Below are 56,687 nucleotides of genomic sequence, written 5' to 3'. Positions count from 1 at the left end.
TGGCGGCCGCGGTGGCGGACGCCGCGGGCCGCACCCCCGCCGGCACCACCGAGGTCGTCCTCGGCTGCACCCACTACGAACTGGTCAGGGACGAGATCACCGAGGCCCTCGCCGGCGTCGCCGCCCCCGGTCTGCGGTTCCACGGTTCCGCGGACGCGGTGGCCGCCCAGGCGTTGCGCCGCCTCGACGGCCGGGGGCTCGCCCCGGGCTCGGGCACCCTGACGGTGCTGCACAGCGGCCGCCCGTCCGCGCTCGCCGAGGCCGCGGCCCGCTACCCCGAGGGCCGGCTGATCTCCGGCGGCGTGCCCGCCCGCTGACCACCGGATCCGGCCGTTCCGGCCCGCCGTGACGGGCCGGTTCGTAGGGTGACGGCATGACCGACACGATCGTGTTCGACCGGCTGTGCAACTTCCGCGACCTCGGCGGCCACCGGACGGCCGACGGCCGCACCCTCCGTCCGGGCCTGCTCTTCCGCTCCGACTCGCTCGGCAAGCTGGACGGCCCGGACCTGGCCCGCCTGGAGGCCCTGGGCGTCCGTACGGTGATCGACCTGCGCTACCCGTGGGAGATCGCCCAGACCGCCCGCGTCCCGGAACTCCCCGGGCTGGCCTTCCACAACCTGTCGATCGAGCACCGCCCGTACGACCAGGCCGCACTCGGCCCCGAGGTCGACCCGGCCGTCTACCTGGCCGAGCGCTACGCCGAGGTCGCCGAGGACGGTGCGGACGAGCTGGCGCAGGTGCTCCGGGTGATCGCGGAGGCCGACGCGCCGCTGGTCTTCCACTGCTACTCGGGCAAGGACCGGACGGGCATCGTCGCGGCCCTGGTGCTGACCCTGCTGGGGGTGCCGGAGGAGGACGTCCTCGCCGACTTCGCCCGGACCGAGGACGCCACTGCCCGGCTGGTCGCCGAATGGCACGCCCGCCACCCGGAGCTCACCCTCGTCTGGCCCGGCTACGGCCGCGCCCCCGCCGGGATCATGCGCCGCTTCCTGGCCGGCCTCGCCGACCGCTACGGCTCCGTCCCCGACTACGCCGCCACCCGCCTGGACGCCGACCCCGCCCTCGTCACCGCCCTCCGCGCCCGCCTGCTCGCGGGTTGACGGATGTGAGTGCAGGGGCGCGGGGCACTGCGCAATGCAAGGTCGGCGCATCCGGCACATGCGGCCCACCCCCGCAGTGCGCACTCCCCGCGCCCCCGGCCGCTCCTCACACGGCCGCACCGCGCAGCCGCTGCACCGCCGGCTCCAGCCCCGACAGGATGGTGTCGAAGCGGCGCGTCCCGGTCGTGGAGTCCACCTGCAGCCGGCTGATCCGCAGCGGATGGGCCGGCAGCCGGGGCCCGAGCCGGTGGTCGGAGAGGAAGCCGAGCCGGTAGCCCAGCCGCCGCAGGACCGCGTCGGCCCGCGGGTCGTACCCGCCGTCCGGGTAGGCGAACGCCGTGGGCGCCTCGCCGAGCCACTGGCTGAGCGCCAGGTGGGCGCCGGTGATCTCGGTGTGCACGGTGGAGTCGTCGCAGCGGCCGAGCGAGGGGTGTCCGAGGGTGTGGTTGCCGATCGCGACGTCGGCGTCCCGCAGGGCCCGCAGGTCCTCGGGCCGGAGCTGCTCCTGCCGGGGCGGCCGCCGGTCGGCGCTGACCCGCAGCTCCTGCAGGCAGCGGCGGCGGTCCGGGTCGGGCAGCTCGCGCAGGCGGGCGAGGAGCCGCCCGGGCGGGCCGCCGGGCAGCAGGCGGGCCCGGCCGCCGTGCCGGGCGAGGTAGGCGGCCTCGTGCCACCAGAAGGGCCGGTCGGTGCCGATCAACTCGGCGATCACGAAGGCGGCGGCCGGGATGCCGCGGGCGGCGAGCATCGGCAGGGCGTGGGTGAAGACGGAGCGGTCGGCGTCGTCGAAGGTGATCAGGACGGACCGGGGCGGCAGCGGCCGGCCCTCGGCGACGGCCCGCTCGACGTCGGAGAGCGAGACGGGGTTGGCGAGGCGCCGCATCCGGTCGAGCTGGGCGCCGAAGGACCGGGGGTCGGTGACCCCGTGGTAGGCGAGGACGGCGAGCCGCTGGGCGGCCCGGGCCCGGAAGAGCGCCTGGGCGGGGGTGAGCCGCAGCCAGCTGCCGCGGTCGCGCAGCGGTGCCTTGCCGCGGGCGTGCACCGCCTCGCGCAGGGCGGTGGTGGTCGGCGGGGTGGTGACGGTCGTGGAATCGCTGACGGTCGTGGACTCGGAGTACGGCACGCGGTTCCCCCCTCGGTCGCCGCAGCGCGGCGTGGCGGTACCGTCGGCAGGCGGAGCCCGGCCTCCGACCCCGGGTGCGGCGGCTCCGCCCCCGGTGTGATCCGGTCCGTTGCCGGGGACTCCCTGCCCGGCCGCGGACGGCTCCTGGATCGCTCAATGTAATGGAGACCATCGGGCCCGACGGATGGTTGTACGGCGCTCGGCGAAATTTCGTCCGGCGTGCGCGGGCGCCTTTCCGGGCCGCTCGTGGACACTGGCGGTAGGCCCGTCGCGGGGCGCCCGAGTAGCGTGGAGGACATGGTGCACACGGATCGTCACGATGCGGTGACCCGCTGGGCGCGGATGTGGAGCGGATGCGCGATCGAGCGCCACAAGCTGCTGCTCACGGCGGTCGGTGCGGCCTGCATCGCGGTGGGCATCCTGGTGGCCGTGCTGGTGCCGGACACCGGCGGCCCGGCCTGGGCGATGTCCGTCGCCGGCTGCCTCGCCGCGGGCGTGGTGCTCCTGGCGCGGGTCGCGGTGGCCGTGCTGCGCAGGCCGGCCAGGGTCGGCTGACGCCCCGGCCGGAGCAGTCCGACCGAATTCCGGACGCCGATGTCCGGCGCCCGCCGCGCTTTCCGCGGTATCCCGCCGATTTCCGGCCGAGAACGCCACCGGAATGACCGGACAGGCCGGTTTTCGGCCCGCCTGCGCGCTTCTTTCACAATTCTCGGGCAGCAGCCCCACACTTCCACCTACTGTGGTTCCCGCCCGGGCCTCGACCACCGCCGGGCAGGGGCCGGTCGGACGGCGCCGGGGAGGGCGCCGCGGAGGGGAGAACGATGGGGACGACCGCCGCGCCCGCGGCCGCCGGAGGATTCCGCACCACGCTGAAGCGCGGCCTGGCCCGTGCCGCCGGCTCCGTGCCGGGCGAGGGCGCCACCTACCTCATCTACCACCGGATCGGCGGCGGCACCGCCGACGAGCTGGACGTCGCCACCGCCGACTTCACCGCCCAGCTGGACCTGCTCGCCGACCTGCCGCCCGGCCGGGTGGTCTCCATCGACGAGGCCACCGACCGGCTGGCCGCCGGCCGCCGCACCCCCAGCACCGTGCTCACCTTCGACGACGGCTTCGCCGACGTGCACGAGCGGGCCTGGCCGCTGCTCGAGGAACGCGGCCTGCCCTTCACCGTCTACCTGGCCAGCGGCCACGTCGGCGGGGAGATGCGCTGGGAGGGCTCCACCGCGAAGGGCCCGGCCGCACCCGGCCTCAGCTGGGCGCAGCTGCGCGAGATGACCGACTCCGGCCTGTGCACGGTCGCCAACCACACCCGCAGCCACGCCCGGCCGGTGCTGCTCACCACGGCCGAACTGGACGGCTGCAACGACGACGTCGAGGAGCAGCTCGGCACCCGGCCGCGGCACTTCGCCTACACCTGGGGCGTGCCCGTGCCGCACATGGCGGTCGCGCTGCGCGCCCGGTTCCGGACGGCCGCCACCGGCGAGGTCGGCCGCAACCTGCCCGGCTCCGACCCGGCCCGGTTCTGCCGGGTGCCCGTCCGCCGCACCGACCCGATCGACTTCTTCCGCGCCAAGCTGTACGGCCGGCTGGTCCCCGAGCGCGCCTACGCCCGGATCGTGGCCGCCGCCAAGGCGGTGGGCGCCCGTGCCTGAGTCCGCCGGCGCCCCGCGTCCCGCACCCCGGCTGCGCGGCCCCGGCGGCCGCCCGCTGAGGGTCGCCCACCTGACCACCGTCGACATGAGCCTGCAGCTGCTGCTCGCCACCGAGCTCAAGGTCGACCTGGAGGCCGGCTTCGAGACCTACGGCATCAGCGCACCCGGCCCGTACGTGCCCCGGCTGGAGGCGATCGGCGTACGGCACGAGCCGCTGCACGCACTGACCCGCGCCTGGCACCCGCGGGCGGACGCCGCCGCCGGGCGGGAGCTGCTGGCGGTGCTGCGCCGGATCGAGCCGGACGTGCTGCACACCCACAACCCGAAGACCGGCGTGCTCGGCCGGGTGCTCGGCCGCCTCGCCCGGGTGCCGGTGGTGGTGAACACCTGCCACGGGCTGTGGGCGCAGGCGCACGACCCGCTGGCGAAGCGCGCCTTCGTGCTCGGCGCGGAGGCCGTCGCGGGCCGCTTCTCGCACGCCGAGCTGTACCAGAACGCCGAGGACCGGCGGACCCTCGCCCGCGCGGTGCCCCGGTACCGCTCACGGGTGGTGGGCAACGGCGTCGACCTCATCCGCTTCACCGCGGACCGCTCGGCCGACCGCGCCCGGCTGCGCGCCGCGCTCGGCGTCGCCGACGACGAGCTGCTGGTCGGCGGGGTCGGCCGGCAGGTCGCCGAGAAGGGCATCCGGGAGTTCGCGGAGGCGGCCCGGGCACTGGCCGGCAAGGCCCGCTTCGTCTGGATCGGGCCGCCCGACCCGGACAAGCCGGACGCGCTGGACGGCGCCGAGAGCGGCATCGACTTCCTCGGCGCCCGCTCCGACATGCCGGAGCTGTACGCGGCACTGGACGTCTTCGTCCTGCCGTCCCACCGCGAGGGCTTCTCGCGCTCCGCCATGGAGGCCGCGGCCGGCGCTCTTCCGATGGTGCTGAGCGACATCCGCGGCTGCCGGGAGATCGGCACCGACGGCGAGCACCTGCTGCTCGCACCGCCCGGGGACGCCCGGGCGCTCACCACCGCGCTGGACCGGCTCCTCACCGGGCCGGACCTGCGCGCGCGGCTCGGAGCTGCGGCCCGCGCGCGGGCCCTCGCCGAGTTCGACCAGCGTGCGGTGGCCCGCGTCTCGCTGGAGACCTACGCGGCCGTGGCCAGGGTCAGGGGTCTGCCCTGGACGGTCGGCTGAGGGCCCGTCCACACCACCACACCCGTTGGGGGAGAGCATGCAGCCCGTTGGGGGAGGCATCAGGCGCGGCGGCGATCTGCTGATCGCCGCGGCTGCGGGGATCGTCGCGGTCCCGCTCGGCCTGCTGATCGTCGTGCTGATCCGCTGCACCATGGGGGGCCCGGTGCTGTTCCGGCAGACCCGCACCGGACGGCACGGCAAGGAGTTCGACATCCTGAAGTTCCGCACCATGCGGGAGAAACGTTACGCCGACGAGCCGGACGCTCCACGGATCACCCGGCTCGGCACCTTCCTGCGCACCACCAGCCTCGACGAACTGCCCCAGCTGTGGAACGTCGCCCGTGGGGAGATGGGCGTCATCGGCCCCCGGCCGACCCTGCCGGAACAGGTCGTCCACTACACCGACCGCCAGCGCGGCCGACTCGCCGTCCGCCCCGGCCTCACCGGCTGGGCCCAGGTCCGGGGCCGCAACTCGATCACCTGGCCCGAGCGGATCGAACTCGACCTCTGGTACGTCGAGCACCGCTCGCTCCTGCTCGACCTGCGCATCCTGCTGCTGACCGTCAAGGTGCTGCTCCGGCCCGCCGGCATCACCGCGGCGGGCGGCGTCAACCCCGGTTTCCCCGTCCCGGCCGAGCCGCCGGCGCGGGTGGTCGTCCCGCTGATCGCCCCGCGGGAGGCCGAGGAGGCCGCCCCGTCCGCCGTCTCACCCGCCGCCGCAGGCCGATGATGGAGCCATGACCGAAGCCCAGCTGTGGATCGCCGGCGCCGGGGGCGTCGGCCGGGAGGCGCTCGACACCGCACTCGCGGCCGGCGTCCCGGTGGCCGGCTTCCTCGACGACCGGGCCCGCGGCACCGAGGTCCGCGGACTCAAGGTGCTCGCCCCCGAGGACCTGCCGCCCGGCGGCCGCTACCTGGTCGGCATCGCCGACCCGCACGTCCGGCTGCGCCTCGCCGCCCTGCTGGACGCGGCCGGCGGCGAGCCCGCCGTGCTCGTCCACCCGCGGGCGCTGATCGCCCCCGAGACCGAACTGGCCCCCGGCTGCCTGGTGATGGGCGGCGCGTACGTCTCCAGCGGCGTCCGGCTCGGCGCGCACAGCCAGGTGCACTACAACGCCACGGTCGGCCACGACGCGGTGCTGGGGGAGCGGGTCACCGTCTACCCCGGCGGCAACGTCTCCGGGTCCGTCCGGCTCGCCGACGGCGCCACCGTCGGCTCCAACGCCGTGGTGCTGCAGGGCCGGACGGTCGGCGAGGACGCCTTCGTCGGCGCGGCCGCCGTGGTCACCCGGGACGTCCCGCCCGGCACCGTCGTGGTCGGCTCCCCGGCCCGGCCGCTGCCGCGCCCCGCCGGGGGCCGACCCCGGCAGGCGAAGGCCCGGCCGGACCCGGCGGGTTAGGGTCGGGCCATGGCCATTCCGAGCTTCCTCGCCGATCTCCGTGCCCTCGTCGGCACCCGCCCGCTCTGGCTCTCCGGCGTCGCCGCCGTGATCGTCGACGGGCAGGGCCGCGTCCTGCTCAACCGCCGCAGCGACAACGGCCGGTGGGCGCTGATCGGCGGCATCCTCGACCCGGGCGAGCAGCCCGCCGAGGGCCTCGCCCGGGAGGTGCTGGAGGAGACCGGGGTGAGCGTCGAGCCCGAGCGGCTCACCTCGGTGACCGTCTCCCCGCTGCTGGAGTACCCCAACGGCGACCGGGCCCAGTACCTCGACCTCACCTTCCGCTGCCGGCTGCTGGCCGGCGAGGCGCGGGTGAACGACGACGAGTCGCTGGAGGTCGGCTGGTTCGCCCCGGACGCGCTGCCGCCGCTCGACGACTACGCCCGGCACCGGCTGGCGCTCGCCCTGGCCGGCGCCGAGCACACCGTCTTCTCCTTCGAGCCGCAGGTCAGCGGGAGCTGAACCACTCCGCGGTGCGCTCCAGGCCCTCCCGCAGCGGCACCGCCCGGACGTCCGGGAACAGCTCGCGCAGCCGCCCGTTGTCGGCCTGCGAGTCCCGGACGTCCCCGGCCCGCGGCTCGGTGTGCTCGGTCTCCAGCGGCCGGCCGAGCACCGAGCCCAGCTCGCCGACCAGCTCCATCAGCGTCGTCCGGGTGCCGAACGCCAGGTTCACCGGGTCCGGGTGGACGACCCGGCGCAGCACCGCCTCGGTGAGCACCTGGGCGACCGTCCCGACGTAGGTGAAGTCCCGGCTCTGCCCGCCGTCCCCGTGCACCGTCAGCGGACGGCCGGCCAGTGCCGCGTCCAGGAAGGCCGGCACCACCGCGGCGTACGCGTGCCCGGCGGGCTGCAGCGGGCCGAAGACGTTGAAGAAGCGCAGCGGCAGCACACCCAGCCCGTAGCAGTGGTGGTAGGCCGCCAGGTACGCCTCGGTGGCCAGCTTGCTCACCGCGTACGGGCTCATCGGCGCGGTGCGCATGGTCTCGCGCTTGGGCAGCTCCCGGTTGGCCCCGTACACCGAGGAGGAGGACGCCGCCGCCACGTACGGCCCGCCGGCGCGGCGGGCGGCCTCCAGCACCTCCAGGGTGCCGGTGGCGTTGGCGTGGTGGCTGGCCAGCGGGTCCTTCACCGAGCGGGGCACCGAGGGCAGCGCGGCCAGGTGCACCACGGCGTCGGCGCCCGCGAAGGCCTCGTCCAGCAGCGCCGCGTCCAGGATCGTGCCCTGGTGCAGCGTCACGCCGAGGCCGTCCAGGTTCGCCTTGTCGCCGGTGGACAGGTCGTCCACCACCCGGACCTCCGCGACCTCCGGGCGGGCCAGCAGCTCCCGGACGAGGTTGGCGCCGATGAAGCCGGCTCCGCCGGTGACGACCACGCGCATGCTGGGACTCCCCCCGTTCGGCCGGAGCCTCTCCCCGCCCCGCGCTCCCGGCCGATGCTAGCGGCGCGCCGAGCCGCCGTGAGGGCGTTCCGTCACAAATGGGGCCGACCGGTCTTGTGCTGCCGGTACGTCTCCTCGGCCGCGTCCAGCACGGCCGCCAGGTCGCCCCCCGCCGTCGCGGTGACCACGGCCGCCACCGCGCCCTCCACGAACGGTGCGTCGGCGAACCGCACCGGGAAGGGCAACCCGTGCTCGTCCGCGTCGGCCAGCAGCGCCAGCACCGTGGTGACCGCGCTGCCCAGGTCGGAGAGGACGGCCACCCCGTGCCCCTGGTCCACCCGCCGGGCGGCGGCCGCCACCAGGACGGCGCTGGTGCCGAGCCCGTCGTCCGGGGTGCCGCCGGTCGCCGACACCGGCGCCGGGTCGTCGCTGCCGGACAGCGTCAGCGCGAGCCGGCGCACCGCCAGCGCCAGCTCCTGGCTGTGCGAGACCAGCACCACCCCCACCCGGCCGTGCCCCGACGGCCTGGTCGGCCGGGGCACCGGCGCCGGGCGGGTCGCGGTCGCCGACCCGGCGCCCGGGGCTGACGGGGCGTCGGAGATCGGGATCACATCGGCGCGCGTGCCGGCCCGGCGGTCCATCGGCTGCTCCCTGGAGGCTGAACGATCGTGCGGGCACCACTCTCGCAGCCCCGCGCCGCCGGACGGGCCAATGGCGGCCGTGTCTACCACAGCCGGCCGCCGCCCGGCGGGCGATCCGCCGCATCGCCCGCCCGCGGACCGAAGTCGCCCCGCCGCCGACCGGCCGCTGGCTACATTGGAGCCCGGACGACAGCGGGAGGAGCAGGGGATGACGACCGACACGGTGACCGGCGCGGGGCGCATGCCGAAGCCGAGACTCGACCTCGGCGGGGCGGAGTGGCTCTCCAGCAGCCAGGGCGCCGGAGACGTCCAGATCGCCTTCGTCGACGGCTTCATCGCGATGCGGGACGGACGCAACCCGGACGGGCCCGCCCTGGTCTTCACCCCGGCCGAGTGGCGGGCCTTCGTGCTCGGCGCCCGGGACGGCGAGTTCGACCTCACCTGACGGCGGCGCCCGGCGGACCTCCGGCTGAACCCCCGGTGACGGCACGGAGGTCACAAATGAATTCTGATGGTCCGAAACTCGTTGACTGCTGGACAAGCGGCAGCCCACAGTATGGAGCAGGCAGACGCCGTGCCGACCGCCCCCACGCGGTCGAGCACGGCGCCCGCTGTGCTGCCCGTCACCGGCGCCGGCGACGAGCTCCTCCCGAGGTGTCCCCGCACGCACCGGAGTGCGTTCGGCCACCCGGGCCCGCGAAGGGCCGGTCGTCGCCGGGAGGAAGGCACCGTGCCGAGAGCTACTCGACGGCGGTGCCGAAGTGTCCGGGTCATCCGCACGCCCCCACGCGGCGGTGTCCCGGACAGGTCCGCGAGTGCGACGGGCCGGGGCCCCGCGAACCTGGCTTGTGGAGTTGTCGTTCGTCGTTCTCCGCCGTCCGGCCCGCCCCTGGCGGGCAGCGGGACGGCGACGGTGGATCAGGTCTGTTCGCACGACGACGTGCTGAGCGAGGGAAGCGCGACACGGCACGCCTGAACAAGCCGCCCCCCGGTGGGACGAACCCACAGCGGCTGTCGTGCTGAACCGAACGTAGCCCGGACGGTTGCTCAGAGTCAACATTGGTCTCTGAGCGTCGATGCCCGGCCGGTCACCGCCGTGCGCCCGCGTGCGCCGGGGCACCCGTGCGCGGGCCGCGCGGCCCCCGACCCGTACGATGGTGTCATGTCATTCCTCCGCCGTCGCTCCGGCTCGCCCGCAGGTCCGGACTTCGACGTGCTCGCGATGGACCCGGGCGACTGGCCCGGCCACTTCGGGGCCATGACGATGAACGCCCAGGACGGCTCGTGCCAGGGGATCTTCCTGCGCTACGACCTCTTCGGCGGCCGGGGACCGGCCATGTTCATCGGCAACCTGCCGGACGGCTCGCCCGCCCGCGAGCCCGAGGACGGCGTGCCCTTCGAGGTCCGCCAGCTGCTCGCCGCCCTCGAGAACGACGAGCCGGTGGACTTCGTCTCCGCCGAGGACTTCCCGGTGATGCTCGGCGACGACCTGCTGATCGTGAAGAAGGTCAAGGTCTCCGAGGAGCGGGTGTTCTGCTCCCAGTTCGGCCGCAGCGACGGCGTGCTGGTCACCATCGCCTCCTGGGACCGCCCGATCGCCGACGACCTCTACCAGCTGCTCAAGCCGCTGCCGGCGGAGATGTTCCAGCAGGGCTGATACCGACCGGTACGGACGCGCTTGACGGTGGCGATCAACGCTTCGTACAGTCGCCGACATGTCGTGCCGCCCTCCGCTGCTCACCCGCCGCAGGCACCTCGACCTCCGGCGCGACGCGGGCGGGAGCTGTCCGGGCAGATGACCGGGGGCCCCAGGCCCCCCGTCCCCGCGGCACCGGGCCGCCGCCAGGCCGCCCGCACCCACCGGACCGCCGACCCAGCGCCCGCGGACGGCCCGGACGGTGCCGCCCCGCAGCCCGCGTCCCGCCGCAGCCCGGAGGCCCCCCCGACATGACCCCCGCCACCGCCCCGCCCCACGAGCGCACCGCCGTCACCGACGCCCTCGCCCGCCTGCCCCGCGTCGCCGACCTGCTCGCCGCCCGCGCGGAGGAGCACGACCGCGACGGCACCTTCCCCTACCAGGGCGTCGAAGCCGTCCACGAGGCCGGACTGCTCACCCTCACCGTGGCCCACCGGCACGGCGGCGCCGGCGCCGGACTCGCCGACACCGTCCGCGCGCTCGCCGGACTCGGCCGCGGCGACGCCTCCGTCGCCGTCCTCGCCGCCCACACCCTGCTGCTCCACGCCGAACAGGCCCGCGCCGGGCTGTGGCCGGCCGCCGCCTACCGCAAGGTGCTCACCGAGTCCCGCCGCGGGCCGGCCCTGCTCGGCACCCTCCGCGGCGAGCCCGGCGCACCCGCCACGGTGGCCCACTGGGACGGCGAGGCCTGGGAGTTGACGGGCCGGAAGCACGACTGCAGCGGCGCCGAGGCGCTCGCCTGGATGGCCGTGCCCGCCCGCACCGACGAAGCCGTGCCCCGGACGGGCCTGTTCCTCGTCCGCGGCGACAGCCCCGGCCTGGAGATCGACCCGGTCTGGGACCAGCTCGGCCTGCGCGCCAGCGCCGGCCACGACATCGTCCTCGACCGGGTGCGGGTCGCCCCCGAACTCGCCGTCCGGCTCACCGCCCCCGGCCGCGACACCCCGGAGCAGCAGGCCGCCGCCGGCACCACCCGGGCCTGGCACGACCTCGCGCTGTCCGCCGTCCACCTCGGCACCGCCCGCGCCGCCCAGGACTGGCTGGTCCGCTTCCTGCGGCAGCGCACCCCGGCCAACCTCACCGAACCGCTCGCCACCCTGCCGCGCTACCGCTCCGCACTCGGCGAGATCGAGGCCGCCCTGATCGGCGCCGAGGAGGTGCTCGGCGCGGTCGCCGCCGCCGTGGACCGCGGCGAGCCCGGGGCCGCCGCCCGCAGCGCCGCCGCCCAGCTGCTCGCCGGCCGCGCCGCCACCACCGCCGTCCAGCAGGCCGTCGCCCTCAGCGGCAGCCCCGGGCTCAGCCGCCGCCACCCGCTGGAGCGCTACCTGCGCGACGTCCTCAGCAGCCGGGCGCACTTCCCGCCGGACGACACCGTGCTGGACGCGCTCGCCGGGGCCGCCCTGGAACGCGGCGGTCCGCGCCGCGCCGGGTAGCCCGGAACGAATCCGGCCCACCCGGCCCGACGCGGACCGCGACGACCTCAGCGGGTGCCGACCGCCGCCCGCACCGCGCGGCGCGCCAGCGCGGCGTCGTCGTACAGCCGACGGATCATGATGCGCTGCTCCTCGCCCGCGCCGGGGACGTCGTGCAGCCGGATCTCCCGCATCAGCACCAGGACGAGGTTCACCAGGAAGGCGTCCCGGGCCAGCGTGCCGCCGGACTGCGCGAGCTGGCTGATCTGCCGACGGGCCGCGGTGTCACCGGAGAGCACGCTCCACAGCACCGCCAGGTCGTAGCCCGGCAGGTACCAGCCGGCCTCCTCCCAGTCGAGCAGCACCGGGCCGGAGGGCGCCAGCAGGATGTTGCCGAGCAGCGCGTCGCCGTGGCACAGCTGCCGGCCGGTGTTGGCCAGGCCGTGCAGCAGCTGGCGCAGGTCGCCGGCGTCCCGGTCGGTGAGCTGGCCCACCGAGTGGTAGCGCGAGATCTCCAGGGAGTAGTCCAGCGGCTTGCCGAACACGTCGGTCGGCGGACGCCACAGGTTCAGCGTGCGCACCGCACCGAGCACCGCGCGGACCTCGCCCGGGGTGGGCGGGTTCACCGGGTGCCGCTCACGGGCCGCCGGCCGGCCCGGCACCCGCTCCAGCACCAGCACGCAGCGGTCGTGGTCGGCCGCCACCAGCCGGGGCAGCCGGACCGGCGGGCGGTGCCGCACGAACGCCCGGTAGACCGCCACCTCGTGGTGGAAGCGCTCGACCAGCTGCTCGTCCCGGGCGGCCTGCGGCGCCAGGCACTTGGCGACCACCGGCGCCCGCCCGATGGTGCCGGCGATCAGGATGTGCCGGCTGCCCTCCCGCAGCACCTGTCGGGGGAGGAAGGCGGGACATATCCGCGAGACGGCGGCCAGCGCGGCCTTCACCGCGGGCGTCTGCAGCGCCGCGGGGTCGACCCGGTCGACGAAGCCCTCACCCGTGCGGGTGGTGAGCAGCCGGCCGGGGACCGACCGGACGGGGACCTCTGGCCGGCCGGCGAGCGCGGTCCTGGCCAGGGCGGTGCGGGGGTCGCGCAGCTCGGTGCCCCGCGGCGCGGGCCGGCCGCCGGCCGCGGTCGGGGGCCGCAGCGCGGGGCGGGCCTGCCCCGGGAGGTGGCGCGCGGTGCCCGGTTCGGGGGCGGGTGCCGGGCGGGTGCCGGTGCTGGCTGTGGAGTACATGGGCTGGTGAGGGTCCCTTCCTGGCCGACTGCGGTGCCGTCTTCGCCGGGTCGGGCCGGGGGCCTGCGAGCTGCCCCTGGTGCGACCGGCGGCCCGGGTGGAGTGCGGGCGTCGGGCGCGGTGCCGGCGGGCCTCCTCCGCACCCTGGGGAATGCGGTGTCCGCCTGCCGCGCCGTGCCCGACGCCCCCGCGCCACCCGGCCGCGCCACCCCCTCCGGGGAGTCCCGGAGGCGTCCGCCCGGAGCCGTTCGGACGGGTCGCTGACGACCCGTCGGGCCGGAACCGTGGACGTTCCGGCCGCCTCCCGGCTCCGAAGTCGGGGTGGCGCCTTCCTACCTGACACCGCGTCGGCACTGGCACACCATGTGGCGTGCCCTGGCGAACCCTGGCGAATGGTCGCGTGGCATGTGACAGAGCCACTACTGTCGAAATCAGCCGAGGAACCTGGGGGCTTCACGTGAGCAAGGGGCCGAACGCCAGACTCGCCGACCTGTTCGCCCTGACCGGATGGTCCAAGGGCGAGCTCGCCAGGCTGGTCAACCGGCGCGGTGCGGCGATGGGTCAGCAGCAGCTGTCCACCGACACCTCGCGGGTGCGGCGCTGGATCGAGCAGGGGGAGATCCCCCGCGATCCGGTGCCGCGGGTGCTCGCCGCCGTGTTCACGGAGCGGCTCGGCCGTGTCGTCACCACAGAGGACCTCGGTCTGGAGCGACACCGGCCCACCAGGGCGGGCACCCCAACGGAGACGGCGGCGGTCGTGCCCTGGCAGCCGGATCGGACAGCGGCGGTCCTCACCGAGTTCACGGGAATGGACCTCATGCTGAACCGACGCGGTCTGGTCGGTGCGGGCGCGGCGCTCGCCGCCGGCACCGTCATCGCCGACAACCTCCACGACTGGCTCACCGGCGACGGCGTCGCCCACGCGGCCGAACGACCCGGCCCGCGCCACGTGTTGACCCAGGGCGGCCCGCAACCCGTCGTGGACGTGTACGACGCCGGCCCGGTCGGCAACGACGAAGTCACCGCCCTGGAACGGTCCGTGGAGGTCTTCCGGGCCTGGGACGCCTCCCGCGGCGGCGGCCTCCAGCGCAAGGCCGTGGTCGGCCAGCTCAACGAGGTCGGCGGGATCCTGACACACCGGCACAGCCCGTCCGTGGAACGCCGGTTGTGGACGGTCGCGGCCAACCTCGCGGTGCTGGCCGGCTGGATGTCCCACGACGTCGGTCTGGAGCCCACCGCGCAGAAGTACTTCGTGATCGCCGCGCAGGCCGCCAAGGAGGCCGACGACCGGCCCCGGGCCGGTGAGGCGATCTCCCGCGCCGCCCGCCAGATGCTCCACCTCGGCCGCGCCGACGACGCCCTGGAGCTCATGCAGCTCGCCCAGGCCAGCGCCGGCGACCGCGCCCAGCCGCGGACGCGCGCCATGCTGCACACCGTCGAGGCCTGGGCGCAGGCCTCGCTCGGCCGTTCCGAGGCGACCCGGCGGGTGCTGGGCGAGGCCGAGGACCTCTTCGTGCAGGACGCCGACGAGGCGCCGCCGAGCTGGATGCAGCTCTTCAACGAGGCCGAGCTGCACGGCATGCAGGCGCTGGTCTACCGCACCCTGGCCGAGCACGACCCCGGCGCGGTGCGGCTCGCCGAGCAGCACGCCCGCCGCGCCATCGACCTGCGGCCGGCCGGCCGCGAGCGTTCGGCGCTGCTCGACCAGATCACCCTCGCCTCGGTCTACTGGATCTCCGGGGAGCCGGACGAGGCCTGCCTGCAGGCCAAGCTGGCGATGAACGCGATCAACCAGACGTCCTCGCTGCGGACCTGGGACCGGCTGCGCGAGATGTACCGGCTGGCCGGCCGCTACCAGGGGCTCCCCGAGGTCGCGGAGCTGCGCGAGGAGATCGACGCGGTGATGCCGCAGCGCCGCCGGCAGGTCTGAGCGCCGCCGGCAGGTCCGGGCGTTCCGGGGACCGTCCGCGTCAGCCGTGGACGGGGCGGATCAGCATGCGCAGGGCGGTGGCCCGGCCGTCGCGGCCGAGCAGGGGTGCGCCGGTGCAGCGCACCGTGGTGGTGCGGCCGTCGGGCCGGCGTATTCGGACGGTCGCGGCGCCGGTCTGCCCGTGCACCAGGATGCGGGTCACCAGGCGGCAGAGCTGCGGCCGGTCCTCGGCGTGCAGCAGGACGGGGAGAGCGTCCAGGGTGAGCGGGCCCAGCCCGCGGTCGCGGCCGAGCAGGCGGAAGGCGCCGTCCGACCAGTGCACGTCGTCGGTGAGCAGGTCCCACTCGGCGGCGGCGACGTCTCCCGGACGGCTCACGGCGGGTGCGTGGCCGGCGGTCAGGCTCATCGGGGCTCGCTGCGTGTTCGGAGGAGGGTGAGGGTGCGGCCCGCGCAGGGCCGTTCCCCGAGCCTGCCACAGCGTTCCGTCCGATGTGGGGGATTTGCGGACATCGTCCGCGAACTTTCCGGTGGCATATGCCCGGACCTGCGCGCGGCGGGAGCGCGGGGACGGTTTTCCGCCGCCGATCCGTTGCCCTGTGTGCAGATAACGGCCCCAAGCGGTAGCCTTCGGTGATTCCGGCGCCCGGGCGCCTGTCCAGGACCGATCCACCCCCGGCGACGGAAAAGCCGTTGCCTCGACGACCGCCGCAACGGATGCTGACCTCATGTTCGAGCCAGTGATAGCGCCCAGTGCCAGTCTCGTCGGCCTCCTGCAGAGGGGCCGCGGCGACGGGCAACTGCATGCCCTGGCCGCCGACCGCGCCGAGGCGATCGCCGCCCTCGAGTCCTGCGTCACCCACGACCCCCGCGCCGACTGGCAGGTCGAGAACCGCTCTCTCTACTACGCGCGCCTCTACATGGAGTTGGAGGCGCCGCTCACCGGCATCGAGGCCCACCTGCGCGCCCCCGAGGACACCCTCGACCAGGACGAGGCCCGCACCGGCCTGGCCCTGTCCGTGCTCGGCCACCTCGCCGCCTACGGCCGCCGCGACGCGCTCGACCTGCTGCGCGGCTACACCGCCACCGGCTGGAACTGGGCGTGGGCGCTGGACGAACTCGCGCTGCGCGACGACGACCGGTCCCTGCTCTCGCTGGCCCCCGCCGTCCTCGGCCGCTTCCCGGCCGGCCCGGAGGGCGACGCGGAGCTGCGCGCCGCCGTCCGCGGCGCGTACGAGCCGCGGCCCTGGCGGCTGTGGGCCGCCCACCACCCGCGGATCGCCACGGCGAGCGAGCAGTCACCCTTCGACCTGTGGCAGCGCCAGATGAACCGCGGCGGCGTCACCCCGGGCTGGAGCACCGCCGACGTGCTCGCCTGGGCCGACCAGCAGGATCCGGCCGATCCGACCGGAACCGCTGTTCCGGACGCGGCTGCCGCCGCCCGCCGCGCCGCCGCGGCCGCCCGCTGCCTCGCCGCCGTCGTCCGCCCCGAGGACCGCCCCGCCGTGCTGGACGCCGCCCGGAACGGCGCGCCCGGCGCACGCAGCGCCGCCCTGCGCCACCTCGTCGACCGGAACGATCCGGCCGCGGCCGGCCTGATCGAGGCCGCCGCCGCCGACGTCGACGAGCGGATCGTCACGGCCGCCCTGGAGGTGCTCGGCCGGATGCGCGGGCCGGAGGCCCTGGCGCACGCCCGGCGGTGGGCCGACCCGGCGACCGGCGGCGCCGACAGCGCGCTCGGCGAGGCCGCCGTGCAGCTCCTCGCCGACGCCGGCGAAGCCGCCGACGGCCCGCTGGTGGTCGAGGCGCTGCGCCGCTGGATCTCGGTGCGGGGCACCGACGGCGCGGGCCTGGCGACCCTGGTCGACGGTGCGGGGCGGCTGGCCGCCGCCGCTGCCGTCCCCGCCCTGCGCCACGTCTACGGCGAGGCCGTCTCCTCCGAACTCCGCGGCCGGGCCGCCCGCGCGCTCGCCGCGACCGATCCGCACTTCGCCGAGGGCCCCGCGGTCGAGTGCCTCTGGGACTGCGAGGAGTCGACCCGTGAACTCGCCGCCCGACACGTCACCACAACGGGTGATGTGCGGGTGCTGGAGCGCCTGCGCCGGCTCGCCGCCGACCCGGCGGAAGAGGCCGAGGTGCACGCCGCGGTGAGGGTACGGCTCACTTCCCGCGAGCGCCACTAGATCATCGGAATCGGCGATCGGGGCCGGGCGGCCCGCCCCGGTGCGGCATCATGGGGAGGACGCCGAACCGGCCGCAGGCCGGCCGTCCACCCCGGGGAGCAGCGCCGCCATGAACCGATCCCGCCTCCTTGCCCGCGCCGCCGTGCCGCTGGCCGCCGCGGCAGGTGTGCTGGCCCTGGCCGCCCCGGCGCTCGCGCACGTCGAGGTCGAGTCCGAGACGGCACAGGCGCTGGCGACCGACGCGGTGGTCGCCTTCGACGCCGAGGGCGAGTCGTCCAGCGCGGGCATCAAGCAGGTCAAGGTGGTGCTGCCGGCCGGGATCGCCCCGTCCGACGTGACGCTGGTCGAGGCGCCCAAGGGCTGGACCTTCACCCCGTCCGAGGACGGCTACCAGGTGGCCGGCGCGGCGCTCGCCCCCGGCAAGAGCGCCGCCTACAAGATCAAGGTGCGCCAGCTGCCGAACGAGAAGTCGGTCGCCTTCAAGAGCCTGGTCACCTACTCCGACGGCCACGTCGACCGCTGGATCGAGCTGCCGCAGGGCGGCGCCGAGCCGGCCGAGCCGGCGCCCGTGCTGAAGCTCGCCGCCGCCTCGCCCGGGGCCAAGCCGCTGCCCGCCTCGCCGTCCGCGACCGCCTCGGCGGCACCGACCACGGCCTCCGCCGCGCCCTCGGACACGCCGAGCGCCGCACCGTCCTCGGCGAGCCCCGGGGCCACCGCCCCCGCCGCCTCCGACGGCGGCTCCGGCAGCGGCACGGCCACCGTGGTGGTCGTCGCCGTCCTGGCCGCGGCCATCGTCGGCGTGGTGGTCTGGCGCCGCCGGGCCGCCCCGCGCGACTGACGCGAACGACACGGGGCCCGGTCCGCCCGTCGGACCGGGCCCCTGCGCCTGCCGGGCGGGACTACCCGCCGACGCCGGCGTCCGGCGCCAGCACGCCGGCGGTGACCAGACCGACGATCACCACGCCGAGCGCCACCCGGTACACCACGAACGGCATGAAGCTGTTGTGCGAGATGTACTTCAGGAACCACGCGATGGCGGCGTAGCCCACCGCGAAGGCGATCGCGGTGGCCAGCAGGGTCGGTCCCCAGGCCGGCGCCGGGCCCTCACCGATCTTGAACAGCTCCAGCGTGCCCGAGGCCAGCACCGCCGGGATCGCCAGCAGGAACGAGTACCGGGCCGCGGCCTCCCGGCTGTACCCCATCAGCAGACCCGCACTGATCGTGCCGCCCGAGCGGGACACCCCCGGGATCAGGGCCAGCGACTGCGCGAGGCCGTACGCCGCCGCGTGGGGGAGCGTCAGATCGCTGATCGGGCGGGCGTTGCGGACCGCCCGCGAGCGGTCCGCGACCGCGAGGACCAGGCCGAAGACGATCAGCGTGGTGCCGATGACCCGCAGGTCGCGCAGCGAGGTCTCGATGGTGTCCTGGAACGCCGCGCCGAAGAGGCCGATCGGCAGGGTGCCGACGATGACGAACCAGCCCAGCCGGGCGTTCGGGTCGCCGCGCCGCGCGGGGCTGAACAGCGAGGCCGCCCAGGCGCCGACGATCGCGGCGATGTCCTTGCGGAAGTAGATCAGCACGGCCGACTCGGTGCCCAGCTGGGTGACCGCCGTGAACGCCGCCCCCGGGTCGTCCCAGCCCGCCAGCGCCGAGAAGACGCGCAGGTGCGCGCTGGAGGAGACGGGCAGGAACTCGGTGAGCCCCTGGACGAGGCCGAGCACGGCGGCGTGGAACCAGTCGATCACCGGGCACCCGCCAGGGGCGTCCGTCGGTGGGTGTGCATGGGGGCTGTCCTGTTCGTTCGTGGTGGTGCGCGGTCCGCCGACGGCACGACGCGGTCGGGGAGGCTGCCGGGGTCCTGCCGTTCCGCGGCGCCGCCTGCTGCGGCGCCCGGCCCCCTCCGGCGCAGCTGGAGGATAGGCATTCAAGATGACCGGCAGCTTTCCGCAGGGTCAAGATCCGGTGCCGCCCCGGCCCCGGCCGTGCCCGGGGGCCTGCCGGGCCTGCCGTGCCTGGCGGGCCGACGGGATGACGGCATGTCAGGCACGCCGCGGTCGCACGGCTGCGGCATGCTGGCCCCGGGCCACCACACGGACGGGAGCGGACGGCATGAGCGGACGGCTGGCGGGCAGGGCGGCGGTGGTCACGGGTGCGGCCCGCGGGATCGGACGCGCCACCGCGGAACTCTTCGCCGACGAGGGCGCACGGCTCGTGCTGACCGACATCGACGGTCCCGCGGTCGAGGCGCTGTGCACCGAACTCTCCGCCGACGGCGCCGAAGCGGTGCCGGTCGCCGGCGACGTCTCGGTGCCCGCGGACGCCCGGACGATGATCGAGACCGCGGTGGGCTCCTACGGCCGGATCGACGTGCTCGTCGCCAACGCCGGGGTGATCCCGCTGCACACCGTCGCCGAGGCCACCCCCGAGGACTGGGACGCCGTCATGGCCGTGGACGGCCGCGGCATGTTCCTCACCTGCAAGTACGCGATCGAGCGGATGTCCGCCGCCGGCGGCGGCTCGATCGTCTGCCTCTCCTCGATCTCCGGCCTCGCCGGCCAGGCGGGCCAAGCCGTGTACGGCCCGGCGAAGTTCGTCGCCACCGGGCTGACCAAGCACCTCGCGGTGGAGTGCGCCCCGCAGGGCATCCGGGTCAACGCCGTGGCGCCGGGCACCATCCGCACCGACCGGGTCCGGCAGCTCCCGGACGAGCCCGGCGGGCCGGAGTACCTGGAGGCGATCGTCCAGCAGCACCCGATGGGCCGCCTCGGCGAACCCGAGGAGGTCGCCCGGGCGATCCTCTTCCTCGCCTCCGACGAGGCCTCCTTCGTCACCGGCGCGGTGCTGCCCGTGGACGGCGGCTACCTCGCCCGCTGACCCGCCCGGCCCCGGCCGGGTCACCGGGACCCGCCGCGAGGATCGGTCGCAGGACCGGCCGTCGGTTCAGCGGCGGCGCGGGACGAAGCGCAGCGGCGTACCCGGCCGGGCCTGCGCCGCCGCGGCGAGGTCGGCCCGCGGGACGACGCCGATCACCGGATAGCCGCCGGTGGTGGGGTGGTCCGCGAGGAAGACCACCGGCAGGCCGTCCGGCGGCACCTGCACCGCGCCCAGCAGCATGCCCTCGCTGGGCAGTTCGCCGCCGTGCCGCCGGGCCACCGGCGGCCCCTCGGTGCGCAGCCCGATCCGGTTGGACGCCGCGGCCACCCGGTACCCGGCGCCCGGCGGCGGCCCGGCGAACCAGTCGGCGTGCGGACCGGGCAGCAGACCGAGCACCAGCTCCCGCGGTGGGCCGGGCAGCGGCACCAGCTCCGCCGCCGGCCCGGGGCGGACGGTGCCGACCGGCAGCCGGTCGCCCTCCGCCAGCGGCGCCGGGCCGAGGCCGGAGAGCAGGTCGGCCGAGCGGCTGCCCAGCACCGGCGGCACCGCGATGCCGCCGGCCACCGCGAGGTAGCTGCGCACCCCCGAGGTCGCGGCACCCACCTCCAGCAGTGCGCCGGCCGGCACCCGGACCGCCGCCCCCCACGCGGCCGGCCGTCCGTCCACCCGGACGGGCGCGGGCGCGCCGGTCACCGCGACCAGCAGCGGCGCCGAGGCCCGCAGCGCCGTCCCGCCGAGGGTGGTCTCCAGCCCGGCCGCCTCCGGCGGGTTGCCGAGCAGCCGGTTCGCGGCCCGCAGGGCCGGCTCGTCCAGGGCGCCCGCGCGGGGTACGCCCAGGTGGGCGACGCCGCGCCGCCCGAGGTCCTGCACGGTCGTCAGCGGGCCCGGCCGCACCACCAGCAGCTCAGCCACCGGTCACCGCCTCGAACCGGACCCGGGTGCCCGGCGCCAGCAGCGCGGCCGGCTCGCGCGCGGTGTCCCACAGCCGCAGCGCGGTGCGCCCGATCAACTGCCAGCCCCCGGGCGAGGAGCGCGGGTAGACACCGGTGTACGGGCCGGCGAGGGCCACCGAGCCGGCCGGGACGGTGCTGCGCGGGGTGGTCCGGCGCGGCACGCGGTACCGCTCGGGCAGCCCGGTGAGGTAGCCGAAGCCGGGGGCGAAGCCGCAGAACGCCACCCGGTACTCGGCCGCGGTGTGGATCCGTACCGCGGCCTCCGGGGACACCCCCCAGAGGTCGGCGACCTCGGCCAGGTCCGCGCCGTCGTACGCCGTCGGCACGGTCACCGACGGGCCCTCGGCGGGCGGGTGTTCGGGCAGCTCCCAGCCGGCCAGCGCCCGGGCGAGCGCGGTGCGGTCGGCGACGCCGTCCAGCAGCACGGTGCAGGCGGCCGGCACGATCTCGGCGACCTCGGGCAACTCGTCGCGGCGGGACAGCAGTTCGGCGTAGAGGGCGGCGACCTGCTCGGCGCCGCCCGCGGTGACGAGCAGGGCGTCCTCGCCGACCGGGCGCACCACCGGGCCGCCCGCCGCCCCGGGCTCCTCGGACCGCCCGCCGGCCTCGGACCGCTGACCGGCCATCAGGTGAACGCCTCCACCCGGACTCCGGCCGAGGCGAGCGCCCCGCGCACCCGCCAGGCCAGCTGGGCGGCGCCGGGGGTGTCCCCGTGGACGCAGAGCGAGCGGGCGCTGACGGCCACCGCCTCGCCGCCGGCGGCCGCGACCGTGCCGTCCCGGGCCAGCCGCACGGCGCGGGTGATCACCGTCTCCGGGTCGTGCACCACGGCGCCGGGCTCCCGCCGGGGCACCAGCGTCCCCGCCCGGGTGTAGGCCCGGTCGGCGAAGGCCTCGGCGACGACCGGCAGACCCACCCCCTCGGCGACGGCGAGCAGCTTGGATCCCGGCAGGCCCAGGACCGGCAGCGGGCCGTCGCAGACCGCACCCGCCCGCAGCACTCCGGAGACCACGGCCTCGGCCTGCTCGTCGTCGGCCACCACCCGGTTGTAGAGCGCGCCGTGCGGCTTCACGTACGACACCCGGGAGCCGGCCGCCCGGGCGAAGACCTGCAGGGCGCCGATCTGGTAGGCGATCTCGTCGGCGAGTTCGTCCGGCGGCACGTCCATCGCCCGCCGCCCGAAGCCGGCGAGGTCCCGGTACGAGACCTGGGCGCCGATCCGGACACCTCGTTCCGCGGCCAGTGCGCAGACCCGGCGCATGGTCGACGGGTCACCCGCGTGGAAGCCGCACGCCACGTTGGCGCTGGTCACCACGGACAGCAGGGCCTCGTCGTCGGTCAGTGTCCAGCGTCCGAACCCCTCGCCGAGGTCCGCATTGAGATCGATCACCGGGTCCGTCACGCGTCCGTCCGCCTTCCAGCAGCTCCTGCTGGTGATCGTAGGGCCTGATCGTTTGCCGGGATGCCGGGCCGGTCTCCCGGGTGCGGGGTTTTGCCGAACGTCCGTCACCCGTTCGCCTCCGGCGGCCCGTCGAACGGCCTGACGGGCCCGGCAGGCGGGGGAGTTGGGGAGCTCGGCACGGCCCGTGGCGCAGCGCGGTCAGAGCAGGACGATCGCCAGGACGAACAGGGGAACGACGGAGACGATCCACATGGCGGTGCCCGCGGCACAGGCCCGCACGGTCCACAGTCCCACCCGGACGGGGCCGAGCGGGCCGCCGTCGCGGACCCACCGCCGGGTCAGCACGCCGTTCGCCGCGGGCCCGAGGCAGAGCGACAGCCACCACATCAGGACACCGACCGGCGAGTGCGTGAACGCCCCGACCGTCCCGGGTGCGGCGGACCAGAGCACGTACAGGGCGACCTGGACCACGAGTCCGGCGCCGAGCACCCCGAGCGCCCGCGACGTCGGCGCACCGGTCGCAACCGTGCGTTCCGGGGCCGTCCGGAGGTACGCGGGGAGGACGGGATCAGCGGCTCGGGCGGGGGCGTCACCGGGCCGGCCCCAGTGCCCGGGCGGCCTCGGCCGCCACCGCGGCCGACCGCACGACGAACTGCCGCCGGCGGACGCCCAGCACCCGCAGGGCCGGTCCGTGGTCCAGCGCGACGAACCCGGCAGCGGCGGTCGCGAGCAGCCGCCAGAAGGCGACGGCGGGGGAGTGCAGCGCGGCGGGCAGCAGCCCGATCGACTCCCGCAGCCGCAGGCAGTGGAAGGGGATGTGGCGCAGCTCGTCCGCGGCGATCCGGCCGGCGACCTCGGCGACCAGCCCGTCCGCGGCCCCGTCCCGCACGGACCGGTAGTACGGCACGGCCACCACCTCGGCGACCAGCAGCACCATCAGCTCCAGCCGCAGGCCGAGCAGCCGCCGGAGGCGGACGAAGAGCGCGTCGCTCCAGTGCGAGCCGAGCAGCGGCGTCCCGGCGGCCTCCAGCAGGGCGGCCAGCAGCCGGGCGTGGTTCTGCTCCTCGGCGACGAACAGCCGGACGGCGGCCGCGTAGTCGGCATCGCCCGCGGCGTCGGCCTTGCCGATCAGGTTCGTCCCGTCGCCGTCCTCGCCGACCTGGAACTTCTGCAGGCTGCGCAGCAGGGCGGCGGACGCCCGGGCGCCCCGGGACCAGTCCGGGTCGCCGAGCTCCGCGCGCCGGACCGCCTCGGCGGTGAAGTGCGCCACCCAGCGGGCGTGGTCCAGGCTGTCGGGGCCGGCCGGTGCACCGGTGCCGGGGACGGCGGTGGTGGCGGAGGTGTCGGCGGCGGTCATCGGACGGCCACCGGGGCGGTGAAGCCGTTCGGCACGGTGACGGCCCGGGACCACTCCAGCCGGCGGATCGCCCGCAGCACGATCAGCAGCGGGACGGCGCCCACCACGCCGAACGACATGTCGACGAATCGCCAGTACAGCGGGATGCCGCGGAGCGGGCCGCAGATCAGCGCCAGCGGCAGGACCCCGGCGCACGCCAGCAGCGCCCAGCGGATCACCCAGACGTTGCGCACCGGGTCGCGCAGCGGACCCCAGAACGCGGTGGCGATCACCAGGTGCGCGAAGGCCAGCCAGTCGGTGCCGTAGGCGAGGAAGGGGTGGCGGGCGTTGGTGTCGGCGATGCCGTCGCGGACCCGGGCCACCCGCTCGGCGAGGGCCGGCCAGTGCCCGCCGAGGCCGCTGCCGTCGACCGCGGAGGCCAGCCAGCGGGTCTCGGACTCCAGCGGGAAGGCGGTCAGGCCGCTCAGGACGAGGCAGACGATGAAGATCCACAGCCAGGTGCGGATGCGCCGCAGTGCGGCGTCCCGGTCCACCGCCGGGTCGGTGTCCTTGGTCATGGCCCGACTCTAGACCCAGGAATTGAACACGTTCAAGTAGGAAACTGAACATGTTCAACAGGTGGGCGGGCGGCGCCCGGGGCCGCCGGAACCGGGGCAAGCAGACTCGTTTCGGATGTTGTCGGTGCGAACCTCTAACCTTGTCCACCGTGACCGCCATCGCAGACCAGTCCGCCGAGTACGAGCTCCGGCCGCCCGCCGCAGCCGCCCGGCCCGCACCCGGCCCGGCCGCCGACGAGGGCCTGGCCCGCCGGCTCAAGGCGCTGGCCTGCACCGCACCGCTGCACGACCTCGACGCACGCAAGGTCAACCTGGCCGGCGAGTACAGCTCGTACACGATGGCCGAGGTCGGCCTCGCGGTGATCGACCTCGTCACGCTCAACATGGACTTCGACACCGGTGCCGACCGCGACATAGTGCTCGGCCGCCTGCAGCCCCGGATCGCCGCGCAGAACCCGACCCGCAGCACCGCCGAGCACGAGCGGGTCGGCCGCTGGGTGCTGGAGTCGCTGATCAACGTCGGCAGCGTCGACCGCGGCTTCCGCGCCGTCTACGGCACCTTCGGCCCGGACGGCGCCTACGTCCGCCGCGACTACGACTTCAAGCTCCTCGAGGAGGTGCCGGGGCCCGACGGCGGCGTCTACCTGCGCACCACCGACGAGGCCGTCAACGTCCTCGTCGGCGCCCTCGACACCGACGTGACCTCCGCCCAGATCGCCGCCGAGGTCAAGCTGGAGGTGCTGATCCGCCGCGGCCGCCTCGCCGACGCCCAGCTCGCCGCCGAACAGGCCCGCTACCGCACCGTCCAGTACGCCGAGACGCTGCGCCGCGCCCTGGAGGCCACCCGCCGCAACGTCCGCGCCGTCGACTGGATGGAGACCGTCCCCGACCTCATCGACGAGGCCCTGGACCACATCGCCGACCGGTACCGGCACGAGAACGCGATCCTCACCAACATCCGCAAGGCCCGCGACGAGAGCATCGACCCCGAGCACAAGCGGCGCGCCGCCGAACTCGTCGACATCGTCAAGGACTGCATCCGCCGCCACACCCAGCTGCAGACCCGCCTGCTGGAGGCCGGGCCGCTCTTCCGCGCCGAACAGGACCGCCAGGCCTTCGCCGCCCCCGGCGCCCGCAGCGGCATCGACCTGTACGGGCACCTGCTCGCCCCGCTGCTGGAGCTGCCCGTCGAACAGGCCGTCCGGCCCACCGACGCCTTCTTCGCCCGCGGCACCGGCCTGCGGACGCCCGTCTCCGTCCGGGTCGCCGACCTCGTCGACCTGCTGCTCACCCCGCCCGTCGAACGCGAGCACCTCGGCGCGGAGCTCCCGGAGCCGGACCTCGTCGCCACCCCCGACGACAGCCGCTTCAGCGAGGCCCAGCTCGAAGCCGCACTCGACCTCCTCGACCTGCCCGCGGACGCGCCCCGACGGCTCTCCGGCCTGCTCGCCGACGCCCGCCGCCAGGACCCGGACCTGCCCTACCTGGTCGCCCTGCTCGCCGTCCACGCCGCCAGCCCGCCGGTCGGCACCGCCTACCGCCAGGGCGAGGAGCGCCTGCTCTTCGCCGTCGACGACGGCACCCACCTCGACGACCCGGAATTCGGCGGCGCCGACCTCATCGTCGGCAGCGCCCTCCTCGACGCCGCCGGCATGGCCGCCGACCGCAAGGAGGCCGGCTGATGCCGCGGCCGACACGAGCGGCACACCCCCAGGAGCGCGTGGGGGCACCTCCCGGCCGCCAGGCCGGGGGAGAACCGCGCAATCCGGGCGTCGGCCACCGTCGGACGACGCAGTTCCCCGCGCCCCCGGCGCTCGCCCCTCGACAGCCCGTATCCCGTTCCCGCAAGGAGTCCCGTCCGTGACGATCAACCACGATGCGGCGTGGGCCCCCGAGGCGGAGCCGGCGGCGGCGCCCCTCACCCCCGCCGACGTCGCCGACGCCGCCCGGCTGGTCTCGTTCGGGCTGCAGGCCAAGCTGCTCCCGGCGCGGGACGCCGAGTACGCCGAGCTGGTCCGCCGCTACCGCGAGGACCCTCCGTTCGCGCGGCTCGCCGACGCCGTCGCCACCGGCATGGGCCTGGTGGTGCTGGAGGTGTCGCCGCGGGCCGGCATGGCCGTCGCCGCCGACGAGGACTCGGTCTTCGCGGTGCGGATGGGCGACTACTCCCGGCGCGCGGCGTCCGAGTCGACCGACCGCTTCCTGCACGGCCTCGCGCACCTCGCGGTGGCGGCGCTGGCCTTCCCCCGTCCCGAGGACCTCGCCGACGACGGCTACCTGGGCCGGGTGACGGTCAACGGCGTGGACGCCTTCGTCCGGCAGGCGTGCCGCCGGCTGGAGGAGCGGGCCGAGGCGCAGGGCGCGGTCACCGACCCGGCCAGCGACGCCCCGGGCCTGGAGGCGGCCTGGCGGGTGTGGGCCCGCCGTTCGTCCACCGGCGCGACGAAGGACGCCCGCCGCCTGGCGGGTTCCACCACCGGCATCGTTTCGAAGGCGGTGCTGTTCCTGGTCGACTCCGGCTTCCTGCAGAAGACCTCGGACGACGCGGGCGGCACCTTCCGCACCACGGCCCGTTACCAGTTGCAGGTCCGCGACCTGGCAGGTTCGGCCGCGATGGCGGAGCTCACCGACCTCGGCGTCGTGCCGGTGACGGACGGTACGGCGACGCTGATGCCCGCCGACGACTCCGACGAACTCGTCGCCGACGCCGGCCTGCCGTTCCACTCCCTCTGAACCCGCCTCCGACCTGCACCCGCCCCTCCACCCGTCACCCTGGAGAACCGCAGCACCATGTACGAGCTCAACCGGGTCCGCCTGTACTCGATCGGACCGGCCGGCGCCCGGTACGCCGACACGGTCCTCGACCTGCGCGGTGTCGGCGAGCCGGTGGCGGAGCCCGCCCCGCAGCAGATCGGCCTGTTCGGCGGCGAGGCGGAGGGCCCGCGGCGCCGCCCGGCCCCGGCCGGCGTGCTGTTCCTGGAGAACGGCGGCGGCAAGTCCGTCCTGCTGAAGCTGATCTTCTCGGTGATGCTGCCCGGCCACCGCAACACCCTGGGCGGCGCCAGCTCCGGCGTGCTGCGCAAGTTCCTGCTCGCGGACGACTGCGGCCACGTCGCCCTGGAGTGGCAGCACACGGTGACCGGCGAGCTGATCGTCGTCGGCAAGGTCAGCGAGTGGCGCGGCCGCCAGGTCTCCTCCGACCCGCGGAAGTTCGCCGAGCTCTGGTACTCCTTCCGGCCCGGCCCCGGGCTGACCCTGGACTCCCTGCCGGTCGCCGAGCGGGTCAGCCTGGCCGGCGACCAGAAGGCCCGCGGCCGCCGCCGCACCATGAAGGGCTTCCGGGACGCCATGACCGAGGCCGGCAAGGCCTACCCGTACCTCGACCTCACCTTCGAGGAGATCCACGACCGCTGGAACGAGCACCTCGGCGACCTCGGCCTCGACCCCGAACTCTTCCGCTACCAGCGGGAGATGAACGCAGACGAGGGCGAGGCGGCCGGCCTGTTCGCGGTGAAGCACGACGCCGACTTCACCGACCTGCTGCTGCGCGCCGTCACCGACACCCGGGACACCGACGGCCTCGCCGACCTCGTCCACGGCTTCGCCGCCAAGCTCGGCCGCCGCGCCGAGCTCACCGCCGAACGCGACTTCACCGCCGGCTCGCTGGACCTGCTGCAGCGGATCGTCGACGCCACCGCCGCCCGGGAGGGCGTCCGCGAGACGCACCGCTCCGCCGAGCGCCGCACCCGCCGCCTCGCCCACGCCCTCGGGTCCCGGGCCACCGCCGAGCGGGACCGCGCCCAGGACCTCGCGGTGGAGGTCGCCGCCGCCGCGAGCGCCGTCACCGCCGCGGAGTCCGACCGCACCCGGCACTCCCTGATCACCGCCGAACTCACCTACCGGCACGCCACCCTGGCACTGGCCGCGGCCACCGGCGAAGCGGCCGCGCTGCGCCGCGAACTGACCGAGGCCCGCACCCTGCACTCCGCCTGGCAGGCCGCCGAGGCGGTGCTGCGGCACCGCGCCGCCGCCGACCGGGCGGCCCGGGTGTCCGCGGCGATCCGCGAGGCCGAGCTGGACGCCGCCCCGGCGCTCGCCGCCCGCGCCCAGGCCGCCGGTGCCCTCGCCCGCGCCCTGGAGACGGCGGCGCTCGCCGCCGAGGCCCGCGCCGACCAGGAGGAACTGCGCGCCGGTGAGCTCCAGGAGGACGGTTCCACCGCGCACTCCGAGGCGACCGCCGCGGCCACTGCCGCGCAGAAGGCCCGCAGCGAGGCCGAGCACCTGCGCCAGCGCCTCGCCGAGGTCGAGCAGGAGACCGCCGCCGCCGTGGAGGCAGGTTGGATCGACGCCGCCGAATCCGCGTCCGACCCGCTGGGCGACCCGGCCCGCGCGGCCCTGCACGCCTCCGACGCCGAGAAGGCCGCGACGGCCGCACTGGAGCAGGCCCGGGGCGCCGCCGAGCAGGCCGCCGCCCGGCTCCGCGAGTCCTCCTCCGCCGAGGCCCGGGCCGAACTCGCCGCCGCCCGCGCCACCGACGCCCGGGCCGCCGCCGAACGCGCCCTGGCCGCCGAGCGGCGCACCGCCGCGCTGCTCGCCGCCGAGCCCCGGCTCGCCGAACTGCTCTCCCTGACGCCGTACCAGGAGGGCGCCGCGGAGGACGAGGGATTCCTCACCCCCGCCGTGCTGGACCGCAACGCGGAGGACCTGCGCGAGCAGCTCGACCGGGCCGTCGCCACCGCCGAGCGCACCCTGTTCGACCTGCGCACCGCCGCCGCCGACGACTCCCGGATCCTCGCCGCGCTCGGCGACGGCGGCCTGCTGCCGCCCGGCCCCGACGTGCTCGCCACCGTCGAGTACCTCGGCGAGCACGGCATCCCCGCCCTGCCGGGCTGGCGCTACCTCGCCCAGTCCGTCGACCCGGCCGACCACGAGGCCATCCTCGCCGCCCGCCCCGAGCTGGTCGACGGCGTCGTCGTCACCGACCCCTCCTCGCTCGAACGCGCCCGCGCGGCCCTGCACGCCGCCGCCCTGCTGCCGCGCTCCACCGTCGCCGTCGGCACCGCCGCCGCCCTGATCGCGCCGATCGAGGACGAGCCGCCGTTCTTCCTGGTGCCGCCGAACCCGGCCATGCACGACGAGCACGCCGCCGACGACGAGCGCCGCGAGCTGCGCGCCCGCGCCACCGCCCGCGAGGAGCACATCCGCGAACTCGCCGCCCGGCTCGGCCACGACCGGGCGCTGGCCGCCCGGCTCGCCTCCTGGCACGCCCAGTGCCCGCCCGGCACCCTCGGCGAGCTCGCCGACGCCGTCCGCGCGGCCGGCGAGCAGGCCGAGACCGCCGCCGCCGTGCTCGCCGCCGCCCGCACCGAGCACGCCGAGGCAGAGGCCGACCACGCCGCCGCGGCCGGCGCGCACGAGGAGCGCCGCGAGGCCGCCCAGCGGGCCCGCCGCCGCGCCGACGCGCTGGCCGGCCTCGCCTTCCGGCTCCGTGAGCGCGCCAACTGGACGCGCCGGCAGCGCGAACTCGCCGAGGACGCCGCCGAGTGCGACCGCCGCCAGACCGCCTGCGCCGAACGCGCCCGCACCTGCGACGAGGACCGCCGCGCCGCCCAGCGTGCCGCCGACGACGCCCGCCGCACCGCCCGCACCCTGCGCGCCGAACGCGCCGAACTCTCCACCGTCGCCGAGGACACCCCCGGGCCCACCGGCACCCCCGCCTCGCTGCCCGCCCTCCGCGAGGCCTACCGGGCGGCCTCCCAGGTCTACGAGAAGGTCGGCGTCGGCGCCGACCTGCGTGCCGAGCAGGCCCGTGCCGAGGGCGACGAGGCCGCCGCCGCGGCCGAACTCGACCGGCTCACCAACAAGGTCCGCACCCGCGCCGAGGAGCTCCTCGCCAGCCCGGACGGCGCCGACGGCCCCGCCCGGCAGGCCGCCGCCGCCCGCGCGGAGGAGCTGGTCGCCACCATCGAGGCCCGCTCCGCCACCGCCAGCGAGCAGCTCGGCCGGCTCCGCGGCGACGCCGAGCGCTCCGCCCCCGCCGACGGCGAGGCCCACACCGAGCTCCCCGAGGACCTCGTCCCCGCCGACCCGGAGCACGCCCAGACGCTGCTGCGCACCGCCACCACCCGGCTCGCCGAGCGCCGCGAGCGGCTGGAGACGGCCCGCACCGAACACGCCGACCTGCTGCGCACCTTCGAGGCGGCGCAGGCCGCCGCGGCGAACTTCGACGAGACCGCGGTGCAGCTCCGCGACGGCCTGCGCGACAACCCGGACGAGGCCGAGCCGCACGCCGAGCCGTACCTCGGCGGCCTCGCCGAGGCCCGCACCGCCGCCACCGAGAGCCGCCGCACCCTGCGGACGGCGGCCGCCGAGCTGAGCGGCGCCGAACTCGCCGTCCGCGACGCCGCCGACGCCCTCATCCGGCACGCCAACGCGGCCCGCTACGAGGCCGTCCGCACCCCGGCCCGCCAGCAGATCCGCGAACTGCCCACCGCCGCCCTGCCCGAGCACGCCGCCGCCTGGGCCGCCGCCTTCGCACCCCGGCTGCGCGTCCTCACCGACGAACTCGCCCAGCTGGAGCGCAACCGCGGCTCGATCGTCGACCGGCTGCGCGGCCTGGTGGAGTCCTCGCTCGCCACGCTGCGCGCCGCCCAGCGGCTCTCCCGCCTGCCCGAGGGCCTGGGGGAGTGGTCCGGCCAGGAGTTCCTGCGGATCCGCTTCGAGGACCCGGACCACGCCGTCCTGGTCGAGCGCCTCGGCGAGGTCATCGACGAGGCCACCCGCGCCGCCGTGAAGAAGAACTCCGACCTGCGCCGCGACGGCATGTCACTGCTGCTGCGCGGTGTCGCCGCGGCGATCGGCCCGAAGGGCGTCAGCGTCGAGATCCTCAAGCCCGACGCGGTGCTGCGCGCCGAACGCGTCGGCGTCGGCCAGATGTCGGACGTCTTCTCCGGCGGCCAGCTGCTCACCGCCGCCATCGCGCTGTACTGCACGATGGCCGCGCTGCGCGCCAACGACCGCGGTCAGTCCCAGCTGCGGCACGCGGGCACGCTCTTCCTCGACAACCCGATCGGCCGGGCCAACGCCACCTACCTGCTGGAGCTGCAGCGGGCCGTCGCCGACGCGCTGGGCGTCCAGCTGATCTACACCACCGGCCTGTTCGACACCACCGCGCTCGCCGAGTTCCCGCTGGTGATCCGGCTGCGCAACGACGCCGACCTGCGGGCCGGCCTGAAGTACATCTCGGTCGAGGAGCACCTGCGCCCCGGCCTGCCCGCCCCGCAGGACCCGGACGGTCCGACCGTCCACGGCGAGATCACCGCCACCCGGATGTTCAAGCGCCCCACCGAGGCCCCGGTCGACTGATCCCGCTCGGCCGATCCCGACCCGCCGGCCGCCGACCCGACACCCGTCCGGCCGGCGGTGCCACCGCCCGTCCCCGCACGGGGCGGGCCCGGGTTTCCGTCCGGCGTGATCAGGGGAGGTCCGTCAGGTGGAACCGCACCAGCCGGCGCAGTCGGACGGCCGCACGGCCCTGCCCACCGCCACGGTCCCGGTCCCGATCCCGGTCCGCCGTGCGCGCTGCCCCGGCTGCGGCGCGGCCTCCCGCCACCCGGTCGCGGTCCGTCCGTCCCGGCGCCGCCGGGCACCGATCGGGCCTCCGGAGTGCGTCGGCGCCGTGCCCGCGGACGGTCCTCCTGGCGAGCGGCGCGTCCCCCCGATCGGCCCGACCGCGAGCAGACTCCCGTTCCGCCGACTCCTGGAGGCCCCTGCATGCCGGTGATCGCCCACCTCAGCGACATCCACCTCGGCCAGGTCCGCACCGGCCCCGACGGGCCGGACGGCGGTGCCCGCGCCGAGGCCAGGGCCGCGCGGGTGATGGCCCATCTGGAGGCGCTGCCCGGCCCGATCGACGCCGTCCTGGTCACCGGCGACCTCGCCGACCACGGCCTCGCCGAGGAGTACGCCACGGTCGCCCGGGTGCTCGCCTCCGACCGCTGGCCGGTGCTGACCTGCCCCGGCAACCACGACGTCCGCGCGGCGTACCGGGCGGTGCTGCTCGGCGAGGAGCCGTCCGCGGCACCGGTGAACCGGCTGCACGAACTCCCGGGCCTCACCGTGCTGATGTGCGACTCCAGCGTCCCCGGCCGCGACGAGGGCCGGTTCGACGAGGAGACCCTGGGCTGGCTGGACACCACCCTCAGCCGGGCCCGCCGGGACGTCCCCGCCGTGGTCGCCTTCCACCACCCGCCGGTGGAGCTCCACCTGCCGGTCGTCGACCCGATCCGGCTGCTCGACGAGGAGCGCCTCGCGGCGGTGCTGCGCTGCCACCCACAGGTCGCCGCCGTGCTCTGCGGCCACGCGCACACCCCGGCGGCCACCCGCTTCGCCGGTCTGCCGCTGGCGGTCGCGCCCGGCGTGGTCTCGACCGCCCTGCTGCCCTTCGAGGGCGGCGAGGAGCTGGAATTCGACCACCCGCCGATGGTTTCCTTCCACATTCTGGACGCGCAGCGCAGGCTGACCACGCATCACCGCATCGTTCTCTCCTGAGACCGGGCCGCCCCCACCGGCCGTCCCCCATCCGCCCGACCAGGAGCCCCCATGCCCCGCACCCTGCACGCCGAACCGGTCGTCCGCGACCGCGCCCACCTCAACGAGAGCCCGCTCTGGGACGACCGCCACCGGATGCTCCGCTGGGTCGACATCCTGGCCGGCCGGGTGCACGGCTGGGACCCGGCGACCGGGGAGCGCACCCTGTTCGAGGCCGGCCTGCCGGTCGGCGCGGTGGCCCTGCGCGAGGCCGGCGGGCTCGTCCTGGCCGTCGCGGACGGCTTCGAGCTGTTCGACGGCGAGCGGACGACCCGCATCGCCGACCTCGACTCCGAGGGCGGCGAGCTGCGGATGAACGACGCCGTCTGCGACCCGGAGGGCCGCCTGCTCGCCGGCACCATGGCCTACTCGCACGAGCCGGGCCGCGGCACCCTGCACCGCCTGGACGCCGACCACACCGTGCACACCGCGCTGGCCCCGGTCACCATCTCCAACGGCCTCGACTGGTCGGCGGACGGCGGGACCGCCTACTACGCGGACAGCCCGACCCGCGAGGTGCGTGCCTACCGCTACCGCGAGGGCCGGCTGCTCGACCCGCGTCCGTTCGTCACCACCGAGGGCGGCGTGCCGGACGGTCTCGCGGTCGACGCCGAGGGCGGGGTGTGGGTCGCGGTGGCCTTCGCCGGCACGGTCTGCCGCTACCTGCCGGACGGCACCCTCGACACGGTCGTCCGCGTACCGGCCACCGTGACCACCAGCTGCGCCTTCGGCGGCCCCGACCTGGACACCCTCTACATCACCACCGCCACCGAGAACCTCACCCCGGCCCAGCTCGCCGAGCAGCCGCTGGCCGGCGGGATCTTCGCCTGCGAGCCGGGCGTCCGCGGCCGGGCCGCGAACCGCTACCGCGGCTGACGGGGCACTCGCCGCACCGACCGCCGCACGGGCCCCGCACCGGCCGTTGCACCGAGCGCCGCACCGGTCGCGGGGGCCGGTGCGGCCGGGCCGATACACCCTCCGATGGGCGAGGCGCCGTACTCGGTCGGAAACTTGAAGAAGTCTTCCCAGTCTTGGATGCTGGACCCCCCGGGTCTGACCCGGGCGGTGGGCCGGCGCCGCTGCCGGCATCGGAGGTCAGCCGTGACGGACCTGTTCCGCGAGGAGCTCGGGGCGCAGCTGACGCAGGCCCGCGACGACCTCGCCGCCGCAAGGGAGGCGGGCGACGACGACGGCGTGCAGGCCTACCGGGGGCGGATCGCGAGTCTGCTGCGGATCGCCGCGCGACACGGCGTCGAGCTGCCCCACTCGCCGGACGAAGAGGAAGACGAGGACGACTGAGCATGCCGGTCCCGCTCTACCAGGCCAAGGCGGAGTTCTTCCGGACCCTCGGTCACCCGGCGCGCATCCGTGTCCTCGAACTCCTCCAGGACGGTCCGCGTCCGGTCCACGGACTGCTCGCCGAGATGGACATCGAACCGTCGAACCTCTCCCGGCAGCTCGCCGTGCTGCGCCGCACCAACCTCGTCACGGCGACCCGCGAGGGCAACACCGTGGTCTACGAGCTGAGCACCCCGGACGTCGCCGACCTGCTGCGCGCGGCGCGGAGGATCCTCACCGAGATGATCGCCGACCAGGGCGTGCTGCTGGCCGAACTCCGCGGCGGCGGCCGCGTCCCGACCGCCTGAGGCCCGGTCCGCGCGGGCGGAACGTCAGAGCGGGTACCGGGAGGACGCCCGGTGCCCGGCCACCACGCTGTCGAGCAGTCCGGGGAAGCGCGCGGCCAGGTCCTCGCTGCGCAGCGAGTTCATCTTCGACGTGCCGCGCCGCACCTGCCGGATCACTCCGGCCTCCCGCAGCACCCGGAAGTGGTGGGTGAGCGTGGACTTGGCCACCGGCACGTCGAAGGCCAGGCAGTTGACCTGGTCGGTGCAGCCCGCCAGCGAGGAGACGATCCGCAGGCGGACGGGGTCGGCGAGCGCGTGCAGCACGGCCTCCAGGCGGATCTCGCCGACGGCGGGCTCCGGGAAGGGCGCACAGGCCTCGTGGGTCTCGGTCACCCCCTCATGGTACGAGGATCGTCGTAGTTTGACGGATGTCGTAGTACGAGAGTTATCGTACTGAGCAGCCCCAGCCTCCCGGCCCGCCCGGGCCACCGCCGAAGGAGCTTCCGTGAGCGTCCTGTTCGAGCCGATCACCCTCCGCTCGCTGACCGTGCCCAACCGGGTGTGGCTCGCCCCGATGTGCATGTACTCCGCGGCACCGGACGGCCCCGAGCAGGGCGTCGCCACCGACTTCCACCTCGCCCACCTGGGCGCCCGCGCCGCGGGCGGCGCCGGCCTGGTGATGACCGAGGCCACCGCCGTCCGCCCCGACGGCCGGATCTCGCCCTACGACCTCGGCCTGTGGAACGACCGGCAGCAGGAGGCGCTGGCCCGGATCGCCGCGCTGATCACCGCTCACGGCGCGGTGCCCGCGATCCAGCTCGCCCACGCCGGCCGCAAGGCCGCCACCGGCCGCCCGAACGACGGCTCCAAGCCGCTGGCCGCCGCGGACGGCGGCTGGCAGCCGGTCGGCGCCTCGCCGATCGCCTTCGGCGAGGCCTACCCGGTGCCGGACGAGCTGACCACCGGGCAGATCGCCGAGCTGGTGCGGGACTTCGCCGCCGCCGCGGTCCGCGCCCGGGAGGCCGGCTTCCGGGTCGCCGAGGTGCACGGCGCCCACGGCTACCTGATCCACTCGTTCCTCTCGCCGCACTCCAACCACCGCACCGACGGCTACGGCGGCTCCTTCGCCGGCCGCGCCCGGTTCGCCCTGGAGGTCGCCGCCGCCGTCCGCGCGGTCTGGCCGGAGGACCTGCCGGTGTTCTTCCGGGTCTCCGCCACCGACTGGCTGGACGGCGAGCCGGGCTGGACGCCCGAGGAGACGGTGCTGCTCGCCAAGGAACTGCAGGCCGTCGGCATCGACCTGGTCGACGTCTCCAGCGGTGGCAACGTCCAGAACGCCGCCATCGCGCTGGGCCCCGGCTATCAGGTGCCGTTCGCCGAGCAGGTCCGCACCGAGGCCGGCGTCCCGGTCAGCGCGGTCGGTCTGATCGTCGAGCCCGCCCAGGCCGAGGAGGTCGTCACCGCCGGCCGCGCCGACGCCGTGATGCTCGGCCGCGAACTGCTGCGCAACCCGTACTGGCCGCTGCACGCCGCCCGCGAGCTCGGCGCCGAGCGCACCTGGCCCCGCCAGTACGGCTACGCGGTCGGCCCGCGCGGCTGACCGGCCGTCAGCGCCAGACCCGGCTGCTCTCCAGCGGCGCCCGGCGATCCGCCGGGCGCCGCCGCGGTTCCCGGCTGCCCGCCAGCGGCGAGGCGGAGTTCGGGCCGCGCAGGCGCTGCGCCGCGATCTGGCGCGAGATCAGGATCTCCAGCAGGCTCCACGCCGTACCGAACACGCCGAGGGCCATCAGCAGCAGCGCGGGGGCCAGCAGCCCGCTGCCCGCGTACGAGGCCAGGGTCGCCACGATCAGTGCCACCAGCGTCAGCGAGAGGCTGAACAGGGCACGGACGGCGGCGGAGCGCACCTCGTGCGGCGGACGGCGGTCAACGGCGGACATCGGCGGGCCTCCCCGGCGCAGCGGACGTGACGAGCGCGGCGGGCGTGCTCCGGCGCACCCGCCCGGCATCCACCACCCTGCCCCACCTCGGGCCCGCCATGCCCGGAAATCCCCGATTCACCCCGGAATCCGACGCTCCGCCCGTGGCGGGCCGTCAGTCGAGGGTCGCGTTGAGCTCGTCGAGCGCCCCCGCGACGATCGTGCGCATGGACCGTTCGGCGAGCGCCGCGTCGCCGGCGCAGATCGCCTCGGCCACCTCCCGGTGCAACTGCACCGCGTAGGGCCGGGGCTGGTGCGGCATCAGGTGGTGCTCGGTGCGGCCGGTCAGCACCGCGCCGACGGTGTCCTTCAGGTGCGCGAACATCTCGTTCCCGGAGGCGCGCAGCACGATCGCGTGGAAGGCGATGTCGTGCGCGAGGAAGGTCTCCAGGTCGGCGGCGCGCGCGGTGACGGTCAGCTCCACCGCCAGGGCGCTCAGCTCGCGGCGGTCGTCGTCGCTGGCGTGCACCGCGGCCAGTGCGGCCGCGGCCGGCTCCACCGCCACCCGCAGCGAGCCGAGCGAGCGCAGCTGGGCCGCCCGGTCGGCGCCGGCCAGCCGCCAGCGGATCACCAGCGGGTCGAAGACGTCCCACTCGGACTTCGGGCGGACGGTGATCCCCACCCGCCGCTTCGGGGCGACCATGCGCATCGACTCCAGGATGCGGACGGCCTCGCGGACCACCGTGCGGGAGACCTGGAACCGGCCCTCCAGCTCCTCGGCGCGCAGCACGGCTCCCTCGGGGATCTCGCCGCCGGCGATGGCGGGGCCGAGGTCGGCGAGCAGTCGGCCGGGCAGGCCCTGGATCTCCATCGGACCAGACTATCGGGAAGTAAAAGTATGACGATTGCGTTGCGGTCGCTTGAATAAGTCATACCTTTGCGCGAAGGTGAGCGCGGAACAGGCAGAAGAGGAGCACCGCCCCATGGCTCTCAGCGTCGAGACCGAGCCGCCCGTCGTCGTCGTGATGGGCGTGTCAGGCGTCGGCAAGACCACCGTCGCCCGGCTGCTCGCCGAGCGGCTCGGCCTGCCGGGCGCCGAGGCCGACGACTTCCACCCGCCGGAGAACATCGCCAAGATGAGCGCCGGCGTCCCGCTCGGCGACCGGGACCGCGAGCCGTGGCTGCACGCCCTCGGCCGCTGGCTCGGCGACCGGGCCACCGCCGGCACCGGCGGGGTCGTCACCTGCTCGGCGCTGAAGCGGCAGTACCGCGACACCCTGCGCGCGCACTGCCCGGACGCGTTCTTCCTGCACCTCAGCGGTGGTCACGAGCTGGTCCAGGACCGGCTCGCCCACCGCGTCGGGCACTTCATGCCGACCTCCCTCCTCGACTCCCAGTACGCCCTGCTCGAACCCCTCCAGCCGGACGAGCGCGGTGCCGTACTGGACGTCGGCCCCACCCCCGCCATCCTCGTCGAGTCGGCCGCAGCCCTGCTGGGCCATGTCAACGGAGACCTCGCGTGACCCCCACCTCCCTGCTCGCGGCCGCCGCACCGGCCCTGCCGCACACCGACAGCAACGGCAGACTGCTGCTCGCGGTCCTGCTCAGCATCGGCACCATCGTGCTGCTGATCACCAAGCTGAAGCTGCACCCCTTCCTCGCCCTCACCCTCGGCTCCGGCCTGCTCGCGGCCGTCGCCGCGGCCCCCTTCGACAAGCTGCTCACCAGCTTCTCCACCGGATTCGGCAGCACCGTCGCCGGCGTCGGCCTGCTCATCGGCCTCGGCGCGATGCTCGGCAAGCTGCTCGCCGACTCGGGCGGCGCCAACACCGTCGCCGACACCGTGCTCGCCCGGACGGGCAAGCGCGGACTGCCGTGGGCGATGGCGCTGATCGCGGCCGTCCTGGGCCTGCCGCTGTTCTTCGAGGTCGGCGTCGTCCTGCTGATCCCGATCGTGCTGCTGGTGGCCCGCCGGGGCAAGGTCCCGCTGATGCGGATCGGCATTCCCGCCCTCGCCGGACTCTCCGTCCTGCACGGCCTGGTGCCCCCGCACCCCGGCCCGCTGGTCGCCGTCGACGCGCTCAAGGCCGACCTCGGCGTCACCCTCGCCCTCGGCCTGCTGATCGCCGTCCCCACGCTGATCGTCGCCGGCCCGCTGTTCGCCCGGATCGCCGAGCGCTGGGTGGGCCCGCTCGACGTGCCCGCCGCCCCCGGCACCGGCACCGGTTCCGCTTCCGACGGGCCCGCCGCCGACGGTGACGGCACCCCGCACGGGACCGCCCCGGCCGGCACCGGCACGGGCACGGCGACCGCCACCCGTACGGCGCTGCCCGCGGCCGTCCGCCCCGAGCACGTCCCGCGGTTCGGCGCGGTGCTCGCCACCATCCTGCTGCCCGTCGTGCTGATGCTCGGCAAGGCCCTGGTCGACGTCGTCGTCGACGACCCGAAGGCCGGCGTCCAGCGGTTCTTCGACTTCATCGGCTCGCCGCTGATCGCCCTGCTCGCCGCCGTGCTGCTCGCCATGGTCACCCTCGGCCGGGCGGCCGGCTTCACCAAGGGCCAGGTCTCCGACAGCGTCGCCGCCTCGCTCGGCCCGATCGCCGGCATCGTCTTCATCGTCGGCGCGGGCGGCGGCTTCAAGCAGACCCTGATCGACGTCGGCGTCGGCCGGGCCGTCAGCGCCTGGGCCACCGACTGGCACGTCTCGGCCCTGCTGCTCGGCTGGCTGATCGCCGTGCTGATCCGGCTGGCCACTGGCTCGGCCACGGTCGCCACGATCACCGCGGCCGGCATCGTCGCCCCGCTCGCCGCCGGCATGTCGAGCAGCCACTCCGCCCTGCTGGTCCTCGCGATCGGCGCCGGCTCGCTCTTCTTCTCGCACGTCAACGACGCGGGCTTCTGGCTGGTCAAGGAGTACTTCGGGATGAGCGTCGGCCAGACCGTGAAGTCCTGGTCGGTCATGGAGACGGTGATCTCGGTCGTCGCGATCGCCCTGATCCTGCCGCTCAGCCTGATCGTCTAGGGCCCGTCCCACGGACGCCCGGGGCCCGCACTCCCACCCTCGACCCGGTGGGGTGCGGGCCCCGGCCGTCGGCTCAGCCGCGGTCGCCGTCCGCGGCCGCGGCCCGTCGCGCGAGCAGCTCCCCGAGCGGCGCGTCCGGCACCTTGCGCCACCGCTTCGGCCGCCGACCGTCCGCCCGCTCCGCCACCTCGGCCGCCCGGTCACCGACCCGGCGGCCGCTGAGCGTCGCCAGCACCGTCCGGTGCAGCCGGCGGTTGGCGCTGTTCACCGCCCGCTTGCGGCGCCGGACGCTCGCGCGCGAGCTCTTGTCGTTCTCGCCGTAGGCGTTCCGACGGTCCTTCAGGTAGCTCAGCCGCTTCTTCTCCCGCGGCGTCCTGCGCACCATGCACATCGCCCCCTTCCCCGCACCGACGCTAGGCGCCGGGCGGCGAAGGGGGCGAACGCTTTTACCGGTACTGCCTACTTCTTTCCGCGCTTCGCGAGGCTGCGTCCTACTTCTTTCCGCGCTTCGCGAGGAAGGCCTCGACCTCCTGGCGGACCTCCGGCGTGTCCAGGCCGCGCACCGTCATGGTGGTGCGGCGGCGCAGCACGTCGTCCACGGTGTACGCCCACTCGTTGTCGGCGGCGTACGCGACCTGCGCCCAGACGTCCGGGCCGTCGGCGTGGATCGGCCGGCCGAGCTCCGGGTCCTGCGCGATCAGGTGGGCGATCTCGAAGGAGAGCGTGCCGTAGTGGCTCGCCAGGTGCTTGGCGACCAGCGGCTCCATCCGGGAGCCGGGCTCGCGGTCGACCAGCAGACGGTGCGCGACGGCGTTCGGCGCGCCGACGCCGGGCAGCGGCACGGTCGCCGGGAAGGGCGACATGTCCTCGGCCAGGCCGGTGCCGGGCACGTGCTTGAGCTTCTCCAGCACGGCGCGGCCGATGTGCCGGTAGGTCGTCCACTTGCCGCCGGCGACCGACAGCATGCCGCCGCGGCCCTCGGTGACGACGGTCTCGCGCTTGGCGGCGGCGGTGTCGCCGGGGCCGCCGGGCAGCACCCGCAGGCCGGCGAAGGCGTAGGTGATCAGGTCGCGGTCGAGGTGCTCGTCGCGGATGGCGTGGCCGGCCTCGTCCATGATCTGGTCGATGTCGGCCTCGGTGGCGCGGACGTCCAGCGGGTCGCCGGTGTACTCCTCGTCCGTGGTGCCGAGCAGGACGTGGTCCTCCCACGGGATCGCGAAGGAGACGCGGTACTTGTCGATCGGGATGGTGAGCGCGGCGCGCCACGGGGTGCGGCGCTTGACGACGACGTGCGCGCCCTTGGAGAGGCGGATCGACGGGGCGGCACCCGCGTCCTCCATCTTCCGCAGGTGGTCGACCCAGGGGCCGGTGGCGTTGAGCACCAGGCGGGCGGAGACGCCGAACTCGGTGCCGTCCAGGCGGTCCCGCAGCTCCGCGCCGGAGACCCGGCCGCCGGTGAAGCGCAGGCCGGTGACCTCGGCGTGGTTGAGCACGACCGCGCCGGACTCGACGGCGGCGCGCACGGTCATCACGGCGACCCGGGAGTCGTTCATCTGGTGGTCGCCGTAGACCGCGACCGAGCGCAGGCCCTCGGTGCGCAGCGCCGGCACCTGCTGGGCGGCGTGCGCGGCGGTGGAGACCCGGCCCATGCCGTCGCGGAAGGCGGAGAGCGCCGAGTAGAGGAAGACGCCGGCGCCGAGCTTCGGGGCGCTGTGCGGGCCGCCCTTGTACACCGGCACGAAGAAGGTCAGCGGGTTGACCAGGTGCGGGGCGACGTCGGTGGCGAGCGCGCGGCGCTCCTTGTGGTTCTCGGCGACCAGCTTGACCGCGCCGGTCTGCAGGTAGCGCAGACCGCCGTGGACGAGCTTGGAGGAGGCGCTGGAGGTGGCGCCGGCGAAGTCGCCCGCGTCGACCATGGCGACCTTCAGACCGGCCTGCGCCGCCGTCCAGGCGGTTGCGGTGCCGAGGATGCCGCCGCCGATCACCAGCAGGTCGTAGGTGGCCTTGCCGAGCAGCTCGCGGGTCTCGGCGCGGGAGGCGGTGCGGCCGGTGGTGTAGCCGGCGCCCAGAGTCGGAATGGTTGCCATGGTGTGTGTACGGCGGCCTGGTCGGGCTGCCGTGTCTCCTCTCGGGGTGTGCGGTGCGGTCTCCGCGGGGAGACCGGGGCCGGCCCGGTGCGGCGGGCCGGAACGTCACGAAGGCCGGCCGGGGCGGCGCTGCCCCGGCCGGCTGTTCGTCAGCTCTGCTCGTCCTCCTCGACCCAGCCCATGGTGCGCTCCACGGCCTTGAGCCACTTCTTGTACTCGCGGTCGCGGGTGGCCTCGTCCATCCGCGGGGTCCACTCGGCGGCGCGGTGCCAGTTGGCCCGCAGGGTGTCGAGGTCGCTCCAGAAGCCGACCGCGAGGCCCGCCGCGTAGGCCGCGCCCAGCGCCGTGGTCTCGGCGACGTAGGGGCGCTCGACCGGGGCGTCCAGGACGTCCGCGATGTTCTGCATCAGCAGGTTGTTGGAGGTCATGCCGCCGTCGACCTTGAGGGCGGTGAGCTCCACGCCGGAGTCCTTCTGCATGGCGTCGACGACCTCGCGGGTCTGCCAGGCGGTGGCCTCCAGGACGGCCCGGGCCAGGTGGCCCTTGGTCACGTACCGGGTCAGGCCGGCGATCACACCGCGGGCGTCGGAGCGCCAGTACGGGGCGAACAGGCCGGAGAAGGCCGGGACGAAGTAGGCGCCGCCGTTGTCCTCGACGGTGGAGGCGAGGGTCTCGATCTCGGCCGCGGTGGAGATGATGCCGAGCTGGTCGCGGAGCCACTGCACCAGCGAGCCGGTGACGGCGATCGAGCCCTCCAGGGCGTAGACCGGCTTCTGGTCGCCGATCCGGTAGCCGACCGTGGTCAGCAGGCCGTGGTAGGAGTTGACGACCTTCTCGCCGGTGTTCAGCAGCAGGAAGGTGCCGGTGCCGTAGGTCGACTTGGCCTCGCCCTCGTCGAAGCAGGTCTGGCCGAACAGCGCGGCCTGCTGGTCGCCGAGCGCGGAGGCGACGGGCACGCCCTCCAGGTCGCCGATCGCGTGGCCGTAGACCTCGGCGGAGGAGCGGATCTCCGGGAGGACCGTCATCGGTACCTCCATGGACTCGGCGATCTTCTCGTCCCACTCCAGGGTGTGGAGGTTCATCAGCATGGTGCGGCTGGCGTTGGTCACGTCGGTGACGTGCTTGCCGCCGTCGACGCCGCCGGTCAGGTTCCAGATGACCCAGGTGTCCATGGTGCCGAAGAGGATGTCGCCGGCCTCGGCGCGCTCGCGCAGGCCCTCGACGTTGTCCAGCAGCCAGCGGATCTTCGGGCCGGCGAAGTAGCTGGCCAGCGGCAGGCCGGTCTCGCGGCGGTAGCGGTCCTGGCCGACGTTGCGGCCGAGCTCGCGGCAGAGCGCCTCGGTGCGGGTGTCCTGCCAGACCAGCGCGTTGTGGACGGGCTCACCGGTGTTCTTGTCCCACAGCACGGTGGTCTCGCGCTGGTTGGTGATGCCGATGGCGCGGATGTCGTCCTTGGTGAGGCCGGCCTTCTCGAGGGCCCCGCGGATCACCGACTGGACGCGGGTCCAGATCTCGGCGGCGTCGTGCTCGACCCAGCCCGGCTGCGGGAAGATCTGCGAGTGCTCCTGCTGGTCGACGGCGACGATCCGGCCGTCGGCGCCGAAGATGATGCAGCGGCTGGACGTGGTGCCCTGGTCGATCGCGGCGATGTAGTTCCCGGTGGGCGTGGTGCCAGAAGTCATGGGGTCCTCGATCTGGATGAGGGATGCAGGGACGGGCGGGCCTGACGTGGGGTCAGTCCCCGTGGGCGGGTGCCGGGCAAACCCCGGTCGGGCTCAGAAGACGATGTGGTAGAAACCGCCGGCCAGCAGGCCGCCGATGGCCGGGCCGGCCACCGGGATCCACGCGTACGACCAGTCCGAGCTGCCCTTGTCGGGGATCGGCAGCAGGGCGTGGGCGACGCGCGGGCCGAGGTCGCGGGCCGGGTTGATCGCGTAGCCGGTCGGGCCGCCGAGCGACAGGCCGATGCCGACCACGGTGAGCGCGACGATCAGGATGCCGGTGCCGGAGAGGCCGAGGCCCTTGTTCAGGCCCTGGGTGAGGATCGCGAGGCAGAGCACGAAGGTGCCGATGATCTCGGTGAGCATGTTCTGGATCGGGTTCCGGATCTCGGGACCGGTCGAGAAGATGCCGAGGGTGGGCTCCTCGTTGGCCTGGAACTGGCCGAGGTAGGTGACCCACACCAGGACGGCGCCGATGAACGCGCCGAGCATCTGGGAGCCGATGTAGAGCGGGACCTTGCTCCAGTCGCCGGTGTCGGCGGCGATGGCCAGGGTGACCGCCGGGTTGAGGTGGGCGCCGGACTTGGGGGCCGACATGTAGGCGGCGATGAGGACGGCGAATCCCCAGCCGAAGGTGATGGCGAGCCAGCCGGCGTTGATCGCCTTCGACTTCTTGAGCGTGACCGCGGCGCAGACGCCGCCGCCGAGGAGTATCAGAGCGGCGGTGCCGAGGGTTTCGCCGACGAAGATGTCGCCGTTGGAGAAAGCGGACACAGAGACTCCCTTGTCCTGATGGCCCGGACGTGCGTGTGCGGGTGGGGGCAGGTGTGCCGGGTCGATCCGGTGCGGGTGAGCGCAGTGGGAGCGGATCTTCCCGGCCGCCGTTCGACAATGTCGACCGACATGCGGAAGCTTCCACCGCGGCCACCCTCCACGTCAAGGCAGGGTTACGCACCTGTGACGGACGGGGGCGCAGGGACGCGCCGAACGGGTCCGGGCCGTCCGCGGAACGGGCGAACCGCGGCCCTCCGGGCGCCGCCCGGGCCCGTGGACATGCGAAAGGGGCGCGGACGGGCTGCTCGCCCGTCCGCGCCCCGCGCGTACGTCCTCCGTGACCCCGGGCCCCGGAAGGGGTTCAGAACCGTCCGGCACCCAGGTCCCGGGAGATCGCCCGGGCCGCGCTGCGCACCGAGGCGACCAGCGACGGCTTCACGAAGCCGTCCTCCGTCACCGTCTCCACCGGTCCGCTCACGCAGACCGCGCCGACCGGGTTGCGCCGCCGGTCCTGGATCAGTGCACCGATCGACGCCACCCCCTCCCAGGTCTCCTCGATCGAGTCGGCCCAGCCCCGCTCGCGGATCAGAGCGCACTCCGCGTCCACGTCCGCTGGATCGGTCAGTGTGCGCAGCGTGTAGGACTCGTAAGGCCCGTCGCCCAGTTGCCCGCGGGCGACCGGGTCGTAGGCCAGCAGCACCTTGCCCAGCGCGGTGGAGTGCAGCGGCTGCATCGAGCCGACCTCCAGCACCTGCCGGGTGTCGTCCGGGCGGAAGACGTGGTGCACGATCAGCACGCCCTGCTGGTGCAGCACGCCCAGGTAGACCGTCTCGCCGCTGGCCCGGGCCAGGTCGTCCGCCCACACCAGGGCGCGCGCCCGCAGCTCGTGCACGTCGAGGTAGCTCTGGCCGAGCCGCAGCAGCTCCGCCCCGAGCTGGTACTTCCCGCTCTCCGGGTCCTGCTCGACGAACCCCTCCTGCTGTAGCGTGCGCAGGATGCCGTGGGCCGTGCCCTTGGCCAGGTCGAGCGCGGTCGCGACCTCGGAGAGCCCGAGCCGGCGCTCACCGCCGGCCAGCAGGCGCATGATCGCGGCGGCCCGGGAGAGCGACTGGATCGGGCCGGGCATTGGCTACCTCCCCTGACAGGCGGTCGACATTGTCGACCGAAGTGTTGACGGCACGAGTCTGCCAGGCCGACGGCCGGACGCGCACCTTTCCGATCACTCCGCACCGCGTGCGGAACCTCACCCCGCCCCGCGCACCGCGCGCGCGAGCCCCGCGATCTCCCGCTCGCCGACCCGGCAGCAGCCGCCGACCAGCCGCGCCCCGCCCGCCAGCCAGCCCGTCACCCGCTCCGGACGGAACGTCGGGTCGCCCCGCCAGTCCCGGGCCGCGGCGTCCCACGCCTCGCCGCTGTTGGGGTACACCACCACCGGCAGGCCCGCCGCCCGCGCGGCCACCGGCACCGCCCGGTCGGCGTCGGCCGGGCTGCAGCAGTTCACCCCGACCGCCACCACGGCGTCCACCCCCGCGGCCATCCCCAGCGCGTCCTCCAGCGGCTGCCCCGCCCGGGTCAGGTCGCCCTCCGCGCTGAACGACAGCCACACCGGCACCCCCAGCCCGTCGACCGCCCGCAGCAGCGCCTCCGCCTCGACCATGTCCGGGACGGTCTCCAGCGCCAGCACGTCCGGGCCCGCCGCCGCCAGCACCTCCAGCCGCGGCCGGTGGAAGCGCTCCAGCTCCGCCACGCCCAGCCCGTACCGGCCGCGGTACTCCGACCCGTCGGCCAGCACCGCGCCGTACGGGCCCACCGACGCCGCCACGAACAGCGGACCGGCGGCGACCGCGCCCGGCCGCGCCGGCGCCGCCTGCCCGTCCTCCGCCCGCCGCGCCTGCCCGGCCGCTGCCCGCTCCGCCTCGGCCTGCCGTGCGGCCTCCCGGGCCAGGCGCACGCTCAGCGCGAGCAGCCGTTCCGCCTCGGCCCGGCCCGTCCCGCGGCGTGCGAACCCCTCGAACGAGGCCTGGTAGCTGGCGGTGATCGCGACCTGGGCCCCGGCCCGGAAGTACCCCAGGTGCGCCGCCGTGACCGCCTCCGGCGCGTCCGCCAGCAGCCGGGCCGACCAGAGGGCGTCCGAGAGGTCGTGCCCGGCGTCGGCCAGCTGGTTGGACAGTCCGCCGTCCAGGACCAGCGGGCCCGCCGCCAGGGCGGCGGCGAAACCCGGACGGGCGCCCGGCGCGGCGGGCGGGGGAGCGACGGGCACGGGACACCTCCTGCGGCGCGGGCCGACTCCTGCTGCGGGGCCGGCGCGGATGCCTGAACTGTAGAGCGGCCGCGGCCGCCGCGGAGGCCCGGGGCGCGGATCGCCCCGCGATCCGGCCGTACGGGCGGCCGCCGGGGCGAACCACCCGTACGAGTGATCGAAATCGGCTGGCGGCCGTCGGCCCGCTGCGCTACGTTGTTCTCACTTGGAGAATGACTCCCCGGGCGTCGCTCGGCCGCCGGACGGTCCGACGGGCGCACCGCAGCTCCCACCGAAGGCAGGCACAGGCATGGCAGGCGACAGCGACAGCGGGGGCCCGGGCGAGACCGCGGGCGGCGGCGAGCACGCCTGGCTCGCGGCCTACGACCCGCGCGCCTACACCCCCGTCGCCGTCACCGTCGACGTGGTCGCCCTGACGCTGCGCGCCGACGAGCTGCACGTCCTGCTGGTCGAGCGCGGCGAGCCGCCCTACCAGGGCTGCTGGGCGCTGCCCGGCGGCTTCCTCCGCGCAGGAGAGGAGGACCTCCCCGGCGCCGCTGTCCGCGAGCTCGCCGAGGAGACCGGCCTGCAGGGCACCCTGGAGGCCGCCGCCACCCTGAGCCGCATCCACCTGGAGCAGCTCGGCAGCTACGGTGCCCCCGACCGTGACCCGCGCATGCACGTGGTCTCCGTCGCCTACCTCGCCTTCGCCCCCGACCTGCCCGATCCGCAGGCCGGCACCGACGCCGCGGCCGCCGCCTGGCACCCGGTCTCCGCACTCGACCTGACCGCCTCCCGAACCGCCGGGCCGGCCGCCGACACCCACGGGGGTGGCGTCGGCGGCCGGTCCGGCACCCGGCTCGCCTTCGACCACGCCGTGATCCTCGCGGACGGCCTGGACCGGGCCCGGGCCAAGATCGAGTACAGCCCGCTCGCCACCGCCTTCCTCCGGCACGACTTCACCATCCCCGAGCTGCGCGCCGTCTACGAGGCCGTGTGGGGCGAGCGGCTGCACGCCGGCAACTTCCACCGCAAGGTGCTCTCCGTGCCCGGCTTCGTCGAGTCCACCGGCACCACCACTGAACGCGGCGGCACCCGCGGCGGCCCGCGCGCCCGCACGTACCACGCCGGCGACGCCCGCCTCCTCCACCCGCCGCTGCTGCGCCCCGCCCACGAGGACGACATCCGATGACGGTCCCGCGCACCGCCCGTCCGCCCGCCGGGCCCGGCCCCGCACCGCGCACCTTCGCGGACGCGGCCGCCGCCGTCCTCGCCGCCACCGGCCCGGCGGAGCTGTTCCCCGACGATCCGGCCGAGGCGGCCCGGCGCTACCGCCGCCTCGCCCGCCTCCTCCACCCCGACACCGCACCCACCGCCGACCGCCCCCGAGCCACCGCCGCCTTCCTCGCCCTCGGCCGGCTCTGGGAGCAGCACCAGGGGCCCGCCGGCGACACCACCGCCGAGCTGCGCACCGGTCGGCACACGTACCGGCTCGGTCCGGTCGCGGCGACCGGCGACATCGCCGTCCTGCGCGCCGCCACCACCGGGTCCGGCACCGAGGTGCTGCTCAAGATCCCCCGCAGCGCCCTCGACAACGACCTCCTCGAACGCGAGGCCACCGCCCTCACCCGGCTCGCCCGCCACGGCGACCGCCGCTTCCACGCCTACGCCCCCACCCTGCTGGAGACCTTCCGCCACCAGGACACCGCCGACCCGGCCGACGCCCCGCGCCAGGTCAACGCCCTCGTCCGCTGCGAGGGCCTGCGCCCGCTCACCGACGTCCTCGAGGCCCACCCCGACGGCGTCGACCCGCGGGACGCCGCCTGGATCTGGCGCCGCCTGCTCGTCGCGCTCGGCTACGCCCACCGCGCCGGCGTCCGGCACGGCGCGGTCCTCCCCGAGCACGTCCTCGTCCACCCCGCCGACCACGGCCTCGTCCTCGTCGACTGGTGCTACGCCGGCACCGGCGCGCCGGCCCCCGCGCCCGCTCTGGTCGAGCGCCACCGCGCGCTCTACCCACCGGAGGTCCCCGCCCGACAGGCTGTCACCGAGGCCACCGACATCCACCTCGCCACCCGCTGCATCCAGCTGCTCATGGGCGACCGGGCACCGCGGCAGCTCCGCGCCTTCGTCGCCGGCTGCACCCTGCCCGCCGAGCCCCGCCGACCGCACGACGCCTGGAAGCTCCTCGCCGAGCTCGACGAACTGCTCCACACCCTCTACGGCCCGCGCACCTTCCGGCCGTTCCACCTGCCACCCACCGCCTGAGGAGGCCCCGATGGGCAGCGGCACCTGGTCCACCGACGTCTACGACGCCGCCGCGCACTACCGCGCCGGCACCGGCGCCAGCGCCTTCGCCTACAGCGACGCCACCACCCGCGGCGCCCGCTCCGGCTGGAAGGCCCACCCCAGCCTCGACCCGCACGCCCTCACCGTCCGCGAGAGCAGGGACTCCGACGAGCACCCCGCCTCGCTGGCGATCGCCGTCCTCTTCGACGTCACCGGCTCCATGCAGACCGTCCCGCGCACCCTGCAGACCAAGCTCCCCGAGCTCTTCGGCCTGCTGCTGCGCAAGGGGTACACCGAGGACCCGCAGATCCTCTTCGGCGCCGTCGGTGACGCCACCTGCGACCGCGTCCCGCTCCAGCTCGGCCAGTTCGAGTCCGACAACCGGATGGACGACAACCTCGGCAACATCCTGCTGGAGGGCGGTGGCGGCGGGCAGATGACCGAGTCCTACGAGCTCGCCATGTACGCCATGGCCCGCCACACCGCACTCGACTGCGTCGAGCGCCGCGGCCGCAAGGGCTACCTCTTCCTCATCGGCGACGAACTGCCCTACGGCAAGGTCAAGGCCCGCGAGGTCCGGGCCGTCCTCGGCGAGGACATCCCCGAGGACATCCCGGTCACCGCGATCCTCTCCGAGCTCCGGCAGCTCTACCACGTCTACTTCATCCTCCCGGCCGGCACCGCCTACGCAGGCAACGCCGAGGTCCTCGGCACCTGGCGCAAGCTGCTCGGCCAGCACGTCATCGAGCTCGACGACCTCGACGCCGTCTGCGAGACCATCGCCCTCACCATCGGCCTCGGCGAGGAGGCCATCGACCTCCAGGAGGGCCTCGACGACCTCGCCGACATCGGCTCCGGCGCCGTCGCCAGCGTCGGCAAGGCCCTGGACTCGCTCGCCCGCCACAGCAGGGCGGCGGCCGTCCCCGGCACCTCCCTGCTCGTCCCCGACGACCGCTCGACAGCCGGCACCACCCGCCTCTGAGCACCGCCCGCCCCACCTGCGCTGCGGTCTGCCCGACCCCGGCCGGCCGCAGCGCGGGTCGGGCGCTGCCCGCCACCATCCACCGCAGCATCCATCCACCGCAGCGCCCATCCACCGCGACACCACCCGCCGCAGTCCCCCGCACAGAACGGGCACCGCCGTGACCGACCCACGATTCGACGGACACGTCATCGTCTGCGACCTCGGCTACGGGGACGCGGGCAAGGGCACGATCGTCGACCACCTCTGCCGCGGCCCGCTCGGCCCCGACAGCCCCCACCCGGCCCGCGCCGTCGTCCGCCACAACGGCGGCGCCCAGGCCGCGCACAACGTCGTCACCGACGACGGCCGCCACCACACCTTCGCCCAGTTCGGCTCGGGCACCCTCGCGGGCGTCCCCACCCACCTCTCCCGGTTCATGCTGGTCGACCCGCTCGCCCTCGCCGCCGAGGCCCGGCACCTGGCCGCCCTCGGCGTCCCCGACCCGTTCGCCCTGCTCACCGTCGACCGCCGCGCCCTGCTCACCACCCCGTACCACGCCGCCGCCAACCGCATCCGCGAACAGCGCCGCGGCCCCGACCGCCACGGCTCCTGCGGCCTCGGCATCGGCGAGACCGCGAGCTACGCCCTGGACCACCCCGAGGACGCCCCGACCGCCGGCGACTGCACCCGCCCCACCCGGCTGCTCACCCTCCTCACCCTGCTCCGCGACCGCCTCGCCGACCGGCTCGGCCTCGACCCCGCCGAGCTCCCCGCCCCGCCGCCCGCCGACTGCGCCGAGGCCTTCACCGCCTTCGCCGCCCGGGTCCGCCTCACCGACGGCGACCACCTCGCCCACCTGCTGCGCACCGGCCCGGTGATCTTCGAGGGCGCCCAGGGCGTCCTGCTCGACGAGCACCACGGCTTCCACCCCCACACCACCTGGTCCACCACCACCTTCGCCAACGCCGAGACCCTGCTCGCCGAGTCCGGCGCCCCCACCGCCCTCCGGCTCGGCGTCGTACGCACCTACACCACCCGCCACGGCCCCGGCCCGCTCCCCACCGAGGACAAGGCCCTCGACCTCCCCGAACCCCACAACACCACCGGTCGTTGGCAGGGCGCCTTCCGCACCGGCCACTTCGACACCCCCGGCCACCGCTACGCCCTCGCCGCCACCGGCGGTGCCGACGCCCTCGCCCTCACCCACCTCGACACCCCCGCCCACCACCGCGACCTGCGCCTCTGCGACGGCTACGAGCTGGACGGCGCACCCCTGCACGCCGTCACCACCGGCATGGCCGGCGACCTCGACGCCCAGGCCCGCCTCACCGAGGCCCTCCTCCGCGCCCGCCCCGGCACCCTCACCGACCCCGGCCCCGACCCGCAGGACTGGTCCGACGCGATCGCCGACCGCCTCGGCACCCCCGTCCTCCTCGAGTCCCACGGCCCGACGTCCCGTCAGAAACACCTCCGCCGAGCCGCCGTCCACCGCAGTACCATCCACCCCATGACCACAGACCAGGCCGACCGGAAGTCCTACGGCCCCGGCTCGCACTGCCACTGGTGCGGCACCCCCTACAGCCCCGGCACCGCCGCCTGGCCCCGGACGTGCCCCGGCTGCAACGAGATCAGCTACCGCAACCCGCTGCCCGTGGTCGTCACCCTCCTGCCCGTCGTCTCACCCGAGGCCGAAGGCCTGGTCGTCATCCGCCGCACCATCGAGCCGGGCTACGGCGAGCTCGCCCTCCCCGGCGGCTACATCGACTACGGCGAGAGCTGGCAGCAGGCCTGCGTCCGCGAGCTCCGCGAAGAGACCGGCATCGAGGCCGACCACGCCCGGGTCACCCTGGTCGCCACCGACTCCGACACCGCCGGCGGCTTCCTCTGCCTGTTCGGCATGCTGCCCGCCCGACGGCTCGGCGAGCTCCCGCCCTCCGTCCCCACCTCCGAGACCGAGGGCTGGCAGTTCCTCCCCACCCCGTCCCGGCTGGCCTTCCCCTTCCACACCCGGGTGGCCCACGCCTGGTTCAACGGCGACTACGCCCACCTGGTCTGACCACCGGCGGTCGCCACCGGCGCGGTGCCGCAGCGCCGCGCCCGGCCCCCGGCAGGGGCCCCTGGCGCACCCGACGATCACATGGCAAGGTCTGCTCGTCAGCCACCACGCGGGCGGCGCCCGCCACGAGCAGCCCCGCCCACCGCCCCCGGCCCCCGGGCGGGGGCGCTCCACCCCGGGAGACCACCACCGTGAGCACCCCACCCGAAGGCCGACTGCTCTGGCGCCCCGACCCGGCCCGCGCCGCCTCCGCGCAGATCGTCGCCTTCCAGGCCTGGGCCGCCGAGCACCACGGCGCCCCGGCGGCCCCGCTCGCCCCCGCGGACGACGACGAGCAGGCCGCCGCCCGCTACGCCGCCCTGCACGCCTGGTCCACCGAAGACCTGGAGCGCTTCTGGACGGCCGTCACCGAGTGGTTCGACGTCCGCTTCACCACCGCGCCCGAGGCCGTCCTCGCCGACCCGGCGATGCCCGGCGCCCGCTGGTTCCCCGGCGCCCGCCTCAACTACGCCGAGCACGCCCTGCGCGCCGCCGAGGACGCCGACCGGGCCGACAAGCCCGCGATCCTCCACCTCGACGAGACCACCGAGCAGCCCGCCGCCCTCACCTGGGCCGAGCTCCGCCGCCAGGTCGGCTCGCTGGCCGCCGCGCTGCGCGCCCGCGGCGTCCGCCCCGGCGACCGGGTCGGTGCCTACCTGCCCAACGTCCCGCAGGCGATCGTCGCCCTGCTCGCCACCGCCGCCGTCGGCGCCGTCTGGACTTCCTGCGCCCCCGACTTCGGCGCCCGCAGCGTCCTCGACCGCCTCCAGCAGATCGAGCCCACCGTCCTCTTCGCGATCGACGGCTACCACTACGGCGGCAAGGACCACGACCGCACCGAGGTCGTCGCCGAACTCCGCCGCGAGCTCCCCACGCTGCGCACCGTCGTGCACATCCCGCTGCTCGGCGCCCCCGCCCCCGAGGGCGCCCTCGACTGGGCGGAGCTGGTCGCCGGCGACGACGAGCCGGTCTTCGAACCCGTCCCCTTCGACCACCCGCTCTGGGTGCTCTACTCCTCCGGCACCACCGGTCTGCCCAAGGCCATCGTGCAGAGCCAGGGCGGCATCCTCGTCGAGCACCTCAAGCAGGCCGCGCTCCACCTCGACCTCGGCCCGGACGACCGCTTCCTCTGGTACACGTCCACCGGCTGGATGATGTGGAACTTCCTCGTCGCCGGCCTCCTCGTCGGGTCCACGATCGTCACCTACGACGGCAGCCCCGGCCACCCCGACACCGGCGCCCTCTGGTCCGTCGCCGCCCGCACCCGCGCCACCGTCCTCGGCACCTCCGCCGCCTACGTGATCGCCAGCCGCAAGGCCGACCTCCACCCCGGCCGCGACCTCGACCTCTCCGCCGTCCGCTGCCTCGGCACCACCGGCTCCCCGCTGCCGCCCGACGGCTTCCAGTGGATCTACGACGAGGTCAAGAAGGACGTCTGGCTCGCCTCCGTCAGCGGCGGCACCGACGTCTGCAGCTGCTTCGTCGGCGGCGTCCCCACCCTCCCCGTCCACCTCGGCGAGATCCAGGCCCCCTGCCTCGGCGCCGCCGTCGCCTCCTGGGACGTCCAGGGCCACCCCCTCACCGACCAGGTCGGCGAGCTCGTCGTCACCGGGCCGCTGCCCTCCATGCCGATCGGCTTCTGGAACGACCCCGACGGCACCCGCTACCGCGACAGCTACTTCGACATGTACCCGGGCGTCTGGCGGCACGGCGACTGGATCACCGTCACCTCCCGCGGCACCGTCGTCATCCACGGCCGCTCCGACTCCACCCTCAACCGCCAGGGCGTCCGAATGGGCTCCTCCGACATCTACGAGGTCGTCGAACGCCTCCCCGAGATCGCGGAGTCCCTGGTCATCGGCGTCGAGGAGCCCGACGGCGGCTACTGGATGCCGCTCTTCGTCGTCCTCGCCCCCGGCGCGGACCTCGACGACTCGCTGCGCGCCCGCGTCCGCACCGAACTGCGCACCCAGCTCTCGCCCCGCCACGTTCCGGACGAGATCATCGCCGTCAACGGCCTCCCGCACACCCTCACCGGCAAGCGCATCGAGGTCCCCGTGAAGCGGCTGCTCTCCGGCACCCCGCTGGAGAAGGCGGTCAACCCGGGCTCGGTCGACAACATCGACCACCTCCGGTTCTTCGAGCGCCTGGGCGCCGAGCGCCGCGGCTGAGCCCCACCCGCCGACGGCCGCCGGGCGGACCCGGACAGCCGAGCAGGGGCGCTTCCAACCCCCACGGTGGAAGCGCCCCTGCGAGCCCCGGCCCTGCTCCGGGGCGTCTACTCGCCGGTCAGCACCTGGTGCGCCGCGGCACGCGCGTCGGCCGCGGTGTCCGCAGCCCGCGCCGCCGCCGCGGCACGCCGGCACTGCGCCAGCGTGACCTTGGCCAACGCCGTCCGCACGTACGGGATCGACGAGGCACCCATCGACAGGCTCGTCACCCCGAGCCCGGTGAGCACACAGGCGAGCAGAGGGTCGGCCGCCGCCTCACCGCACACGCCGCAGCTCTTCCCGGTCGAAAGCGCGGCCTCGGCCGACAGCGCGATCAGGTCCAGCAGCGCCGGCTGCCACGGGTCCTGCAGCCGCGCCACCGCGCCGACCTGCCGGTCCGCCGCGAAGGTGTACTGCGCCAGGTCGTTCGTCCCCAGCGACAGGAACTCGACCTCCTGCAGGATCGACCGCGCCCGCAGCGCCGCCGACGGGATCTCCACCATCGCACCGAACTTCGCGGTCAGCCCCGCCTCCCGGCAGGCGTCCGCGAACGCCTTCGCGTCCTGCCGGTCCGCCACCATCGGCGCCATGACCTCCAGGTGCACCGGCAGCCCTTCAGCCGCCCGGGCGAGCGCACGCAGCTGCGCCGCCATCACCTCGGGGTGGTCCAGCAGCGTCCGCAGACCGCGGACACCCAGCGCGGGGTTCGGCTCGTCGGCCGGCGTCAGGAAGTCCAGCGGCTTGTCGGCCCCGGCGTCCAGCACCCGCACGACCACCCGGCGCTCCGGGAAGGCCTCCAGCACCTTCCGGTACGCCTCGAACTGCTTCTCCTCGCTCGGTGCCTTCGCCGAGTCGTCGAGGAAGAGGAACTCCGTCCGGAACAGGCCGACGCCCTCCGCCTCGGCCTCCAGCGCCGCCGGCAGGTCGGCCGGGCCGCCGATGTTCGCCAGCAGCGGCACCAGGTGCCCGTCCGAGGTCCGGCCCGGTCCGGAGGACGCGGCCAGCGCGGCCTTCCGCTCCGCCGCCAGCCGGCGCAGCTCCTCCTGCCGCTCGACCGAGGGGCTCACCAGCACCTCGCCGCTGCTGCCGTCGACCGCGACGACCAGACCCTCGGCGACCCCGGTCGCGCCCGGCAGCGCCACCACGGCGGGCACGCCCAGCGCCCGGGCCAGGATCGCGCTGTGGCTGGTCGGCCCGCCCTCCTCGGTCACGAAGCCGAGCACCAGCGTCGGGTCCAGCAGCGCGGTGTCCGCCGGAGCGAGGTCGTGCGCGAAGAGCACGTACGGCTCGTCGCTGTCCGGCACGCCCGGCATCGGCACGCCGAGCAGCCGCGCCACGATCCGGTTCCGCACGTCGTCCAGGTCGGCCACCCGGCCGGCCAGGTAGTCGCCGGCCGCCGCGAGCAGCGCCCGGTACGCGGCGAAGGCGTCGTAGATGCCCCGCTCGGCACTGCTGCCGACCGCGATCCGCCGGCTGACGTCCGCCATCAGCTCCGGATCCTGCGCCATCAGCGCCTGCGCCTCGAGGACGGCCTGCGCCTCGCCGCCGGCCAGGTTGCCGCGCGCGATCAGGTCGGCCGCGACCGCGTCCACCGCGGCCTGGGCGCGCGCCTGCTCCCGCGGGGCGTCCTCACTGGGGATCTGCGTCGCCGGGGGTTCCAGCACGGCGGTTCCCATGTGCCGCACGGGGCCGATGGCGACCCCGTGACTGACTCCTACACCGCGAAGCATCGGTTCCACGTTCAGGGATTCCTTTCACCCGGCCAGCGCGGGGGGTCAGTTCCAGGTGAAGAGTTCGCCGCCGGGGGTGATCTCACCGCTCTCGGCCACGTCCGCGAGCGCCTCCGCGGAGGCCTCCAGCGCGACGATCGGAGAGATCGGCGACTTGCCGGCGGCCTCGACGGCCGCCGGGTTCCAGCGGATCACCGGCTGGCCCCGCTTGACCTCGTCGCCCTTGCCGACGAGCAGCTCGAAGCCCTCACCGTTGAGCTGGACGGTGTCGATGCCGAGGTGGGTGAGCACGCCGTGGCCGTCGGCGTCGACGACGACGAAGGCGTGCGGGTGCATGGACACCACGAGCCCGTCGACCGGTGCCACCGCCTCGGTGGGCTCGCGCACCGGGTCGATGGCGGTTCCGGGCCCGACCATCGCGCCGGAGAACACGGGGTCCGGCACGTTGGCCAGCCCGACGGCCCGCCCGGCGAGCGGCGAGGTCACAGTGGTCATGGTGGAGCCTCCCAGGTGCGGAGTACAGCGCATGCGGCCGCAGAGCAGCGGCATCGGCATCAGCTGAAGCCTAAATCATGTCAACTTCGGACATACCGGCACGTAACGGCGGAGTGCGCCGAGCGGGGAAACCCCCTGCTCCAGCGGCACGGAACCGTCCGCCACCGGCCCTTCGGCACAGCAGTGAAGCGCCTGCGCCGACTCAAGTGGTCTAGTCCTCTGCGTCGATGCGCCGCACTCTACGGCATGCGGGGGAGTGCCGACGATGGCCCCGCGCAGACGGCCCGCAGACGCCGCCCATCAGAGGGGTGCTCCGTACGGGTGACCGCGGCGCGTCCCGATTTGGCGCTCGGGTCGAGACCGGCTAACGTTGCACGGGTCGCCGCGCGGCGATGGTTAACTCCGCAAGTCGGAAACGTAAAGCACCGGTTAAACGGCGGCAAACGGATCTGATAAGCTGGAAACACGGAAGAGCGAAACGCCCGGAGGGTCCGCTGGAAGGCGGTCCGAAGGAAGTGTCCGTTCCTTGAGAACTCAACAGCGTGCCAAAAGTCAACGCCAGATATGTTGACATCCCCGGCCGGTCGGGAGATCGATCGGTTGGAGATTCCTTTTGAAATAACACAGCGAGGACGCAGTGCGCGGGGCCACCCTATTCCGGTGGTTGCCGTGCCGCTCACCGCGAGTGTGCACCGGCGCTTTTAATGAAGCACTGCCGGGTAATCATTCACGGAGAGTTTGATCCTGGCTCAGGACGAACGCTGGCGGCGTGCTTAACACATGCAAGTCGAACGGTGAAGCCCTTCGGGGTGGATCA

General features: G+C 75.3%; 53 protein-coding genes and 1 rRNA gene (1 of these 54 running past the window's edge). 31 read left to right on the top strand and 23 right to left on the bottom strand.

Going from position 1 to position 56,687, the window contains the following annotated elements:
• Positions 1-317, top strand: the end of a protein-coding gene (locus tag AB0442_RS17680; protein WP_366163789.1) for an aspartate/glutamate racemase family protein. Its footprint begins 463 nt before the window's first position; 317 of the gene's 780 nt are visible here — the last part of the coding sequence; its start codon lies beyond the left edge, outside the window; the stop codon is at positions 315-317.
• Positions 318-373: 56 nt separating this feature from the next.
• A complete protein-coding gene (locus AB0442_RS17675; protein ID WP_366163788.1) occupies positions 374-1,102 on the top strand; it encodes a tyrosine-protein phosphatase in 729 nt (242 codons plus the stop codon).
• Between the two features lie 106 nt (positions 1,103-1,208).
• Here AB0442_RS17675 and AB0442_RS17670 read toward each other — a convergent pair whose 3' ends face one another.
• On the bottom strand, positions 1,209-2,222 hold the full coding sequence (locus AB0442_RS17670; RefSeq protein WP_363542911.1) for a polysaccharide deacetylase family protein: 1,014 nt from the start codon (positions 2,220-2,222) through the stop codon (positions 1,209-1,211).
• A gap of 297 nt (positions 2,223-2,519) precedes the next feature.
• Between AB0442_RS17670 and AB0442_RS17665 the strand changes: the two genes are divergently transcribed.
• The 6 genes from AB0442_RS17665 (at position 2,520) to AB0442_RS17640 (ending at position 6,961) form a co-directional block, all read left to right on the top strand.
• Positions 2,520-2,777, top strand: coding sequence for a hypothetical protein (locus AB0442_RS17665; RefSeq protein WP_363542910.1), 258 nt, complete (start codon positions 2,520-2,522; stop codon positions 2,775-2,777).
• A gap of 266 nt (positions 2,778-3,043) precedes the next feature.
• A complete protein-coding gene (locus AB0442_RS17660; RefSeq protein ID WP_363542909.1) occupies positions 3,044-3,877 on the top strand; it encodes a polysaccharide deacetylase family protein in 834 nt (277 codons plus the stop codon).
• On the top strand, positions 3,870-5,060 hold the full coding sequence (locus AB0442_RS17655) for a glycosyltransferase (protein WP_366163785.1): 1,191 nt from the start codon (positions 3,870-3,872) through the stop codon (positions 5,058-5,060). Before AB0442_RS17660 ends, AB0442_RS17655 begins: the two co-directional genes overlap by 8 nt.
• Positions 5,061-5,097: 37 nt before the next feature.
• On the top strand, positions 5,098-5,790 hold the full coding sequence (locus AB0442_RS17650; RefSeq protein WP_366163783.1) for a sugar transferase: 693 nt from the start codon (positions 5,098-5,100) through the stop codon (positions 5,788-5,790).
• Positions 5,791-5,797: 7 nt separating this feature from the next.
• Positions 5,798-6,460, top strand: coding sequence for a NeuD/PglB/VioB family sugar acetyltransferase (locus AB0442_RS17645; protein WP_366163781.1), 663 nt, complete (start codon positions 5,798-5,800; stop codon positions 6,458-6,460).
• 9 nt (positions 6,461-6,469) lie between these two features.
• Positions 6,470-6,961, top strand: a complete 492-nt coding sequence (locus tag AB0442_RS17640) for an NUDIX domain-containing protein (protein ID WP_344625041.1) — start codon at positions 6,470-6,472, stop codon at positions 6,959-6,961.
• Here AB0442_RS17640 and AB0442_RS17635 read toward each other — a convergent pair.
• Together AB0442_RS17635 and AB0442_RS17630 are read right to left on the bottom strand one after the other, a co-directional pair.
• Positions 6,948-7,877 (bottom strand): NAD-dependent epimerase/dehydratase family protein, encoded by a 930-nt coding sequence (locus AB0442_RS17635; RefSeq protein ID WP_366163779.1) that lies wholly within the window; start codon positions 7,875-7,877, stop codon positions 6,948-6,950. The genes AB0442_RS17640 and AB0442_RS17635 overlap by 14 nt on opposite strands.
• Positions 7,878-7,969: 92 nt before the next feature.
• Positions 7,970-8,518, bottom strand: a complete 549-nt coding sequence (locus AB0442_RS17630) for a PTS fructose transporter subunit IIA (RefSeq protein WP_366163777.1) — start codon at positions 8,516-8,518, stop codon at positions 7,970-7,972.
• A gap of 208 nt (positions 8,519-8,726) precedes the next feature.
• On the opposite strand from AB0442_RS17630, the gene AB0442_RS17625 reads away from it, so the two are divergent.
• From AB0442_RS17625 to AB0442_RS17615, 3 genes are all read left to right on the top strand, one after another.
• Positions 8,727-8,963, top strand: a complete 237-nt coding sequence (locus AB0442_RS17625) for a DUF397 domain-containing protein (RefSeq protein ID WP_363542903.1) — start codon at positions 8,727-8,729, stop codon at positions 8,961-8,963.
• A 717-nt stretch (positions 8,964-9,680) separates the two neighbouring features.
• Positions 9,681-10,175, top strand: coding sequence for a hypothetical protein (locus AB0442_RS17620; protein WP_344625037.1), 495 nt, complete (start codon positions 9,681-9,683; stop codon positions 10,173-10,175).
• 290 nt (positions 10,176-10,465) lie between these two features.
• On the top strand, positions 10,466-11,647 hold the full coding sequence (locus AB0442_RS17615) for an acyl-CoA dehydrogenase family protein (RefSeq protein WP_366163776.1): 1,182 nt from the start codon (positions 10,466-10,468) through the stop codon (positions 11,645-11,647).
• 47 nt (positions 11,648-11,694) lie between these two features.
• Here AB0442_RS17615 and AB0442_RS17610 read toward each other — a convergent pair whose 3' ends face one another.
• Positions 11,695-12,861, bottom strand: a complete 1,167-nt coding sequence (locus AB0442_RS17610) for an aminoglycoside phosphotransferase family protein (protein ID WP_366163774.1) — start codon at positions 12,859-12,861, stop codon at positions 11,695-11,697.
• 457 nt (positions 12,862-13,318) lie between these two features.
• Between AB0442_RS17610 and AB0442_RS17605 the strand changes: the two genes are divergently transcribed.
• The gene (locus AB0442_RS17605) at positions 13,319-14,791 is read left to right on the top strand and encodes a hypothetical protein (RefSeq protein WP_359987180.1); all 1,473 of its coding nucleotides are present in this window, start codon (positions 13,319-13,321) and stop codon (positions 14,789-14,791) included.
• A gap of 40 nt (positions 14,792-14,831) precedes the next feature.
• Here AB0442_RS17605 and AB0442_RS17600 read toward each other — a convergent pair whose 3' ends face one another.
• A complete protein-coding gene (locus tag AB0442_RS17600; RefSeq protein ID WP_366163772.1) occupies positions 14,832-15,197 on the bottom strand; it encodes a PAS domain-containing protein in 366 nt (121 codons plus the stop codon).
• Positions 15,198-15,516: 319 nt separating this feature from the next.
• Here AB0442_RS17600 and AB0442_RS17595 point away from each other — a divergent pair, with 319 nt between their 5' ends.
• Together AB0442_RS17595 and AB0442_RS17590 are read left to right on the top strand one after the other, a co-directional pair.
• Positions 15,517-16,971 carry a HEAT repeat domain-containing protein gene (locus tag AB0442_RS17595; RefSeq protein ID WP_363542898.1) on the top strand — a complete coding sequence of 485 codons (1,455 nt, stop codon included), beginning with the start codon at positions 15,517-15,519 and terminating at the stop codon, positions 16,969-16,971.
• Between the two features lie 109 nt (positions 16,972-17,080).
• Positions 17,081-17,809, top strand: coding sequence for a DUF1775 domain-containing protein (locus AB0442_RS17590; RefSeq protein WP_366163770.1), 729 nt, complete (start codon positions 17,081-17,083; stop codon positions 17,807-17,809).
• A 61-nt stretch (positions 17,810-17,870) separates the two neighbouring features.
• Here AB0442_RS17590 and AB0442_RS17585 read toward each other — a convergent pair whose 3' ends face one another.
• Positions 17,871-18,713 carry an undecaprenyl-diphosphate phosphatase gene (locus AB0442_RS17585; protein ID WP_366163840.1) on the bottom strand — a complete coding sequence of 281 codons (843 nt, stop codon included), beginning with the start codon at positions 18,711-18,713 and terminating at the stop codon, positions 17,871-17,873.
• 367 nt (positions 18,714-19,080) lie between these two features.
• Between AB0442_RS17585 and AB0442_RS17580 the strand changes: the two genes are divergently transcribed.
• Positions 19,081-19,845 (top strand): SDR family NAD(P)-dependent oxidoreductase, encoded by a 765-nt coding sequence (locus AB0442_RS17580; RefSeq protein ID WP_366163768.1) that lies wholly within the window; start codon positions 19,081-19,083, stop codon positions 19,843-19,845.
• 66 nt (positions 19,846-19,911) lie between these two features.
• On the opposite strand, the gene AB0442_RS17575 is transcribed toward AB0442_RS17580, so the two are convergent.
• The 6 genes from AB0442_RS17575 to AB0442_RS17550 form a co-directional block, all read right to left on the bottom strand.
• Positions 19,912-20,757, bottom strand: coding sequence for a biotin-dependent carboxyltransferase family protein (locus AB0442_RS17575; protein WP_366163766.1), 846 nt, complete (start codon positions 20,755-20,757; stop codon positions 19,912-19,914).
• A complete protein-coding gene (gene pxpB / locus AB0442_RS17570; protein ID WP_366163765.1) occupies positions 20,750-21,424 on the bottom strand; it encodes a 5-oxoprolinase subunit PxpB in 675 nt (224 codons plus the stop codon). Before pxpB ends, AB0442_RS17575 begins: the two co-directional genes overlap by 8 nt.
• Entirely contained in the window at positions 21,424-22,200 is a 777-nt protein-coding gene (locus tag AB0442_RS17565) for a 5-oxoprolinase subunit PxpA (RefSeq protein WP_344628470.1), read from the bottom strand. Before AB0442_RS17565 ends, pxpB begins: the two co-directional genes overlap by 1 nt.
• Before the next feature lie 198 nt (positions 22,201-22,398).
• Positions 22,399-22,689, bottom strand: coding sequence for a hypothetical protein (locus AB0442_RS17560; protein ID WP_366163763.1), 291 nt, complete (start codon positions 22,687-22,689; stop codon positions 22,399-22,401).
• A 100-nt stretch (positions 22,690-22,789) separates the two neighbouring features.
• Positions 22,790-23,557, bottom strand: coding sequence for a ferritin-like domain-containing protein (locus tag AB0442_RS17555; protein WP_366163761.1), 768 nt, complete (start codon positions 23,555-23,557; stop codon positions 22,790-22,792).
• Positions 23,554-24,114, bottom strand: coding sequence for a hypothetical protein (locus AB0442_RS17550; RefSeq protein WP_366163759.1), 561 nt, complete (start codon positions 24,112-24,114; stop codon positions 23,554-23,556). The genes AB0442_RS17555 and AB0442_RS17550 overlap by 4 nt, the downstream gene beginning before the upstream one ends.
• A 149-nt stretch (positions 24,115-24,263) precedes the next feature.
• Between AB0442_RS17550 and AB0442_RS17545 the strand changes: the two genes are divergently transcribed.
• The 7 genes from AB0442_RS17545 to AB0442_RS17515 all read left to right on the top strand — a co-directional run bounded on the left by AB0442_RS17545 (position 24,264) and on the right by AB0442_RS17515 (position 34,349).
• Positions 24,264-25,796, top strand: a complete 1,533-nt coding sequence (locus AB0442_RS17545; RefSeq protein ID WP_363542890.1) for a hypothetical protein — start codon at positions 24,264-24,266, stop codon at positions 25,794-25,796.
• Positions 25,797-25,980: 184 nt separating this feature from the next.
• Positions 25,981-26,847, top strand: a complete 867-nt coding sequence (locus AB0442_RS17540) for a hypothetical protein (protein WP_366163838.1) — start codon at positions 25,981-25,983, stop codon at positions 26,845-26,847.
• Positions 26,848-26,904: 57 nt separating this feature from the next.
• Entirely contained in the window at positions 26,905-31,479 is a 4,575-nt protein-coding gene (locus AB0442_RS17535) for a hypothetical protein (protein WP_366163757.1), read from the top strand.
• A gap of 408 nt (positions 31,480-31,887) precedes the next feature.
• The gene (locus AB0442_RS17530; protein ID WP_366163755.1) at positions 31,888-32,664 is read left to right on the top strand and encodes a metallophosphoesterase; all 777 of its coding nucleotides are present in this window, start codon (positions 31,888-31,890) and stop codon (positions 32,662-32,664) included.
• A 51-nt stretch (positions 32,665-32,715) separates the two neighbouring features.
• Positions 32,716-33,579 (top strand): SMP-30/gluconolactonase/LRE family protein, encoded by an 864-nt coding sequence (locus tag AB0442_RS17525; protein WP_366163753.1) that lies wholly within the window; start codon positions 32,716-32,718, stop codon positions 33,577-33,579.
• 225 nt (positions 33,580-33,804) lie between these two features.
• Positions 33,805-34,002 (top strand): hypothetical protein, encoded by a 198-nt coding sequence (locus tag AB0442_RS17520; RefSeq protein ID WP_366163751.1) that lies wholly within the window; start codon positions 33,805-33,807, stop codon positions 34,000-34,002.
• 2 nt (positions 34,003-34,004) lie between these two features.
• On the top strand, positions 34,005-34,349 hold the full coding sequence (locus AB0442_RS17515; RefSeq protein ID WP_366163749.1) for a metalloregulator ArsR/SmtB family transcription factor: 345 nt from the start codon (positions 34,005-34,007) through the stop codon (positions 34,347-34,349).
• A 24-nt stretch (positions 34,350-34,373) separates the two neighbouring features.
• Here the strand turns inward: AB0442_RS17515 and AB0442_RS17510 are convergent, their stop codons facing one another.
• Positions 34,374-34,721 (bottom strand): ArsR family transcriptional regulator, encoded by a 348-nt coding sequence (locus tag AB0442_RS17510; protein WP_363542883.1) that lies wholly within the window; start codon positions 34,719-34,721, stop codon positions 34,374-34,376.
• 112 nt (positions 34,722-34,833) lie between these two features.
• Here AB0442_RS17510 and AB0442_RS17505 point away from each other — a divergent pair, with 112 nt between their 5' ends.
• Entirely contained in the window at positions 34,834-35,928 is a 1,095-nt protein-coding gene (locus AB0442_RS17505) for an NADH:flavin oxidoreductase/NADH oxidase (protein ID WP_366163747.1), read from the top strand.
• A gap of 7 nt (positions 35,929-35,935) precedes the next feature.
• Here AB0442_RS17505 and AB0442_RS17500 read toward each other — a convergent pair whose 3' ends face one another.
• Both AB0442_RS17500 and AB0442_RS17495 read right to left on the bottom strand, forming a co-directional pair.
• Entirely contained in the window at positions 35,936-36,265 is a 330-nt protein-coding gene (locus tag AB0442_RS17500; protein WP_366163745.1) for a hypothetical protein, read from the bottom strand.
• A gap of 154 nt (positions 36,266-36,419) precedes the next feature.
• A complete protein-coding gene (locus AB0442_RS17495; RefSeq protein ID WP_363542881.1) occupies positions 36,420-37,115 on the bottom strand; it encodes an FCD domain-containing protein in 696 nt (231 codons plus the stop codon).
• A gap of 112 nt (positions 37,116-37,227) precedes the next feature.
• Here AB0442_RS17495 and AB0442_RS17490 point away from each other — a divergent pair, with 112 nt between their 5' ends.
• Both AB0442_RS17490 and AB0442_RS17485 read left to right on the top strand, forming a co-directional pair.
• Positions 37,228-37,767 carry a gluconokinase gene (locus AB0442_RS17490; protein WP_363542880.1) on the top strand — a complete coding sequence of 180 codons (540 nt, stop codon included), beginning with the start codon at positions 37,228-37,230 and terminating at the stop codon, positions 37,765-37,767.
• The gene (locus AB0442_RS17485; RefSeq protein ID WP_366163743.1) at positions 37,764-39,266 is read left to right on the top strand and encodes an SLC13 family permease; all 1,503 of its coding nucleotides are present in this window, start codon (positions 37,764-37,766) and stop codon (positions 39,264-39,266) included. Before AB0442_RS17490 ends, AB0442_RS17485 begins: the two co-directional genes overlap by 4 nt.
• 73 nt (positions 39,267-39,339) lie before the next feature.
• Here AB0442_RS17485 and AB0442_RS17480 read toward each other — a convergent pair whose 3' ends face one another.
• The 6 genes from AB0442_RS17480 to mmuM all read right to left on the bottom strand — a co-directional run bounded on the left by AB0442_RS17480 (position 39,340) and on the right by mmuM (position 46,108).
• Positions 39,340-39,651 carry a hypothetical protein gene (locus AB0442_RS17480; RefSeq protein WP_366163741.1) on the bottom strand — a complete coding sequence of 104 codons (312 nt, stop codon included), beginning with the start codon at positions 39,649-39,651 and terminating at the stop codon, positions 39,340-39,342.
• 106 nt (positions 39,652-39,757) lie between these two features.
• Positions 39,758-41,353, bottom strand: a complete 1,596-nt coding sequence (locus tag AB0442_RS17475) for a glycerol-3-phosphate dehydrogenase/oxidase (protein WP_366163739.1) — start codon at positions 41,351-41,353, stop codon at positions 39,758-39,760.
• A 149-nt stretch (positions 41,354-41,502) separates the two neighbouring features.
• Complete coding sequence (glpK, locus tag AB0442_RS17470; RefSeq protein WP_344627384.1) at positions 41,503-43,035, bottom strand: glycerol kinase GlpK; 1,533 nt, start codon at positions 43,033-43,035, stop codon at positions 41,503-41,505.
• A gap of 93 nt (positions 43,036-43,128) precedes the next feature.
• Entirely contained in the window at positions 43,129-43,848 is a 720-nt protein-coding gene (locus AB0442_RS17465; protein WP_366163737.1) for an MIP/aquaporin family protein, read from the bottom strand.
• A 361-nt stretch (positions 43,849-44,209) separates the two neighbouring features.
• Complete coding sequence (locus tag AB0442_RS17460; protein WP_363542874.1) at positions 44,210-44,974, bottom strand: IclR family transcriptional regulator; 765 nt, start codon at positions 44,972-44,974, stop codon at positions 44,210-44,212.
• A gap of 117 nt (positions 44,975-45,091) precedes the next feature.
• Entirely contained in the window at positions 45,092-46,108 is a 1,017-nt protein-coding gene (gene mmuM / locus AB0442_RS17455; protein WP_366163735.1) for a homocysteine S-methyltransferase, read from the bottom strand.
• Positions 46,109-46,397: 289 nt separating this feature from the next.
• On the opposite strand from mmuM, the gene AB0442_RS17450 reads away from it, so the two are divergent.
• From AB0442_RS17450 to AB0442_RS17430, 5 genes are all read left to right on the top strand, one after another.
• Positions 46,398-47,279: an NUDIX hydrolase gene (locus tag AB0442_RS17450; RefSeq protein WP_366163734.1), complete on the top strand. Its 882-nt coding sequence runs from the start codon at positions 46,398-46,400 to the stop codon at positions 47,277-47,279.
• Positions 47,276-48,355 carry a molecular chaperone DnaJ gene (locus AB0442_RS17445; protein WP_366163733.1) on the top strand — a complete coding sequence of 360 codons (1,080 nt, stop codon included), beginning with the start codon at positions 47,276-47,278 and terminating at the stop codon, positions 48,353-48,355. Before AB0442_RS17450 ends, AB0442_RS17445 begins: the two co-directional genes overlap by 4 nt.
• A 10-nt stretch (positions 48,356-48,365) precedes the next feature.
• A complete protein-coding gene (locus AB0442_RS17440) occupies positions 48,366-49,358 on the top strand; it encodes a hypothetical protein (RefSeq protein WP_366163732.1) in 993 nt (330 codons plus the stop codon).
• 160 nt (positions 49,359-49,518) lie between these two features.
• Positions 49,519-51,396 carry an adenylosuccinate synthetase gene (locus AB0442_RS17435; RefSeq protein ID WP_366163731.1) on the top strand — a complete coding sequence of 626 codons (1,878 nt, stop codon included), beginning with the start codon at positions 49,519-49,521 and terminating at the stop codon, positions 51,394-51,396.
• A 191-nt stretch (positions 51,397-51,587) separates the two neighbouring features.
• The gene (locus AB0442_RS17430; RefSeq protein WP_363542868.1) at positions 51,588-53,606 is read left to right on the top strand and encodes an acetoacetate--CoA ligase; all 2,019 of its coding nucleotides are present in this window, start codon (positions 51,588-51,590) and stop codon (positions 53,604-53,606) included.
• Between the two features lie 107 nt (positions 53,607-53,713).
• Here the strand turns inward: AB0442_RS17430 and ptsP are convergent, their stop codons facing one another.
• The gene (gene ptsP, locus AB0442_RS17425) at positions 53,714-55,384 is read right to left on the bottom strand and encodes a phosphoenolpyruvate--protein phosphotransferase (protein ID WP_366163729.1); all 1,671 of its coding nucleotides are present in this window, start codon (positions 55,382-55,384) and stop codon (positions 53,714-53,716) included.
• A 36-nt stretch (positions 55,385-55,420) separates the two neighbouring features.
• A complete protein-coding gene (locus tag AB0442_RS17420) occupies positions 55,421-55,870 on the bottom strand; it encodes a PTS glucose transporter subunit IIA (protein WP_344627375.1) in 450 nt (149 codons plus the stop codon).
• Positions 55,871-56,596: 726 nt separating this feature from the next.
• On the opposite strand from AB0442_RS17420, the gene AB0442_RS17415 reads away from it, so the two are divergent.
• Positions 56,597-56,687, top strand: a 16S ribosomal RNA gene (locus AB0442_RS17415); the annotation flags it as partial.

Source organism: Kitasatospora sp. NPDC085895 (assembly GCF_040702125.1).
GTDB classification, from domain to species: Bacteria; Actinomycetota; Actinomycetes; order Streptomycetales; family Streptomycetaceae; genus Kitasatospora; species Kitasatospora arboriphila.
Note: the sequence above shows the minus strand (reverse complement) of the source record. Positions and strands in the feature narration are given on the sequence as shown.

Coding starts and splice junctions, on each gene's coding strand:
- AB0442_RS17675 (WP_366163788.1), top strand. CDS start 374: ATGACCGACACGATCGTGTTCGACCGGCTGTGCAACTTCCGCGACCTC.
- AB0442_RS17665 (WP_363542910.1), top strand. CDS start 2,520: ATGGTGCACACGGATCGTCACGATGCGGTGACCCGCTGGGCGCGGATG.
- AB0442_RS17660 (WP_363542909.1), top strand. CDS start 3,044: ATGGGGACGACCGCCGCGCCCGCGGCCGCCGGAGGATTCCGCACCACG.
- AB0442_RS17650 (WP_366163783.1), top strand. CDS start 5,098: ATGCAGCCCGTTGGGGGAGGCATCAGGCGCGGCGGCGATCTGCTGATC.
- AB0442_RS17645 (WP_366163781.1), top strand. CDS start 5,798: ATGACCGAAGCCCAGCTGTGGATCGCCGGCGCCGGGGGCGTCGGCCGG.
- AB0442_RS17640 (WP_344625041.1), top strand. CDS start 6,470: ATGGCCATTCCGAGCTTCCTCGCCGATCTCCGTGCCCTCGTCGGCACC.
- AB0442_RS17635 (WP_366163779.1), bottom strand. CDS start 7,877: ATGCGCGTGGTCGTCACCGGCGGAGCCGGCTTCATCGGCGCCAACCTC.
- AB0442_RS17630 (WP_366163777.1), bottom strand. CDS start 8,518: ATGGACCGCCGGGCCGGCACGCGCGCCGATGTGATCCCGATCTCCGAC.
- AB0442_RS17625 (WP_363542903.1), top strand. CDS start 8,727: ATGACGACCGACACGGTGACCGGCGCGGGGCGCATGCCGAAGCCGAGA.
- AB0442_RS17620 (WP_344625037.1), top strand. CDS start 9,681: ATGTCATTCCTCCGCCGTCGCTCCGGCTCGCCCGCAGGTCCGGACTTC.
- AB0442_RS17615 (WP_366163776.1), top strand. CDS start 10,466: ATGACCCCCGCCACCGCCCCGCCCCACGAGCGCACCGCCGTCACCGAC.
- AB0442_RS17610 (WP_366163774.1), bottom strand. CDS start 12,861: ATGTACTCCACAGCCAGCACCGGCACCCGCCCGGCACCCGCCCCCGAA.
- AB0442_RS17600 (WP_366163772.1), bottom strand. CDS start 15,197: ATGAGCCTGACCGCCGGCCACGCACCCGCCGTGAGCCGTCCGGGAGAC.
- AB0442_RS17595 (WP_363542898.1), top strand. CDS start 15,517: ATGTTCGAGCCAGTGATAGCGCCCAGTGCCAGTCTCGTCGGCCTCCTG.
- AB0442_RS17590 (WP_366163770.1), top strand. CDS start 17,081: ATGAACCGATCCCGCCTCCTTGCCCGCGCCGCCGTGCCGCTGGCCGCC.
- AB0442_RS17580 (WP_366163768.1), top strand. CDS start 19,081: ATGAGCGGACGGCTGGCGGGCAGGGCGGCGGTGGTCACGGGTGCGGCC.
- pxpB (WP_366163765.1), bottom strand. CDS start 21,424: ATGGCCGGTCAGCGGTCCGAGGCCGGCGGGCGGTCCGAGGAGCCCGGG.
- AB0442_RS17555 (WP_366163761.1), bottom strand. CDS start 23,557: ATGACCGCCGCCGACACCTCCGCCACCACCGCCGTCCCCGGCACCGGT.
- AB0442_RS17550 (WP_366163759.1), bottom strand. CDS start 24,114: ATGACCAAGGACACCGACCCGGCGGTGGACCGGGACGCCGCACTGCGG.
- AB0442_RS17535 (WP_366163757.1), top strand. CDS start 26,905: ATGTACGAGCTCAACCGGGTCCGCCTGTACTCGATCGGACCGGCCGGC.
- AB0442_RS17530 (WP_366163755.1), top strand. CDS start 31,888: ATGCCGGTGATCGCCCACCTCAGCGACATCCACCTCGGCCAGGTCCGC.
- AB0442_RS17525 (WP_366163753.1), top strand. CDS start 32,716: ATGCCCCGCACCCTGCACGCCGAACCGGTCGTCCGCGACCGCGCCCAC.
- AB0442_RS17515 (WP_366163749.1), top strand. CDS start 34,005: ATGCCGGTCCCGCTCTACCAGGCCAAGGCGGAGTTCTTCCGGACCCTC.
- AB0442_RS17500 (WP_366163745.1), bottom strand. CDS start 36,265: ATGTCCGCCGTTGACCGCCGTCCGCCGCACGAGGTGCGCTCCGCCGCC.
- AB0442_RS17495 (WP_363542881.1), bottom strand. CDS start 37,115: ATGGAGATCCAGGGCCTGCCCGGCCGACTGCTCGCCGACCTCGGCCCC.
- AB0442_RS17490 (WP_363542880.1), top strand. CDS start 37,228: ATGGCTCTCAGCGTCGAGACCGAGCCGCCCGTCGTCGTCGTGATGGGC.
- AB0442_RS17480 (WP_366163741.1), bottom strand. CDS start 39,651: ATGGTGCGCAGGACGCCGCGGGAGAAGAAGCGGCTGAGCTACCTGAAG.
- AB0442_RS17475 (WP_366163739.1), bottom strand. CDS start 41,353: ATGGCAACCATTCCGACTCTGGGCGCCGGCTACACCACCGGCCGCACC.
- glpK (WP_344627384.1), bottom strand. CDS start 43,035: ATGACTTCTGGCACCACGCCCACCGGGAACTACATCGCCGCGATCGAC.
- AB0442_RS17460 (WP_363542874.1), bottom strand. CDS start 44,974: ATGCCCGGCCCGATCCAGTCGCTCTCCCGGGCCGCCGCGATCATGCGC.
- AB0442_RS17450 (WP_366163734.1), top strand. CDS start 46,398: ATGGCAGGCGACAGCGACAGCGGGGGCCCGGGCGAGACCGCGGGCGGC.
- AB0442_RS17445 (WP_366163733.1), top strand. CDS start 47,276: ATGACGGTCCCGCGCACCGCCCGTCCGCCCGCCGGGCCCGGCCCCGCA.
- AB0442_RS17440 (WP_366163732.1), top strand. CDS start 48,366: ATGGGCAGCGGCACCTGGTCCACCGACGTCTACGACGCCGCCGCGCAC.
- AB0442_RS17420 (WP_344627375.1), bottom strand. CDS start 55,870: ATGACCACTGTGACCTCGCCGCTCGCCGGGCGGGCCGTCGGGCTGGCC.